This is a genomic window from Kitasatospora sp. NPDC005751 (assembly GCF_040630835.1).
In the GTDB taxonomy this organism is placed as follows: Bacteria; Actinomycetota; Actinomycetes; order Streptomycetales; family Streptomycetaceae; genus Kitasatospora.
Genome location: NZ_JBEXYC010000022.1, coordinates 57,462 through 112,413 on the forward strand (window position 1 = coordinate 57,462; position 54,952 = coordinate 112,413).

General features: G+C 73.6%; 48 protein-coding genes (1 of these 48 running past the window's edge). 34 read left to right on the plus strand and 14 right to left on the minus strand.

The window, feature by feature from the left end:
• From ABZ497_RS20810 to ABZ497_RS20820, 3 genes are all read right to left on the minus strand, one after another.
• Positions 1-1,026, minus strand: the start of a protein-coding gene (locus ABZ497_RS20810) for a prolyl oligopeptidase family serine peptidase (protein WP_359807256.1). Its footprint begins 1,041 nt before the window's first position; only the first 1,026 of its 2,067 coding nucleotides appear in the window; its start codon is at positions 1,024-1,026; its stop codon lies beyond the left edge, outside the window.
• A gap of 115 nt (positions 1,027-1,141) precedes the next feature.
• Positions 1,142-1,474, minus strand: a complete 333-nt coding sequence (locus ABZ497_RS20815) for a metalloregulator ArsR/SmtB family transcription factor (RefSeq protein ID WP_329486894.1) — start codon at positions 1,472-1,474, stop codon at positions 1,142-1,144.
• 28 nt (positions 1,475-1,502) lie between these two features.
• Positions 1,503-1,877 (minus strand): hypothetical protein, encoded by a 375-nt coding sequence (locus ABZ497_RS20820; RefSeq protein WP_329486893.1) that lies wholly within the window; start codon positions 1,875-1,877, stop codon positions 1,503-1,505.
• Positions 1,878-2,135: 258 nt separating this feature from the next.
• On the opposite strand from ABZ497_RS20820, the gene ABZ497_RS20825 reads away from it, so the two are divergent.
• On the plus strand, positions 2,136-4,991 hold the full coding sequence (locus ABZ497_RS20825; RefSeq protein ID WP_329486891.1) for a DEAD/DEAH box helicase: 2,856 nt from the start codon (positions 2,136-2,138) through the stop codon (positions 4,989-4,991).
• A gap of 67 nt (positions 4,992-5,058) precedes the next feature.
• Here ABZ497_RS20825 and ABZ497_RS20830 read toward each other — a convergent pair whose 3' ends face one another.
• The 3 genes from ABZ497_RS20830 to ABZ497_RS20840 all read right to left on the minus strand — a co-directional run bounded on the left by ABZ497_RS20830 (position 5,059) and on the right by ABZ497_RS20840 (position 8,157).
• Positions 5,059-5,961 carry a 5'-3' exonuclease gene (locus ABZ497_RS20830; RefSeq protein ID WP_359807311.1) on the minus strand — a complete coding sequence of 301 codons (903 nt, stop codon included), beginning with the start codon at positions 5,959-5,961 and terminating at the stop codon, positions 5,059-5,061.
• 102 nt (positions 5,962-6,063) lie between these two features.
• The gene (locus ABZ497_RS20835; protein ID WP_359807259.1) at positions 6,064-7,143 is read right to left on the minus strand and encodes a cation diffusion facilitator family transporter; all 1,080 of its coding nucleotides are present in this window, start codon (positions 7,141-7,143) and stop codon (positions 6,064-6,066) included.
• Between the two features lie 273 nt (positions 7,144-7,416).
• Positions 7,417-8,157, minus strand: a complete 741-nt coding sequence (locus ABZ497_RS20840; RefSeq protein ID WP_329486888.1) for a gamma-glutamyl-gamma-aminobutyrate hydrolase family protein — start codon at positions 8,155-8,157, stop codon at positions 7,417-7,419.
• 155 nt (positions 8,158-8,312) lie between these two features.
• On the opposite strand from ABZ497_RS20840, the gene ABZ497_RS20845 reads away from it, so the two are divergent.
• The 4 genes from ABZ497_RS20845 (at position 8,313) to ABZ497_RS20860 (ending at position 13,242) form a co-directional block, all read left to right on the plus strand.
• A complete protein-coding gene (locus ABZ497_RS20845) occupies positions 8,313-9,707 on the plus strand; it encodes a glutamine synthetase family protein (protein WP_329486887.1) in 1,395 nt (464 codons plus the stop codon).
• Positions 9,708-9,712: 5 nt separating this feature from the next.
• Positions 9,713-11,080: an aldehyde dehydrogenase family protein gene (locus tag ABZ497_RS20850; RefSeq protein ID WP_359807262.1), complete on the plus strand. Its 1,368-nt coding sequence runs from the start codon at positions 9,713-9,715 to the stop codon at positions 11,078-11,080.
• Positions 11,081-11,089: 9 nt separating this feature from the next.
• Positions 11,090-11,896 carry a 3-oxoacyl-ACP reductase gene (locus ABZ497_RS20855; protein WP_359807265.1) on the plus strand — a complete coding sequence of 269 codons (807 nt, stop codon included), beginning with the start codon at positions 11,090-11,092 and terminating at the stop codon, positions 11,894-11,896.
• A gap of 143 nt (positions 11,897-12,039) precedes the next feature.
• A complete protein-coding gene (locus ABZ497_RS20860) occupies positions 12,040-13,242 on the plus strand; it encodes a DUF2510 domain-containing protein (protein WP_359807268.1) in 1,203 nt (400 codons plus the stop codon).
• A 142-nt stretch (positions 13,243-13,384) separates the two neighbouring features.
• Here ABZ497_RS20860 and ABZ497_RS20865 read toward each other — a convergent pair whose 3' ends face one another.
• From ABZ497_RS20865 to ABZ497_RS20875, 3 genes are all read right to left on the minus strand, one after another.
• Positions 13,385-14,308, minus strand: a complete 924-nt coding sequence (locus ABZ497_RS20865; RefSeq protein WP_359807270.1) for a lytic polysaccharide monooxygenase — start codon at positions 14,306-14,308, stop codon at positions 13,385-13,387.
• 249 nt (positions 14,309-14,557) lie between these two features.
• On the minus strand, positions 14,558-15,016 hold the full coding sequence (locus ABZ497_RS20870; protein WP_359807272.1) for a hypothetical protein: 459 nt from the start codon (positions 15,014-15,016) through the stop codon (positions 14,558-14,560).
• Positions 15,017-15,113: 97 nt separating this feature from the next.
• Positions 15,114-16,346, minus strand: a complete 1,233-nt coding sequence (locus ABZ497_RS20875) for an amino acid deaminase/aldolase (protein WP_359807275.1) — start codon at positions 16,344-16,346, stop codon at positions 15,114-15,116.
• 117 nt (positions 16,347-16,463) lie between these two features.
• Here ABZ497_RS20875 and ABZ497_RS20880 point away from each other — a divergent pair, with 117 nt between their 5' ends.
• The gene (locus ABZ497_RS20880; RefSeq protein ID WP_329486879.1) at positions 16,464-17,207 is read left to right on the plus strand and encodes an SseB family protein; all 744 of its coding nucleotides are present in this window, start codon (positions 16,464-16,466) and stop codon (positions 17,205-17,207) included.
• 67 nt (positions 17,208-17,274) lie between these two features.
• Here the strand turns inward: ABZ497_RS20880 and ABZ497_RS20885 are convergent, their stop codons facing one another.
• Positions 17,275-17,652, minus strand: coding sequence for a DUF1844 domain-containing protein (locus tag ABZ497_RS20885; protein ID WP_329486878.1), 378 nt, complete (start codon positions 17,650-17,652; stop codon positions 17,275-17,277).
• Positions 17,653-18,135: 483 nt separating this feature from the next.
• Here ABZ497_RS20885 and infC point away from each other — a divergent pair, with 483 nt between their 5' ends.
• The 9 genes from infC to ABZ497_RS20930 all read left to right on the plus strand — a co-directional run bounded on the left by infC (position 18,136) and on the right by ABZ497_RS20930 (position 27,722).
• A complete protein-coding gene (gene infC / locus ABZ497_RS20890) occupies positions 18,136-18,858 on the plus strand; it encodes a translation initiation factor IF-3 (RefSeq protein WP_359807314.1) in 723 nt (240 codons plus the stop codon).
• Between the two features lie 139 nt (positions 18,859-18,997).
• Positions 18,998-19,192, plus strand: coding sequence for a 50S ribosomal protein L35 (gene rpmI / locus ABZ497_RS20895; protein WP_329486877.1), 195 nt, complete (start codon positions 18,998-19,000; stop codon positions 19,190-19,192).
• A gap of 109 nt (positions 19,193-19,301) precedes the next feature.
• Entirely contained in the window at positions 19,302-19,697 is a 396-nt protein-coding gene (gene rplT, locus ABZ497_RS20900; RefSeq protein ID WP_329486876.1) for a 50S ribosomal protein L20, read from the plus strand.
• Positions 19,698-19,836: 139 nt separating this feature from the next.
• The gene (locus ABZ497_RS20905; RefSeq protein ID WP_329486875.1) at positions 19,837-20,703 is read left to right on the plus strand and encodes an RNA methyltransferase; all 867 of its coding nucleotides are present in this window, start codon (positions 19,837-19,839) and stop codon (positions 20,701-20,703) included.
• Positions 20,704-20,828: 125 nt separating this feature from the next.
• Positions 20,829-21,932, plus strand: coding sequence for an ATP-binding protein (locus tag ABZ497_RS20910; RefSeq protein ID WP_329486874.1), 1,104 nt, complete (start codon positions 20,829-20,831; stop codon positions 21,930-21,932).
• A gap of 277 nt (positions 21,933-22,209) precedes the next feature.
• Entirely contained in the window at positions 22,210-23,331 is a 1,122-nt protein-coding gene (gene pheS / locus ABZ497_RS20915; RefSeq protein WP_329486873.1) for a phenylalanine--tRNA ligase subunit alpha, read from the plus strand.
• Positions 23,331-25,832: a phenylalanine--tRNA ligase subunit beta gene (gene pheT, locus ABZ497_RS20920; RefSeq protein WP_329486872.1), complete on the plus strand. Its 2,502-nt coding sequence runs from the start codon at positions 23,331-23,333 to the stop codon at positions 25,830-25,832. The genes pheS and pheT overlap by 1 nt, the downstream gene beginning before the upstream one ends.
• 276 nt (positions 25,833-26,108) lie before the next feature.
• Positions 26,109-26,897, plus strand: coding sequence for a chitosanase (locus ABZ497_RS20925; RefSeq protein ID WP_359807317.1), 789 nt, complete (start codon positions 26,109-26,111; stop codon positions 26,895-26,897).
• Between the two features lie 93 nt (positions 26,898-26,990).
• Positions 26,991-27,722, plus strand: coding sequence for a hypothetical protein (locus tag ABZ497_RS20930; RefSeq protein WP_329486871.1), 732 nt, complete (start codon positions 26,991-26,993; stop codon positions 27,720-27,722).
• Positions 27,723-28,126: 404 nt separating this feature from the next.
• Here ABZ497_RS20930 and ABZ497_RS20935 read toward each other — a convergent pair whose 3' ends face one another.
• Positions 28,127-28,996 (minus strand): 3-hydroxybutyryl-CoA dehydrogenase, encoded by an 870-nt coding sequence (locus ABZ497_RS20935; protein ID WP_329486870.1) that lies wholly within the window; start codon positions 28,994-28,996, stop codon positions 28,127-28,129.
• 246 nt (positions 28,997-29,242) lie between these two features.
• Entirely contained in the window at positions 29,243-30,181 is a 939-nt protein-coding gene (locus ABZ497_RS20940) for a polysaccharide deacetylase family protein (RefSeq protein WP_352290988.1), read from the minus strand.
• A 256-nt stretch (positions 30,182-30,437) separates the two neighbouring features.
• On the opposite strand from ABZ497_RS20940, the gene ABZ497_RS20945 reads away from it, so the two are divergent.
• Together ABZ497_RS20945 and ABZ497_RS20950 are read left to right on the plus strand one after the other, a co-directional pair.
• Positions 30,438-31,316, plus strand: a complete 879-nt coding sequence (locus tag ABZ497_RS20945; protein ID WP_329486868.1) for an SAM-dependent methyltransferase — start codon at positions 30,438-30,440, stop codon at positions 31,314-31,316.
• A 187-nt stretch (positions 31,317-31,503) separates the two neighbouring features.
• Positions 31,504-32,010 (plus strand): FBP domain-containing protein, encoded by a 507-nt coding sequence (locus ABZ497_RS20950; RefSeq protein WP_329486867.1) that lies wholly within the window; start codon positions 31,504-31,506, stop codon positions 32,008-32,010.
• 38 nt (positions 32,011-32,048) lie between these two features.
• Here the strand turns inward: ABZ497_RS20950 and ABZ497_RS20955 are convergent, their stop codons facing one another.
• Positions 32,049-32,423, minus strand: a complete 375-nt coding sequence (locus tag ABZ497_RS20955) for a S4 domain-containing protein (RefSeq protein WP_329486866.1) — start codon at positions 32,421-32,423, stop codon at positions 32,049-32,051.
• Positions 32,424-32,498: 75 nt separating this feature from the next.
• Positions 32,499-32,900 carry a VOC family protein gene (locus tag ABZ497_RS20960; protein WP_359807284.1) on the minus strand — a complete coding sequence of 134 codons (402 nt, stop codon included), beginning with the start codon at positions 32,898-32,900 and terminating at the stop codon, positions 32,499-32,501.
• Positions 32,901-32,998: 98 nt separating this feature from the next.
• Here ABZ497_RS20960 and ABZ497_RS20965 point away from each other — a divergent pair, with 98 nt between their 5' ends.
• From ABZ497_RS20965 to cobA, 17 genes are all read left to right on the plus strand, one after another.
• Positions 32,999-34,270 carry a methyltransferase gene (locus ABZ497_RS20965; RefSeq protein WP_359807287.1) on the plus strand — a complete coding sequence of 424 codons (1,272 nt, stop codon included), beginning with the start codon at positions 32,999-33,001 and terminating at the stop codon, positions 34,268-34,270.
• Between the two features lie 221 nt (positions 34,271-34,491).
• Entirely contained in the window at positions 34,492-35,520 is a 1,029-nt protein-coding gene (argC, locus tag ABZ497_RS20970) for an N-acetyl-gamma-glutamyl-phosphate reductase (protein ID WP_329486863.1), read from the plus strand.
• Positions 35,517-36,686 carry a bifunctional glutamate N-acetyltransferase/amino-acid acetyltransferase ArgJ gene (gene argJ / locus ABZ497_RS20975; RefSeq protein ID WP_329486862.1) on the plus strand — a complete coding sequence of 390 codons (1,170 nt, stop codon included), beginning with the start codon at positions 35,517-35,519 and terminating at the stop codon, positions 36,684-36,686. Before argC ends, argJ begins: the two co-directional genes overlap by 4 nt.
• Positions 36,687-36,798: 112 nt before the next feature.
• Entirely contained in the window at positions 36,799-37,674 is an 876-nt protein-coding gene (gene argB, locus ABZ497_RS20980) for an acetylglutamate kinase (RefSeq protein ID WP_329492049.1), read from the plus strand.
• Positions 37,671-38,915 carry an acetylornithine transaminase gene (locus tag ABZ497_RS20985; protein WP_352290992.1) on the plus strand — a complete coding sequence of 415 codons (1,245 nt, stop codon included), beginning with the start codon at positions 37,671-37,673 and terminating at the stop codon, positions 38,913-38,915. The genes argB and ABZ497_RS20985 overlap by 4 nt, the downstream gene beginning before the upstream one ends.
• A gap of 17 nt (positions 38,916-38,932) precedes the next feature.
• The gene (locus tag ABZ497_RS20990; RefSeq protein ID WP_329486860.1) at positions 38,933-39,481 is read left to right on the plus strand and encodes an arginine repressor; all 549 of its coding nucleotides are present in this window, start codon (positions 38,933-38,935) and stop codon (positions 39,479-39,481) included.
• Positions 39,482-39,652: 171 nt separating this feature from the next.
• Positions 39,653-40,846 carry an argininosuccinate synthase gene (locus ABZ497_RS20995; protein ID WP_359807291.1) on the plus strand — a complete coding sequence of 398 codons (1,194 nt, stop codon included), beginning with the start codon at positions 39,653-39,655 and terminating at the stop codon, positions 40,844-40,846.
• Positions 40,847-40,943: 97 nt separating this feature from the next.
• Positions 40,944-42,383 (plus strand): argininosuccinate lyase, encoded by a 1,440-nt coding sequence (gene argH, locus ABZ497_RS21000; RefSeq protein ID WP_329486858.1) that lies wholly within the window; start codon positions 40,944-40,946, stop codon positions 42,381-42,383.
• Between the two features lie 116 nt (positions 42,384-42,499).
• Complete coding sequence (locus tag ABZ497_RS21005; RefSeq protein WP_329486857.1) at positions 42,500-42,757, plus strand: hypothetical protein; 258 nt, start codon at positions 42,500-42,502, stop codon at positions 42,755-42,757.
• 310 nt (positions 42,758-43,067) lie between these two features.
• A complete protein-coding gene (locus ABZ497_RS21010; RefSeq protein ID WP_329486856.1) occupies positions 43,068-43,571 on the plus strand; it encodes a GNAT family N-acetyltransferase in 504 nt (167 codons plus the stop codon).
• Positions 43,572-44,129: 558 nt separating this feature from the next.
• Positions 44,130-45,170, plus strand: a complete 1,041-nt coding sequence (locus ABZ497_RS21015; protein ID WP_329486855.1) for an ATP-binding cassette domain-containing protein — start codon at positions 44,130-44,132, stop codon at positions 45,168-45,170.
• Positions 45,167-45,904, plus strand: a complete 738-nt coding sequence (locus tag ABZ497_RS21020) for a methionine ABC transporter permease (RefSeq protein WP_329486854.1) — start codon at positions 45,167-45,169, stop codon at positions 45,902-45,904. Before ABZ497_RS21015 ends, ABZ497_RS21020 begins: the two co-directional genes overlap by 4 nt.
• 58 nt (positions 45,905-45,962) lie before the next feature.
• Positions 45,963-46,790, plus strand: a complete 828-nt coding sequence (locus ABZ497_RS21025; RefSeq protein ID WP_329486853.1) for a MetQ/NlpA family ABC transporter substrate-binding protein — start codon at positions 45,963-45,965, stop codon at positions 46,788-46,790.
• A gap of 204 nt (positions 46,791-46,994) precedes the next feature.
• A complete protein-coding gene (locus ABZ497_RS21030; protein WP_359807297.1) occupies positions 46,995-47,678 on the plus strand; it encodes a GNAT family N-acetyltransferase in 684 nt (227 codons plus the stop codon).
• 217 nt (positions 47,679-47,895) lie between these two features.
• Positions 47,896-49,161, plus strand: coding sequence for a precorrin-6y C5,15-methyltransferase (decarboxylating) subunit CbiE (gene cbiE / locus ABZ497_RS21035; RefSeq protein WP_359807300.1), 1,266 nt, complete (start codon positions 47,896-47,898; stop codon positions 49,159-49,161).
• Positions 49,162-49,657: 496 nt separating this feature from the next.
• A complete protein-coding gene (gene cobT, locus ABZ497_RS21040; RefSeq protein WP_359807301.1) occupies positions 49,658-53,419 on the plus strand; it encodes a nicotinate-nucleotide--dimethylbenzimidazole phosphoribosyltransferase in 3,762 nt (1,253 codons plus the stop codon).
• A 107-nt stretch (positions 53,420-53,526) separates the two neighbouring features.
• Positions 53,527-54,804 carry a uroporphyrinogen-III C-methyltransferase gene (cobA, locus tag ABZ497_RS21045; RefSeq protein WP_359807303.1) on the plus strand — a complete coding sequence of 426 codons (1,278 nt, stop codon included), beginning with the start codon at positions 53,527-53,529 and terminating at the stop codon, positions 54,802-54,804.
• Positions 54,805-54,952 lie beyond the last annotated feature (148 nt).

Here is a 54,952-nt window from a genome sequence, read left to right on the forward strand (position 1 = left end):
CTCGCCGTCCACGGCCAGGCCGCGGGCGGCGGGGGTGTCGTGGGCGGTGAGCAGCCGGCCGCAGTCCAGCCGGGCGGGGGTGCCGGGCAGGTCGTCCACCCAGAACTCGTCGGTGGTGCGGGAGAGTTCACGGGTGGTGCCGGTGGCCGGGTCGGCGGTGAGCAGCAGTACGTTCTGCTGGAGGCGGTCGGCGACGGTGAGCAGGACCTCCCCGGTGCCGGCCCACTCGGCCGCGCAGAGGTAGGGGAACGCCCCGGCGTCCCAGCGCAGCCGGGTCCGGGCGCCGTCCAGGCCGAGGACCCAGAGCTGGACGTCCGCGTTGGGCCCGCCGGCCTGCGGGTAGGCGAAGTCCTCGGGCCGCTCGTCCGGGTGGGCCGGGTCGGCGAAGTAGCGCCGGGGCAGGGCGGCCTCGTCCACCCGGGTGGCCAGCAGCGCGCCGCCGTCCGGGCGCCACCAGTGGCCCCGGGCGCGGCCCAGCTCCTCGGCGGCGGCGAACTCGGCGACGCCCCAGCGGGCGCCGTCGGCGGGGCTCAGCGGCGCGGGCGCCGGGGTGACGTGGAGGGCGTCGTCGGCGACGTAGGCGACGCGGTGGCCGGCCGGGTCGGGGCGCGGGTCGAAGGCCGGTCCGGTCACCGGGAGTTCGGCGCAGGTGCCGGCGGTGGTGTCGGCGCGGAACAGCCGCCCGTCCAGGGTGAACACGGCGACCGCGAGGTCGGCGGTGGCGGCGAAGGTGCCGATGCCGGCGGCGGTCAGCCTGGTCCGTTCGCGCAGCCGCCGCTCGACGGCGGGCAGGTCGTCGCGGTCGCCGCCGCGGCCCGGGGCGAGCACGGCGGGGTCGGCGACCAGGCGTTCCTCGCCGGTGGCGAGGTCGAGGAGGTGGAGCCGGTCGACCCGGTCCTGCGGGCCGGCCGAGCGGAGCAGCAGCAGTCGGGTGCCGTCCTCGCTGAGGGTGATGGCGCGCGGGGCGCCGTGGCCGAAGCGGCCGGTGCGGGCGCTGAGGTCGAGGAAGGGATCGGTGAGGGTCACGGCCCGATGGTCGCCGGGAGGTACCTTCCCGGACCAGTAGGGCGTCATGTGAAATGTCACACATCACCCGCGGAATGTGAGGTGACGTGGCGTCCAGGGGCCGTCGGGCCGGGCGTCAGTCGGCGCCGGCGCGGAGTTCGGCGAGCAGGACGCTCTGCTCGGCGATCAGCCCGGTGAGGATCCGCCGGGCGGTGAGCAGCAGGTCGGCGACCTCGGTCCCGGACAGCGCGTACACCACCGTGCTGCCCTCCCGGGTGGCGGTGACGATGCCGGACCGGCGCAGCACGGCGAGTTGCTGGGAGAGGCTGGACGGTTCGATCGCCAGCTCGGCCAGCAGGTCGCGGACGGGCGTCGGTCCGGCCTGCAGTAACTCCAGCACCCGGATCCGGACGGGGTGGCCGAGCATCCGGAAGAACTCGGCCTTGGCCTGGTACAGCGCGACCGCCACAGCGCTCCTTTCCTGGTGCCCGGCCCGGTCAGATCTCCAGTCCGACCTCGATCCGCTTGAGGTGGTGGCGGGCCATCGCCAGGTTGGCGCGGCTGCGGTTGAGCGCCAGGAACAGGAAGAGCCCCCGGCCGTTCGGCATGGTGAGCGGCCGGAGCAGGTGGTACTGGCTGGTGAGGCTGACCAGGATGTCCTCGATCTCGTTGTCATGGAGGTTGAGCAGCTCCATGGCCCGCATCTTGGCCCGGACCACGTCGGTGTTGCCGGCGGCGGCGACGTTGAGGTCCAGCTCGCCGCCCTCGCCGAGGGTGCCGAGCGCCATGCCGCTGCCGTAGTCGACCAGGGCCACGCCGATCGCGCCCTCGATCGCCATGGCCTCCTTGAGCGAGGTCTCCAGGTTCGCCATCGTCTTCTCCTCCTGTGAGCGGGGGACTCCCCTGCGTGGTGGCTGTGGGACCGAATGTAGGGAGAGGGGACGGCGTGGCACCGGGAATGACCGGAGACGTTCGAAGATGGCCGCTTCGTCGCTGCTTGAAGACATTTGCAACTATGGATGTGAGAGAGAACCGATCCGGTAGCGCGAAAAATCGGTGCTATCGATGTCAGTCCTCCCGGGTAACCTCTCGCTGAGATGCGAGATCACACCAATCACACCCGGACGGCGATGAACACCCCTGAGCCCGAGCAGCCCGAAGACCGGGAGCTCAGCCCCGCCGAGGCGTACGCGGCCTTCCGCCGCCGGGCCAAGGAGCAGGCCAGCGCCCTGTACGGCTTCCAGCAGCTCTACGACTTCCCGCTGGACGACTTCCAGCTGGAGGCCTGCCGGGCGCTGGAGGGCGGCGACGGCGTCCTGGTCGCCGCGCCCACCGGCTCCGGCAAGACGATCGTCGGCGAGTTCGCCGTGCACCTCGCCCTCCAGTCCGGGCGCAAGTGCTTCTACACCACGCCCATCAAGGCGCTCTCGAACCAGAAGTACGGGGACCTGGTCAAGCGCTACGGCGCGGCCAAGGTCGGCCTGCTGACCGGTGACAACAGCGTCAACGGGGACGCCCCCGTGGTGGTCATGACCACCGAAGTGCTGCGCAACATGCTCTACGCCGGCTCCTCCTCGCTCAACGGCCTCGGCTACGTGGTGATGGACGAGGTGCACTACCTCGCCGACCGCTTCCGCGGCGCCGTCTGGGAGGAGGTCATCATCCACCTCCCCGAGTCGGTGGTGCTGGCCTCGCTCTCCGCGACCGTCTCCAACGCCGAGGAGTTCGGCGACTGGCTGGACACCGTGCGCGGCGGCACCAAGGTGATCGTCTCCGAACACCGCCCGGTACCGCTGTGGCAGCACGTCATGGCCGGCAACCGGATGTACGACCTGTTCGCCAACCCGGACCGCGACGGCCGCCCCAAGGACGCCCCGCGCAACCCGGCCAAGGCCGTCAACCCCGAGCTGGTCCGGCTCGCCCGCTCCGAGCTGGACCGCAACCCGCGCGACCGGTTCGGCCGCGGCCGGGGCCGCTCGATGCCCAACGGCCGCCCGGGCAAGGTCTGGACGCCCGGCCGGGTCGACGTCATCGACCGGCTCGACGCCGAGGGCCTGCTCCCCGCGATCACCTTCATCTTCAGCCGGGCCGGCTGCGAGGCCGCCGTCCAGCAGTGCCTCAGCTCCGGGCTGCGCCTCAACAAGGAGGAGGACCGGGGCCGGGTGCGGGCCATCGTCGAGGAGCGCTGCGCCGACATCCCCGACGAGGACCTGCACGTCCTCGGCTACTTCGAGTGGCTCGACGGGCTGGAGCGCGGCATCGCCGCCCACCACGCGGGGATGCTGCCGCGGTTCAAGGAGGTGGTCGAGGAGCTCTTCGTGAAGGGTCTGGTCAAGGCCGTCTTCGCGACCGAGACACTGGCCCTCGGCATCAACATGCCCGCCCGCTCGGTGGTCATGGAGAAGCTGGTCAAGTGGAACGGCGAGACGCACGCCGACATCACCCCCGGCGAGTACACCCAGCTCACCGGCCGGGCCGGCCGCCGCGGGATCGACATCGAGGGCCACGCCGTGGTGCTCTGGCAGCGCGGGCTCGACCCGGAGGCGCTGGCCGGCCTGGCCGGCACCCGCACCTACCCGCTGAAGTCGTCCTTCCGGCCCTCGTACAACATGGCCGTCAACCTGGTCTCGCAGTTCGGCCGGCACCGCTCCCGCGAGCTGCTGGAGACGTCCTTCGCGCAGTTCCAGGCGGACCGCTCGGTGGTCGGCATCGCCCGCCAGGTCCAGCGCAACGAGGAGGGCCTGGACGGCTACCGCGCGTCCATGACCTGCCACCTGGGCGACTTCGACGAGTACATGGGCCTGCGCCACCAGCTCAAGGACCGCGAGAACGAGCTGGCCCGCGAGGGCAGCAGCCAGCGCCGCGCGGCCGCCGTCGAGTCCATCGAGCAGCTCAAGCCGGGCGACGTCATCCACGTCCCCACCGGCAAGTTCGCCGGTCTCGCGCTCGTCCTCGACCCGGGCCTGCCGCCGGTCAGCCGCAACGGCCGGGTCGGCTCGCGCCACCCCGACTTCCAGGACGGCCCGCGCCCGGTGGTGCTCACCGCCGAGCGGCAGGTCAAGCGGCTCGCCATGATCGACTTCCCGCACCCGGTCGCCGCCCTGGAGCGGGTGCGCATCCCCAAGTCCTTCAACCCGCGCAGCCCGCAGTCCCGGCGCGACCTCGCCTCCGCGCTGCGCACCAAGGCCGGCCACCTGGAGCCCGAGCGGTTCCGCAAGGGCCGCGCGGCCGCCGCCGACGACGCGGAGATCAGCCGGCTGCGCGCCGCCCTGCGCCAGCACCCGTGCCACGGCTGCGACGAGCGCGAGGACCACGCGCGCTGGGCCGAGCGCTACCACCGGCTGCACCGCGACACCGAGCAGCTGGAGCGCCGGATGCGCTCCCGCACCCACACCATCGCCCGCACCTTCGACCGGGTCTGCGGCCTGCTCACCGACCTCGGCTACCTCCGGGGCGACACCGTCACCGACGACGGCAAGCGGCTCGGCCGGCTCTACGGCGAGCTGGACCTGCTCGCCTCCGAGTGCATCCGCGAGGGCGTCTGGAGCGGTCTGGCCGCCGCCGAGCTGGCGGCCTGCGCCTCGGCGCTGGTCTACGAGTCCCGGCAGTCCGACGACGCCGCCGCCCCCCGGGTGCCCGAGGGCGGCACCAAGGAGGCACTCGGCCAGATGATCCGGATCTGGGGCCACCTGGACGCCCTGGAGGAGCAGCACCGGATCAACACCGCCGAGGGCGTCGGGCAGCGCGAGCCGGACGTCGGCTTCGCCTGGGCCGCGTACCGCTGGGCCCTCGGCCACAACCTTGACTCGGTGCTGCGCGACGCCGACATGCCGGCCGGTGACTTCGTCCGCTGGACCAAGCAGCTGATCGACGTGCTCGGCCAGATCCAGGACGCCGCCGGCGAGGACGCCGAGCTCCGCCGGACGGCCCGCAAGGCCGTCGACGGCCTCCGCCGCGGCATCATCGCCTACTCCTCGGTGGGCTGACCGTCGCACGCCGAAGGGGGCCCGTGGTCATCGACGACGGGCCCCCTTCGTGCTGTGCTGCCGGGTGTCAGCGCGCCGCGAGGACGGCCAGGACGCGCTCCAGGGAGGTGCCGAGGCCCCAGCGGGCGGAGAGCTCCTCCAGGGTCATCGGGTCCAGCGGCTCGCGCGGGAGGGCCGGGTCGAAGGGCGGCAGCGGCGCGTCGGCGGCGACCCGGACCACGGTCGGGGCGACGTCCAGGTAGGCCGCGCCCTCGACGATGTTGCGCCGGCGGGCCGGGGTGAGCTTCGAGTGGATGTCGAGGGCGGCGGCCCGGATCGCCGGGAGGTCGCCGTACTCGTTGATCAGCTGGGCGGCCGTCTTCTCGCCGATCCCCTTGACGCCGGGCAGGCCGTCGCTGGGGTCGCCGCGCAGGGCGGCCATGTCGGCGTACCGGGCACCGCGCACGCCGTACTTCTCCAGCAGCAGCGCGTCGTCGGTGACCTGGAGGTTCCCCATCCCCTTGACCGGGTAGAGCACGGTGATCCCGCGGGCGTCGTCGACCAGCTGGAAGAGGTCGCGGTCCCCGGTGACGATCTGCACCGGGCCCTCGGCCCGGGCGGTGAGGGTGCCGATCACGTCGTCCGCCTCGTAGCCGGGGGAGCCGACCCGGGCGATGCCGAGCGCGTCCAGCACCTGCTCGATCACCGGTACCTGCGGGGCGAGGGTGTCCGGCACCTCCTCCTCGCCGTCCACGGCCGCCTCGGCGACCCGGTGCGTCTTGTAGGAGGGCACGAGGTCGACCCGCCACTGGGGGCGCCAGTCGGCGTCCATGCAGGCGACCAGCTGGTCGGGCCGGTGGTCCTGGACCAGTCGGGCGATGAAGTCCAGCAGGCCCCGGACGGCGTTGACCGGTTCGCCCTGCGGGGAGCGCAGGGAGTCCGGCACGCCGTAGTAGGCCCGGAAGTACAGGCTGGCGGAGTCGAGCAGCATCAGTCGCGGTGCGGTCACGTCTCAGATCATGCCGTACCCGGCCGACAGCCCGCCGGTTCCGGCGCTCCCGGGGGCCGCTGTCCCGGCTTCGGCGCCCCGGGCTCAGTGCTCGTGCGGTCCGGCGCGGTGCACCGGGCCGTGCGAGTCGGCGCAGTGCTCGGGGAGGTCGCCGGCGGGGGTGGTGATCTGCAGCAGCGCGCCCGCCTCGTCCTCGCCGACGTGGTCGACCTGGAGGGTGCTGTGGGTGATCCCGTACTCGCCCGCCAGCCGGCGCTGCAGCTCCCGGCGGACGGCGTGGCAGTCACCGCCCGGGGTGACCAGGATGTGCGCCGACAGGGCCGGCTGGCCGGAGGTGATCTCCCAGATGTGCAGGTCGTGGATCTCCTCCACCAGCGGCTGGGCGACCAGCCGGTCCGCCACCGCGTCCGGGTCGACGCCGGCCGGGGCGGCCTCCAGGAAGATCCGCCCGGAGGCGCGGACCAGGCCGATGCCGGCCTTCAGCATCAGCGCCACCACGATCAGCGAGGCGATCGCGTCCGCCCGGGCGAACCCGGTGGTCAGCATCACCGCGCCGGCCACGGCGGTGGCGATGAACGCGTAGAGGTCGGTGACCACGTGCTGGAAGGCACCCTCGACGTTGAGCGAGCTGCGGTTGGCCCTGGACATGCACCAGGCGGCGGCCAGGTTGACCACGATCCCGATCAGCGCGGTGACCAGCACCAGCGAGCCGGTCACGTCCGGCGGGTCGATCAGCCGGGTGACGGCCTCGTAGCCCAGCCAGGCCGAGAGGACCAGCAGGGTGACGCCGTTCGCCTGGGCGGAGAGGATCTCGGCGCGCTTGAGCCCGTAGGTGTAGCCGCCGCGGGCCGGGCGGGCGGACAGTCGCATCGCCACCAGGGCCAGCACGATCGAGGCGGCGTCGGTGAGCATGTGCGCCGCGTCGGAGATCAGCGCCAGCGACCCGGCGGCGAAGCCGACCACCACCTCGCCGGCCATGAACACCACGATCAGCGCGAGGGCGCTCACCAGCCAGCGGCGGTCGGCGTCGGCGGCCACGCCGTGCGAGTGCCCGCCGTGACCGTGCGCGCCGTGACCGTGCCCGCCGTGCCCGCTCCGCGCGGGCCCGTCGCCGTGCCGGTGGTCATGCGCATGATCATCGGGGGAGTGGTCGTGCCCGGCCATCGAAGTCCTCTCCTGGACGCGCGGGGGTGGAGGCAGGGAGGCGAACGCCCCGCAGTCGAAGTGAACCGCAGATCGAAGGAAGATCCAAAGACTGCACTGGAGACCGTTGTCATTGCCGCGGCGCGACCCCCGCCCGGTGCCGCCGCGCCACCGCTGAGCAGGGAAGACGGGAATCGGGCAGGTCGGACGGCTCGGCCCCACCGTGGCGGCCGACGCGGTGACCGCGGGGCCCGCCGGACCGGTGGCCGTGACCGCCCGTCGGGCCGGGTGGGTCTAACCGAGCGCGCCGACCGGCTCCAGCGGGACCGTCCGGGCCGCCGTCGCAGCCCGGACCAGGGCCTGCATCACCCGCAGGTCGTCCCCCTGCTCGGGGTGCCACTGCACCCCGAGGGTGAACCCCGGTCCCTCCACCGCCTCCACGGTGCCGTCCGGCGCGTGCGCGCTCACCCGCAGCCCCGCGCCGAGCCGGTCCACCGCCTGGTGGTGGAAGGTCGGCACGGTCAGTTCGCTCTCCGGCAGCAGTCCGCCGAGGAGCGTCCCGGGCACCGGCCGCACCGTGTGCTCCCCGTACGTGCCGGGCGTCCCGGCGTGCACGTCGGGGTGCACCACGTCCGGGAGGTGCTGGACGAGCGAGCCGCCGCAGACCACGTTCAGCACCTGCATGCCCCGGCAGATGCCCAGCAGCGGCATGCCCGCCGCCAGGGCCGCCCGCAGCAGCGCCGACTCCCACTGGTCCCGCTCCGGCGAGTCCGCCTCGGTCAGCGGGTGCGGCGGCTGCCCGTAGTACGCCGGGTCGATGTCCGGTCCGCCCGTGATGACCAGGGCGTCCAGCCGGGCGAGCACCTCCGGCGCGCGCTCCGGGGAGTCCGGCGGCAGCAGGAGCGCGATCCCGCCCGAATCCCGCACGTACGCGGTGTACCGCTCGGGCACCAGTGCCACCGGGCGGTTCCGCCAGTCGCTCCAACTCACGTCCACCTGGTAGGTGCTGACGCCGATGAAAGGCCTGCGATCCATGGCGCGCATTCTCCTCCAGCCCCGCCTGATACCCCGTCAACCACGCGTATCGGCGCGCCACACCCGTCCGCCCTCTTCCGCGCTGTCCGTGGCAGGCCGTACGGTTCGCTGTGACCGTGTGATCTCGCTGAGTGAGCGAAGGGGAGGGTCCCGTCATGCCCGACAACACCGCCGCGACCGCGCGGCCGCGCGCGCCGCTCACCCTCGGCGAGCTGCGCACGCTGGTCGACGCCGGCGAGATCCACACCGTCGCGCTCGCCTTCACCGACATGCAGGGCCGGCTTCAGGGCAAGCGCTTCGCCGCCCGGTTCTTCCTCGACGAGGTCGCCGAGCACGGCGCCGAGGCCTGCGACTACCTGCTCGCCGTCGACATCGACCTCAACACCGTCGACGGCTACGCCCAGTCCTCCTGGGAGACGGGCTACGGCGACTTCGCCATGCGCCCCGACCTCGGCACGCTCCGGCTCACCCCCTGGCAGCCCGGCACCGCCCAGGTCACCGCCGACCTCGCCCGGCACGGCGGCCACCCCGTCGACACCGCGCCCCGGCAGGTGCTGCGGCGTCAGATCGAGCGCCTCGCCGAGTACGGCCTGGCGGCCGACATCGGCACCGAGCTGGAGTTCCTGGTCTTCCGCGACACCTACGAACAGGCCTGGCTCGGCGGCTACCGCGGCCTCACCCCGGCCAACCAGTACAACGTCGACTACTCGCTGCTCGGCACCGCCCGGGTCGAGCCGCTGCTCGCCCGGATCCGCAACGAGATGGCCGGCGCCGGCCTCGTCGTCGAGTCGGCCAAGGGCGAGTGCAACCTCGGCCAGCACGAGATCGCCTTCCGCTACGCCGACGCCCTCACCACCTGCGACCAGCACAGCGTCTACAAGACCGGCGCCAAGGAGATCGCCGCCCAGCAGGGCTGCGCACTCACCTTCATGGCCAAGTACGACGAGCGCGAGGGCAACAGCTGCCACATCCACCTCTCGCTGCGGGACCTCCGCGTCCCGGGCGGCGCCCCGGCCTTCGCCGACCGCGACGGCCGGATGACCGACACCATGCGGCACTTCCTGGCCGGCCAGCTCGTCGCCCTGCGCGAGTTCAGCGTGCTCTACGCGCCCAATATCAACTCCTACAAGCGCTACCGGCCCGGCTCCTTCGCCCCGACCGCCGTCGCCTGGGGCCGCGACAACCGCACGTGCGCCTACCGGGTGGTCGGCCGCGGTCCGAGCCTGCGGATGGAGAACCGCGTCCCCGGAGGCGACGTCAACCCGTACCTCGCCGTGGCGGGCATGATCGCCGCCGGTCTGCACGGCCTCCAGCAGAAGCTCGAACTGCCCACGCCCTGCCTGGGCAACGCCTACGCCGCCGACGAGTACACCCGGGTGCCCGGCTCGCTGCGCGAGGCCGCCGACCGCTGGTCGCAGAGCGAGCTCGCCCGCGCCGCCTTCGGCAACGACGTCGTGGAGCACTACCTGCACATGGCCCGGGTCGAGCAGTCCGCGTACGACAGCGCCGTCACCGACTGGGAGCGCTACCGGTCCTTCGAGCGGATGTGAGCCGCGTGGGGAGTCCCGCCGTCAGCACCGTCCTCAACCCGGCCACCGGGGAGGTGCTCGGCACCGTCCCGGACACCACCCCGGCGCGGCTGGACGCCGCCGTCCAGCTCGCCCTCAAGGCCCAGCAGGGCTGGGCCGCGCTCGCCCCCGGCGAACGCGCCCGGCTGCTGCGCCGCTTCGCCGACCAGGTCGAGGTGCACATCCCCGAGCTGGCCGCCCTGGAGGTGAGCGAGGCCGGGCACACCGTGGGCAACGCCCGCTGGGAGGCCGGCAACGTCCGCGACCTGCTGGAGTACGCCGCCGGCGGGGTGGAGCGGCTGACCGGCCGCCAGATCCCGGTGGCCGGCGGCCTGGACGTCACCTTCCACGAGCCGATCGGCGTGGTCGGGGTGATCGCCCCGTGGAACTTCCCGATGCCGATCGCCGCCTGGGGCTTCGCCCCGGCCCTGGCCGCGGGCAACGCCGTCCTCCTCAAACCCGCCGAGGCCACCCCGCTCACCGCTCTGCGGCTGGCCGAACTCGCCCTCGCCGCCGGGCTCCCGGAGGGCCTGTTCCAGGTCGTCCCCGGGGCCGGCGCCACCACCGGCCGGGCACTGGTCGACCACCCTGCCGTCCGCAAGGTCGTCTTCACCGGCTCGACCCTGGTCGGCAAGGAGGTCGCCGCCCGGTGCGCCGCCCAGGCCAAGCGGGTCACCCTCGAACTCGGCGGCAAGAGCCCCAACATCGTCTTCGCGGACGCCGACCTCGCCCGCGCCGCCGACCCGATGTCCTTCCTCGACAACAGCGGCCAGGACTGCTGCGCGCGCAGCCGCATCCTGGTCCAGCGCGAGGCCCTCGACGACTTCCTCGCCCTGCTGCTGCCCGCCGTCGAGGCCGTCCGCACCGGGGACCCGGCCGACCCGGCCACCGAGCTCGGCCCGCTGATCTCCGCCGCCCAGGTCCGCCGGGTCGCCTCCTACGTCACCCCCGAGCTGCCGGTGCTGGCCCGCGGCGCGGTCCCCGACGGCCCCGGCTTCTGGTACCCGCCGACCGTGCTCGCGCCCACCGACCCGACCGTGCCCGCGGCGACGGAGGAGATCTTCGGCCCGGTCGCGGTGGTGCTCCCCTTCGACGGCGAGGCGGACGCCCTGCGGCTGGCCAACGGGACCCGCTACGGACTCTCCGGGTCCATCTGGACGCGGGACGTCGGTCGCGCGCTGCGCCTGGCCCGGGGCGTCGCGGCGGGCAGCCTCTCGGTCAACTCGCACTCCTCGGTGCGGTACTGGACGCCCTTCGGCGGGTTCGGCGAGTCCGGCGTCGGCCGGGAGCTCGGGCCGGACGCGCTGGTCCCCTTCACCGAGACCAAGAACGTGTTCATCCAGAGCGAGGAGTAGGAGCCAGTCATGAGCGAGAAGCCTGCCGCGGCCGGGAAGGACGGCCCGGTCTGCCGACGCCTGGTCGGCCGTACCGCCGTGATCACCGGCGCGGGCAGCGGCATCGGCCTGGCCGCCGCCCGCCGGCTCGCCTCCGAGGGGGCGAAGGTCGTGTGCGCCGATGTCGACGAGCCGACCGGCGAGGCGGCCGCCCAGGAGGTCGGCGGCCTCTTCGTGCACACCGACGTGACCGACCCGTACATGGTCGAGGCGCTCTTCGACCAGGCCTACGAGACGTACGGCAGCGTGGACGTCGCCTTCAACAACGCGGGCATCTCGCCGCCCGAGGACGGCTCCATCCTGACCACGGAGCCGGCCGCCTGGCGCAGGGTCCAGGAGGTCAACCTGACCTCGGTCTACCTCTGCTGCAAGGCGGCGCTGCCGTACATGCGGCGGCACGGGCGCGGTTCGATCATCAACACCGCCAGCTTCGTGGCCCGGATGGGCGCGGCCACCTCGCAGATCTCCTACACCGCCTCCAAGGGCGGGGTGCTGGCGATGTCCCGCGAGCTGGGCGTGCAGTTCGCCCGCGAGGGCATCCGGGTCAACGCGCTCTCGCCGGGGCCGGTGGACACCCCGCTGCTGCGCGAGCTGTTCGCCGCGGACCCGGAGCGGGCGGCCCGCCGGCTGGTGCACATTCCGCTCGGCCGCTTCGCCCGGCCCGAGGAGATCGCGGCCGCGGTCGCCTTCCTCGCCAGCGACGATTCGTCCTTCATCACGGCGAGCGAGTTCCTGGTCGACGGAGGCATCGCCGGTGCCTATGTGACCCCGGTCTAGAGTCGATCCGGGGCCGACCGGGGGCTGATCCGGGGCCGATCGGGGCCTTCGTTCGGCCTTCTCACCGTAATCTCATGGAGAATGCCGGAAATCGGCGGTCGCGCTGATATCGCGTTTATCCGGCTGCCTTTAGATTCTCTGACGTGAGCGAGCAGATTCCCGCCGGGTGGTACCCGGACCCGAAGGACACCACCAGCGATCCGCGACCGCAGCGCTGGTGGGACGGTAAGGGCTGGACGGCCGACACCCGGCCCGCACCCTCGGACGCCCCGCCGGAGCCGGTGGCTCCCGCGGCCCCGGGGCCGGACGAGACCGCCGAGACCCGGGTGCTGGAGGGGGAGGTGCTGGGGAGCGGGCCGACGGTCCGCTACCCGGAGCCGCCCCCCTTCGGCGCCGCCTACGGCGCCATCGCACCCCCGGCGCCCAAGACCAGGCGCAGGCCGTCCAAGCTGGTGATCGCGGCCACCGTCGCGGCCCTGCTGGGCCTCGGCGCCGGCTCCGGGATCACCTACCTGGCGATGGACGGCCACGGCGAGCCGCGTGCCACGCACCGCACCTCGCGGCAGGCCCCGCCGATCGGCGAGGAAGGCCCGTGGGGCGGTCTGCCCGACCTGGGCGGCCCCGGTAACGACGGTGGCCAGGGCGGCAACGGCGGAAGCGGTCAGGGCAACGGCAACGGCAACGGCAACGGCAACGGCGGCAAGGGCAACGGCCAGGGCCGGGGCAACGGCGGCAGCGGCCAGGGCAACGGTGGCCAGGGCAACGGCGGCCAGGGCAACGGCGGGAACGACGGCACCTCCCAGGGCAGTGACACCGCCGCCGACCTGGTGAACCGGATCACCCTGCCCGTCCCCTCCGGCTGGCAGGGCGGTACCACCCCGGACGGCTTCGCCGCGCTGAGTGTCGGCGCCTACACCTGTGACGGGGGCGGCAGCTGCTCGCTGGGCGGTGCCAACACGGGTGTGGTCGCCGGCGGCACCGACGTCCAGGCGGCGGCCAAGGCCGACATCGAGAAGGCCGCCAAGGACTCGTACAACGACCTCAACTCGCACCAGGAGCTGAAGTCCGAGGCGGTCAAGGTCGACGGCCGGGACGGCTACCTGGTCCGCTGGAAGGTCGACGCGGCGAAGGGCAACGACGGCTACGTGCAGACCGTCGTCTTCCCGTCCACCGACGGCAAGTCGCTGATCTCCGTTCACCTCGGCTTCGACATCGCCGACAAGGCGCCCGACGTCGCCGTGATGGACACCATCGTCAAGGGCATCGCCGCCTACACCGGCAAGCTGCCCGCCTTCCCGGGCGGCGGCGCCGGCCCCGGCGGGGGCACCGGTACCGCCACCACCTGATCGCACCGCTCCGCTCACGTACGGCGGCCCACCCGGACACGTCCTCCGGGTGGGCCGCCGCCGTGTTCACACGCCGAGCTGGGGATCGCCTGGGCCGGACCGCACGGGGGGCGGTGTGCGGTCCGGCCCAGGCCTCCGGCGGTCAGGAGTCGCGTCGAACAGCCTCGAAGCGACGGCGCCGGAGCACCATGCCGGCCCAGCCGACGCTGATCGCGGCGGCGCCGGCCAGCAGCAGCGGACCGGTGGGCGAGCCGCCGACGGCCGCGCTGGCGGTCGGCACCACCGCGCCCGCCGGCTCGTTCGCGTTGCCGCCGTGCCCGTGGTGGGAAACGGTGGACCGGGACTGGCCGGCGGCGATCTGCGCCTCGCTCGGCGCGGCCGGGGCCTGCGCGGCGAGCGCCGACACGGGCTGGTCCACGGCGGCCGCCGTCTTGCCGAAGTCGACGTCGGAGCAGCTGTAGAACGCCTCCGGGCTGTCGCTGCGCTGCCAGACCATGTACAGCAGCTGGCGGCCGGTGCGCTGCGGCAGCGTCCCCGTGTAGGTGTAGTAGCCGTCGGTGGCGGTACGGGTGACCTGCACCTGGGCGACCGGGGCCGACTCCAGGTCGGACCACTTCAGCGGCTTGGTCGGGTCGTAGCCGGCCTTGGTGATGTAGACGGTCTGGGTGCCGACGTGCGCCGCGGTGACGCGGAACTTGAAGGCGAACGAACCGGCGCTGACCGGGGTGGCCGGCCAGTCGGTGCGGGGCATGTCGAGCGCCTTGTACTTGTCGCGGTTGGCCGAGCAGAGCTTGCCGTCCGGGATCAGCGCCTGGTGGTTGCCGTTCGCGTTGGCGATGTTGACCTCGTTCCAGTCGTACAGCGGCTGGGTGCCGCTCATCGCCACGAGGTCCTTGCAGACCTGGGACTTGGGAGTCTCCGGCCCTTCGGCGTAGCAGGCCGCGATGCGGCTGACCGGGTTGGTCATGGCACCGTGGGCGCTGGCGGTGCCGGCGGCGGTCGTCGAAACGGCGAGGACCGCGGCGCCTATGACGCCGAGGGACAGAGCGCTTCTCTTGATGGACATGGGGTGGGGACTCCTTGACCGTGTTCCGGGCCGAGAGTGTGGGGGAGTGGGCACGTCTGCCCGGGGCCCGCCGGCCCGGCGCGCGGGGCCCGGGCTGAGCGTATGATTGGACTAGACCAACTGGCAATAGCCCGTTGTGGCGTACTTTTTGACGGACTGTAGCCGTACGCGCAGCACAGAGGCCCGGGGGGCGCCGGAGTTCGGGCGCCCCTCGGGCCTTCTTAAGGTGGGGGAAAGGCCGGGAAAAGGTCAGCGGCCGCCGGAAGGCCGGCCCGGGCCCTGCCCGTACTGGTGGAAGTGCGCGCCCCCGTGCACGTTCTTGGCCTGGATCACCATGCCGTGCATCGTTCCGCCGGTGATGGTGTTGTTCAGGGACTCGCCGCCCGGTGCGGGCAGCCGCGGCTCGAACTCCGCCAGGATGGCGCGGAGTTCGTCGGCCACCTCGGGGTTCTCCAGGAGTGCCTGGCGGAGCCGGCCGCGCCAGGTGCCGGTCAGGTCGTCGACGGCCCCGGTGTCACCGGTCTCCCGGGCGCGGGCGATGACCGTCCGCGAGCGCTCCAGGGCCGCGGCCTCCGCCTCGTCGGTCTCGCCCCGCCCGAACAGCGCCGCGAAGCGCGAACGCGCCTGGTTCCAGGCCTCGGTGGCCATCAGCCCGACCAGGGTGGTGGCACCCGAGGTCACCAGCCCCTGCACGATCTCGGCCTCCATGGCCCCCCCTGACGTCGCGTCCGGTCCTGTCGAGAACCACCGTAGGGCAACGAGGGCGCCGCGGCGGCCCGTTCGGCCGTGGTGGCGTACCCGGTGGTCAGAGGAAGGTCCGCTGCTCGCCCCGGTAGGTCGGGACGGTGCGCACCACCCGCTCGCCCTCGATCAGGTGCAGCTCGGCGAAGCGCTCGCACAGCTCGCCCGCCTTGGCGTGCCGGAACCAGACCCGGTCCCCGATCAGCAGGTCGTCGGCGGCCGCGCCGAGCAGCGGGGTCTGCACCTCGCCGGCCCCCTCCATCGGGTCGTAGCGCAGCCCGGGCGGCAGGTGGGGCACCGGCGAGCGGTCCGGCCCGGCCGCGCCGGAGGCCGGGTAGCCGCCGCCGAGCACCGTCACCACCCCGAAGCCGGGCCGGCGCACCACCGGCTGGCCGAACAGCGCGGCCGGCCGGCCCCGGAACGAGCGGTAGTTGTCGAACAGCCGCGGCAGGTACAGCCCCGAGCCCGCCGCCACCTCGGTGACCGCCCGCTCCGCCACGGTCGACTCGACGCTGCCGGTGCCGCCGCCGTTGACGAACTCCAGCTCGGTCACCCGGCGCAGCCGCCGGACCGTCGCCGCGCGCCGCTCGGCCAGCTCGGCCCGGGCCTTCGCCTGCATCAGCCGGATCATCCGGGAGCGCACCGGCCGCCCGGGCACGCTGTCGCCCACCCCGGCGATGTGTCCCTCGTAGGCCATCAGCCCGACCACCCGGAACCCGCGGCGGCGCTGCACCAGCTCGGCGAAGGCCCCGAGGTCCTCGGGCGTGCGCATCGGCGAGCGCCGGGCGCCGACCCGCACCCGCCCGCCGAACAGTTGCAGCGCGGTGTCCAGCTCCAGGCAGACCCGGACCTCGGCGGGGCCGGTCCGGGCCGCGTCGATCAGGTCGAGCTGGGCCGGGTCGTCGACCAGCACGGTGACGGCGGCGGCCAGCTCCGGATCGCCGGTCAGTTCGGCGAAGCCGGAGCGGTCCGTCGAGGGGTAGGCCAGCAGGACGTCGCGGACGCCCGTGCGGGCCAGCCAGAGCGACTCGCCGAGGGTGAAGCTCATCACCCCGGCGAAGCCGTCCATGGTCAGCACCCGCTCCAGCAGGGCGCGGCAGCGCACCGACTTGCTGGCCACCCGGACCGGCTTGCCGGCCGCCCGGTGGACCAGGTCGGCCGCGTTGGCGTCGAAGGCCGCGAGGTCGACGACGGCCACCGGGCCGTCGAGATGGGCGGTGGCCCGGTCGTACCGGGCTCGGTCGGCGGCCGGCGAGGGCACGGCGGCGGTACGGGCAGCAGCTTCGAGCGTGGCCATGGGCGCAGAGTGCCACACCCCGCTACCGGTGGGTAGGCCTGCGGCGGACGATCCACCCCGACGGCGCGGATCCGCCTCGCCCCGGCGGCGGGTGTGAGGTGGCATAGGGTCGGCCGGGTGGACCGCAAGAACATTCCGAACCCAGGATTCGCCGCCGACGACGGCACCGCCGACCCGGCACTCGCCGAGGCGCTCGCGCGCTGGTCGCAGGAGCCCGGGGCCGAGCCGGAGGTGCTCGCGGCGCTGACGCCGACCCGGCTGATGGTCCCGATCGTCGCCGTCCTCGGCGAGGTGGAGCTGGACGAGCACGGGCACAAGCACGAGAAGACCAGTGACATGGCCGTCCCGGTGATCGAGGCCGCGGACGGCCGGCGGGCGCTGCCGGCCTTCACCTCGATGGAGGCGCTGACCCGCTGGCGCGCCGACGCCCGCCCGGCACCGGTCGCCGCCCCGCAGGCCGCGATGGTCGCCTACTCCGAGCGCGCGGACACCCTGCTGATCGACCCGGCCGGCCCGGTGCCGTACCGGCTGTCCGGGGCCCGGCTGCGCGCGCTGGCGGAGAACCGGCCGTACCTGCCGCCGGTGCGCGACCCCGAGGTGCGCGAGGCCGTCCGGGCGCTGCTGGCGGCCGAGCCGCAGGTGGTGAGCGGTCTGCTGGCGCCCTACCAGGAGGGGGACGGCCTGCTCGCGGTGGTGCTGGACCGGGCGCTGGACCAGGAGGCCGTCCAGGCGGCCGCCCGGCGGATCGGGCAGGCGGTCGCGGCCGACCCGGTGCTGCGGGTCCGGCTCGACCGGGGCCTGAACCTGGCCGTGCTGCCGGCCGACTCCGCGTTGCCCGGCGAGCCGCTGTACCGCCGCTAGCGGTGCCCGGCCCACGCGCGGTGCCCCCTCGCCCGGTGCCCGGGCACCGCCGGTGTCCCGGTGGGGTTCAGGCGTAGACCGGCCCGGTGAACTTCTCGCCCGGCCCGGTGCCCGGCGCGTCCGGCACGATGGACGCCTCGCGGAAGGCCAGCTGGAGCGACTTCAGGCCGTCCCGCAGCGGGGCGGCGTGGAAGTTGCTGATCTCGGGGGCACCGGCGGTGACCAGCCCGGCCAGCGCGGTGATCAGCTTGCGCGCCTCGTCGAGGTCCTTGTCGGCCTCGCCGCCCTCGGCCAGGCCGCACTTCACGGCGGCGGCGCTCATCAGGTGCACCGCGACGGTCGTGATCACCTCGACGGCGGGGACTTCGGCGATGTCCCGGGTGAGGTCGTCGAAACCGATCGCCTCGTCGTCCGCGGCGGGGTTCTGGGTGGGCTCGCTGCTCAAGGGGGGCTCGTTCCGTCGTGCCGGTGTCCGTACCCGAGGAGCGTACAAGGGGGCCGGCCGGGGGCCGGGCCGTGGGGAGCGAGGGGCGGAATACCGGGCGCGGCCGAAACGCTGTATGCTTCGAGACTGACCGGCCAGGAGCTCCTGAGGAGCGCCCGGCCAGCAAGAGGAGGCTCCACCCAGGAGGCCCGAGAGGGCAACCGCGAAAGTCTCCCACCCGATCGGCCTCACGGTCGACGGGTCCCGGTCCGCGACGGGCGCCCAGGCGCCGAGTCGCCCGCCGCACCCCTCACCGGGTGCAGCCCCCGGTTGTGTGGAGCCCCGCTTGTACCGAGCGGGGCTTTTTTCGTGTCGCGGTGCATGCAGTGCCAATCAGCAAGGTAGGCAGCGCAGCACGAATGAAGCCCCGCCCAGTGGTCGAGTCCACTACGTGCGACCGCCGTCCGACGGCCGCATCGCAGAAGGTGCAACCTAGGAGGCCCCATCAGCACCGAGCCCCGCATCAACGACCGGATTCGCGTCCCCGAGGTGCGACTCGTCGGTCCCAGCGGCGAGCAGGTCGGCATCGTGCCGCTTGCCAAGGCGCTGGAGCTCGCGCAGGAGTACGACCTCGACCTCGTCGAGGTCGCGGCGACCGCCCGGCCGCCGGTGTGCAAGCTCATGGACTACGGCAAGTTCAAGTATGAGTCGGCCATGAAGGCCCGTGAGGCGCGCAAGAACCAGGCGCACACGGTCATCAAGGAGATGAAGCTCCGGCCGAAGATCGACCCGCACGACTATGACACCAAGAAGGGTCACGTCGTTCGGTTCCTCAAGCAGGGCGACAAGGTCAAGATCACGATCATGTTCCGCGGTCGCGAGCAGTCGCGCCCCGAGCTGGGCTTCCGACTGCTGCAGCGGCTGGCCAACGACGTCCAGGACCTGGGCTTCGTCGAGTCCTCGGCCAAGCAGGACGGCCGAAACATGATCATGGTTCTCGGCCCGCACAAGAAGAAGACCGAGGCGATGGCCGAGGCCCGCGCGATCGCGGACGCCCGCAAGGCCGAGCGTCAGGGCCGCACCCCCGGCTCCGACGCCGCCGAGGCCGACGAGGACGCAGCGCTTGAGGCCGAGAACGCCGCGGCCGAGGCGGAGGCCGACGAGGCCGACGCCGAGGACGACGCCGCCGAGGTCGAGCAGCCGGCCGAGGCCTCCCAGGACGCCTGAGCCTTCACCGGCCAGGGCGGTTCGGGAGACCGGCCACCAAGGTGAACGGGCGTCCGCCCGGTCATCGCAGATCCATCCTTCACGCCCGCGCGGCGCACACCGCGCGGGCGTGGACGGACCGACGAGGAGATACGGCGAAATGCCGAAGCAGAAGACGCACAGTGGCGCCAGCAAGCGCTTCAAGATCAGTGGCTCTGGCAAGGTGCTGCGCGAGCGCGCCGGCCGCCGCCACCTCCTGGAGCACAAGCCCTCCACGCTGACCCGCAAGCTGGCCGGCACCGTCGTGGTGGCCCCCGCCGACGCCAAGAAGATCAAGAAGCTTCTCGGCAAGTGATCGCCCTCCCGCCCGGCGCGAGCCGTGAGCGGGGCAGCTGATCCTTCCCGACCCATTCGAATGACGGACCGCGTGAAGTAGTCCGTGGTCCAACCCAAGGAGTAATCAAGTGGCACGCGTCAAGCGGGCAGTCAACGCCCACAAGAAGCGCCGGGTCATCCTGGAGCGCGCCAGCGGCTACCGGGGCCAGCGCTCGCGCCTGTACCGCAAGGCCAAGGAGCAGGTCACCCACTCGCTGGTCTACAACTTCAACGACCGCAAGAAGCGCAAGGGCGACTTCCGTCAGCTGTGGATCCAGCGCATCAACGCTGCGGCCCGTGCCAACGGCATCACCTACAACCGCTTCGTGCAGGGCCTGAAGGCCGCCAGCGTCGAGATCGACCGCAAGATGCTGGCCGACCTCGCGGTCAACGACCCGGGCGCGTTCGCCTCGCTCGTCGAGGTCGCGCAGAAGGCGCTGCCGGCCGACGTCAACGCCCCGAGGGCCGCCGCCGACGCCGCCTGATCCTCCTGGATCGGCCTGATCCCCCCGGGATCGGTTCGTCGCACCGACCGGACCCGCAGGCTCTCCCTGCGGGTCCGGTTTTGCGTTTCCCCGCCACAGTCCCTGCACGCCACCGGCGCCCCGCCTCAGAGACGAGACCATGTCGAGCACCGACACCCCCCTGCTGACCTCCCTGCGCTCGCCCCGCGTCGTCGCCGCCCGCCGGCTCGCCAAGCGGAACCAGCGCACCAAGGAGCGCCGCTTCCTCGTCGAGGGCCCGCAGGCCGTCCGGGAGGCCGTCGCGTTCGGGACGCTGCCGGGCACGGCCGACCACGCCGTGGTCGAGGTCTACACGACCCCCGAGGCCGCCGAGCGGCACGCCGGCATCGTCGCCGCCGCCCGCGCCGAGGGGCTGCCGGTGCTCACCGCCACGGACGAGGTCATCGCGGACATCTGCGACACCGTGACCCCGCAGGGCATCGTGGCGCTCTGCCGGTTCATCGACACCCCGTTCGCCGAGGTGCTGGCGGCCCGTCCCAAGCTGGTCGCGGTGCTCGCCCACGTGCGCGACCCCGGCAACGCCGGCACCGTGCTGCGGACCGCCGACGCGGCCGGCGCGGACGCGGTGGTGCTGACCGACGCCTCGGTGGACCTGTACAACCCGAAGGCCGTGCGCGCCTCCGTCGGCAGCCTGTTCCACCTGCCGGTCGCCGTCGGCGTGCCGGTGGAGGAGGCGGTCGGCCGGCTGCGCGAGGCCGGCGTGCGGGTGCTGGCCGCCGACGGCGCGGGGGAGCGCGACCTCGACCAGGAGCTGGACGAGGGCACGCTGGGCGCGCCCGGCGCATGGGTGTTCGGCAACGAGGCCTGGGGGCTCCCGGAGGAGACCCGCGCCCTCACCGACGAGGTGGTGCGCGTACCGATCCACGGACACGCCGAGAGCCTCAACCTCGCGACGGCCGCCGCCGTCTGCCTCTACGCCTCCGCCCGGGCGCAGCGCTCGCCCGGCGGCTGCCGGGCGCGGGCGTAGGCCGTACCCGGACGCTCCCGGAAGTCGTCATCGCGACGCCGCGGGCCCTACTGCGGGGGGCCGCGAGACGCTAGGGTCTGCCTCGGTGGGGGGAAAGACACGGTGGGTAATCGGGGAGGACACCCATGGTCGGCAGCGGGCCAGAGCTCGACCCGGACGACCTGCCGGACGGCCTGGTGGTCGCCGACGCCCTGGGCCGGGTGGTCTGCTTCAACCGCACCGCCGCCCGGCTGACCGGCATCCTCCAGGAGGCCGCGCTCGGCAGCCCGCTGGAGCACGCCCTCCCGCTGGAGGACCTGGACGGCCGCCGCTGGTGGCAGCTGACCGACCCGTACGGCGGCCTGGCGACCCGGACCAGCCAGCCCGAGCGCAATCTGCTGCTCCCCGGCGGCCGCGAGGTGCTGGTGTCCGCCCGCTACGTCCGGACGCGCCCCCAGGCGCCGCTGGAGCGGCTGGTGATCGCGCTGCGCGGCACCGAGGCCCGCCGGCGGACCGAGCGCAGTCACGCCGAGCTGATCGCCACCGTCGCGCACGAGCTGCGCTCGCCGCTCACCAGCGTCAAGGGCTTCACCGCGACCCTGCTGGCGAAGTGGGAGCGGTTCACCGACGGGCAGAAGCGGCTGATGCTGGAGACCGTCGACGCCGACGCCGACCGGGTCACCCGGCTGATCGCCGAGCTGCTGGACATCTCCCGGATCGACGCCGGGCGGCTGGAACTGCGCAAGCAGGTGGTCGACCTGGCCGCCTCGGTGCGCCGGCACGTGGACCGCAAGGTCGCCACCGGCATCCCCGAGGACCGCTTCGACATCCGGATCAGCGAGCCGCTCACCGTGCTCTGGGCCGACCCGGACAAGGTGGACCAGGTGCTGGCCAACCTGCTGGAAAACGCGGTGCGCCACGGTGAGGGAACTGTCACGATCGAGGTGGCACCGGCCAAGGAGGTCGTCGAGGCACCCGTCTGGGAGCGCTCCGGCACTCCGCCCCGAACTGTGGAAGGCACCGCGGTCACCGTGAGCGATGAAGGCACCGGCATCCCCGAGGACTCGATGCCGCGCGTGTTCACCCGCTTCTGGCGCGGTTCCAAGCGCGGCGGCACGGGCCTGGGCCTCTACATCGTCAAGGGCATCGTGGAGGCCCACGGCGGCTCGATCCGCGTCGACCGCGCGCCCGGCGGCGGCGCCCGGTTCCGATTTATCCTGCCCGCCGGCGTGCCCGACTTCATGCTCTGACGGAGCCTGGAGGCAGCCGCACCGGGCTCCGGGGCGGCGCCGCCGCCCCTGGAGCCCGGTGCGGATCGGGAGGCCGGACGGGCTTGACGGCAGCCGCACCATGCGCTGCGACTACACTCGACCTTTGGCGTTGTGGGACGCCCTGCGCGGCCGTGCCGCGGACACCCCTTCCGAGCACCTGCGGCGGGGGCTGCCCGTGCCCCGGCCACGCCGGGCGTCACGCGAAGGCACGAGCCCTTACCTGAGCACGGACGAGCAGGAGCACGGGAAGATAGAGATGTCGGCACCCAACAAGTCGTACGACCCGGTCGAGGTCGAGGCCCTCAAGCCCGAGGTGGTGGAGCAGGCGCGGGACGAGGCCGTCCGGGCCTTCGCCGCCGCCACCAGCCTCGACGAGCTGAAGCAGGCCAAGGTCGCCCACACCGGCGACCGCTCCGCGCTCTCCCTCGCCAACCGCGAGATCGGCGCTCTGCCCCCGCACGCCAAGGCCGCCGCCGGCAAGCTGATCGGCCAGGCCCGCGGCGCCGTCAACCAGGCCCTCGCCCGGCGCCAGGCCGAGCTGGAGGCGGAGCGCGACGCCCGCGTCCTGGTCGAGGAGGCGGTGGACGTCACGCTGCCCTACGACCGGACCCCGCGCGGCGCCCGCCACCCGCTGACCACGCTGGCCGAGCGCATCGAGGACACCTTCGTCGCGATGGGCTACCAGGTCGCCGAGGGCCCCGAGGTCGAGGCCGAGTGGCTGAACTTCGACGCCCTCAACCTGGGACCGGACCACCCGGCCCGCTCGATGCAGGACACCTTCTTCGTCCAGGCCCCGGACGGCTCCGCCGACTCCGGCGTGGTGCTGCGGACCCAGACCTCCCCGGTCCAGGCCCGCACCATGCTCGACCGCGAGCCCCCCATCTACGTGGTCTGCCCCGGCCGGGTCTACCGGACCGACGAGCTGGACGCCACCCACACCCCGGTCTTCCGCCAGGTCGAGGGTCTGGCCGTGGACGAGGGCATCACCTTCGCCGACCTCAAGGGCACCATCGAGCTGCTGGTGTCCAAGCTGATCGGGGACGGCCTGGAGCTGCGCTGGCGGCCCTCGTACTTCCCGTTCACCGAGCCGAGCGCCGAGATCGACCTGCAGTGCTTCGTCTGCCGCGGCGAGAGCGTCGGCAACCCGGACCGGCCCTGCCGCACCTGCTCCTCCGAGGGCTGGATCGAGCTCGGCGGCTGCGGCGTGGTCAACCCGCGGGTGCTGGTCGCCTGCGGCATCGACCCGAGCCGCTACAGCGGGTTCGCCTTCGGCCTGGGCCTGGAGCGGATCCTGATGAACCGTCACAACGTCGCCGACATGCGCGACATGGTCGAGGGTGACGTGCGCTTCACCCTCCCGTTCGGGATGGAGATCTGATGCGCGTCCCGCTTTCCTGGCTGCGCGAGTACGTCGACCTGCCGGCCGGCGAGACCGGCCGCGACGTGGCGGAGCGACTGGTCCGGGCCGGGCTGGAGGTCGAGACGGTCGAGCAGATCGGCGGCGACCTCAAGGGCCCGCTGGTGGTCGGCCAGGTCCTCTCCATCGAGGAGCTCTCCGGCTTCAAGAAGCCGATCCGGCACTGCTTCGTCAACGTCGGCGACGCCAACGGCACCGGCGAGCCGCAGGAGATCGTCTGCGGCGCGACCAACTTCGCCGTCGGCGACAAGGTCGTCGTCGTCCTGCCGGGCGCCGTGCTGCCCGGCCCGTTCCCGATCGCGGCCCGCCAGACCTACGGCCACACCTCGGCCGGCATGATCTGCTCGGCCCGCGAGCTGGGCATGGGCGACGACCACGACGGCATCATCGTCCTCCCGCCGGAGTACGAGCCCGGCACCGACGCCGTCGAGCTGCTCCAGCTCGTCGACGAGGTGCTGGACATCGCCGTCACCCCGGACCGCGGCTACTGCCTCTCGATGCGCGGGGTGGCCCGCGAGGCCGCCGCCGCGTACGGGCTGCCGCTGGCCGACCCGGCGCTGCTCGACGTGCCGCCGGCGAACTCTTACGGCTACCTGGTCAAGGTCGCCGACCCGGCCGGCTGCGACCGCTTCGTGGCCCGCACGGTGATCGGCCTCGACCCGACCGCCAAGTCGCCGATCTGGCTCCAGCGCCGCCTGCAGAAGGCCGGCATCCGGCCGATCTCGCTGGCCGTGGACATCACCAACTACGTGATGCTGGAGGTCGGCCAGCCGCTGCACGCCTACGACAAGCAGCGCGTGGACGGCCCCATCGTGGTCCGCCGGGCGGAGCAGGGCGAGACCCTGACCACCCTCGACGGCGTCGCGCGCAAGCTCTCCGCCGAGGACCTGCTGATCTGCGACAACAGCGGCCCGATCGGCCTGGCCGGTGTCATGGGCGGTGCCTCCACCGAGATCCTCGACCCGGCCGCCGGTCCGGGCACCACCGAGGTGATCATCGAGGCGGCGCACTTCGACCCGGTCGTGATCGCCCGCGGTGCCAAGCGGCACAAGCTGCCCTCCGAGGCGTCGAAGCGCTTCGAGCGCGGCGTCGACCCGGAGGCCGCCCGCGCCGCCGCGCAGCGCGCCGTCGACCTGCTGGTCCTGATCGCCGGCGGCACCGCCGAGGCCGGGGTCACCGACATCGCGGCCCCGCACCCGGTGCGCACCATCACCATCGCCGCGGACCTGCCCGACCGCGTCGCCGGCACCGCCTACGGCCGGGAGACCGTCACCCGGCGGCTGCAGGAGATCGGCTGCTCCGTCGCGGGCGCCGACGTCCTGGAGGTCACCCCGCCGACCTGGCGCCCCGACCTCACCGACCCGTACGACCTCGCGGAGGAGGTCATCCGCCTGGAGGGGTACGACAACGTCCCCGCCCGGATGCCCACCGTGCCGCCGGGCAAGGGCCTGACCGAGGCCCAGCGCACCCACCGCCGGGCTGGTGTCGCGCTGGCCGGCGCCGGCTACGTCGAGGTCAACAACTACCCGTTCGTCGGCGAGGCCGCCTTCGACGGGCTCGGCCTGGAGAAGGACGACCGGCGCCGCCGCACGGTGAAGCTGGTCAACCCGCTCAACGACGAGGAGCCGGCGCTGCGCACCACGCTGCTGCCGGGCCTGCTCGGGGCGCTGCGCCGCAACGTCGGCCGCGGCAACACCGATCTGGCGATCTTCGAGACGGGTACCGTCTTCCTGCCCAAGGACGAGCAGTCCGTCGCGCCGCGCCCGGCCGTCGACCGCCGTCCGAGCGACGAGGAGCTCGCCGCCCTCGACGCCGCCCTGCCGGACCAGCCGCGCCGGATCGCCGCCGCCCTCGCGGGCGAGCGGGTGCCGTCCGGCTGGTGGGGCAAGGGCGCCCCGGCCTCCTGGGCCGACGCGATCGAGGCCGCCCGTGCGGTGGCCCGTGCGGCCGGCGTCGAACTGGCCGTCCGCCAGGGCCGGCTGGCCCCGTGGCATCCGGGCCGCTGCGCCGAGCTGGTGGTCGCGGGGACCGACCGGGTGGTCGGTCACGCCGGTGAGCTGCACCCGCGCGTCGTCAAGGCGCTCGGTCTGCCCGAGCGCACCAGCGCGATGGAGGTCGACCTCGACCTGCTGACCGCCGATGGCGCCGTCCGGGTCTCCGGCCCGGCCGTCTCGGCGTTCCCGGTCGCGACCCAGGACGTGGCGCTGATCGTCGACGGCGCCGTCCCGGCCGCCGAGGTCGAGGCCGCGCTGCGGGCCGGCGCCGGCGAACTGCTGGAGGCCATCAGGCTGTTCGACGTCTTCACCGGCGAGCAGGTCGGCGAGGGCAAGAAGTCGCTGGCCTACGCGCTGCGCTTCCGCGCGGCCGACCGCACGCTGACCGCCGACGAGGCCAGCGCGGCCCGCGAGGCGGCCGTGGCCGAGGCCGTCGCCCGGACCGGCGCGGTGCTCCGCGGCGCCTGACGCGCATCCCGGGGGAGGGCCCCGTCGCCGGTTTCCGGCGGCGGGGCCCTTCGTCGTCCGGGCGGTGGCGGTCCGGCCGGTGCGGCTGACCTGGGTCTTTGAGGAGTTTCCGTCAAAACCCTTGCGGAGCGGGGATCGTGGGCGCTATTTCTTGGTTAGGAAAGTTTCCTAACTCCCGGTCGACGGCATCCCCCCGCCGTCCCCCCACGGAACACGGAGCGTCAGATGCACCGTCCCCAGCACCGCACCGTCCGGATAGCCCTCGCCGCCCTGCTGATGGCCGCGCCCGCCACGGTCGCGGCCGCCGGCGCAGCCCACGCGGCGCCGACCGCGGCCGTCGTCCAGGCCAAGGCCGCCGGCCTGGACGACCCGCACAAGAAGGACATCGCGATGCAGCTGGTGTCCAGCGCCGAGAACTCCTCGCTGGACTGGAAGTCGCAGTACAAGTACATCGAGGACATCGGTGACGGCCGCGGCTACACCGCCGGCATCATCGGCTTCTGCTCGGGCACCGGCGACATGCTCGACCTGGTCGAGCACTACACCGACCTCAAGCCGGGCAACGTCCTCGCCAAGTACCTGCCGGCGCTGCGCAAGGTGAACGGCACCGAGTCGCACGCGGGCCTGGGCAGCGCCTTCGAGAAGGACTGGGCCACCGCGGCCAAGGACGGCGTCTTCCAGCAGGCGCAGAACGACGAGCGCGACCGCGTCTACTTCAACCCCGCCGTCAGCCAGGCCAAGTCCGACGGCCTGCGCGCGCTCGGCCAGTTCGCCTACTACGACGCCATCGTCATGCACGGCCCGGGCACCAGCTCGACCAGCTTCGGCGGGATCCGCAAGACCGCCATGAAGAAGGCCAAGACCCCGGCCCAGGGCGGCGACGAGGCCACCTACCTCAAGGCTTTCCTGGACGCCCGCCGGGCCGCCATGAAGACCGAGGAGGCGCACTCCGACACCAGCCGCGTCGACACCGAGCAGCTGGTCTTCCTCAACGCCAAGAACTTCGACCTCAACCCCCCGCTCAAGTGGAAGGTCTACGGCGACAGCTACAGCATCAACAGCTGACCCGTGCCGACCGCGGAGGCCGTTCGCCCGGCCTCCGCGGTCGCCCCGTTTATCGGGTGACACCCCGCCACGATCGCTGATACGTTCGACGACGTGGCAAAGCTGAACCAGATCATCGCCGTCGAAAAGGGCGTCAAGTCCAAGTCCTTCCAGGAGCTGACGCAGTCCCACCAGGACTTGCAGAAGCCCGCGCTGCTGGCCGGCATCTCCCGGACGTACCAGCCCAAGGACGAGGAGGGCGAGCAGCTCCCCCCGGAGTCCACCCGCGTCCAGGTGAAGGCCGAGGACGTCCTGCGGACCACGTCCGCGACGCTGTCCCGGCTGTTCGACGTCACCGCGACGAAGGACTGGGCCAACACCGAGGCCCGCGCCGACGTCGTGGTCGACGGCCGGACGCTGGTGGCCCAGGTGCCGGTCACCTACCTGCTCTTCCTGGAGAAGCAGCTCACCGACCTGCGCACCTTCGTGCGGAAGCTGCCGGTGCTGGACGCCGCCGAGGCCTGGAACCACGACGCCTCGACGGACTCCTGGAAGACCGAGGCGGTGCGCACGATCCGCACCAAGAAGGTGCCGCGCAACCACGTGAAGGCCGAGGCCACGGAGAAGCACCCGGCGCAGGTCGAGGTGTACTACGAGGACATCGCGGTCGGCTACTGGACGACGGTCAAGTTCTCCGGGGCCCTTCCGGCCCGGCGGGTGAACGAGCTCCTGGAGCGGGTCGAGAAGCTCCAGCAGGCCGTCCAGTTCGCCCGCGAGGAGGCCAACGGCTCGGAGGTCACCGACCGCCGGGTCGGTGAGGCGGTGTTCGGCTACCTGTTCGGGTAGCCCCCAGATCGCCCCCGTATGAGAGCGGGGGTGACGCGAAGAGCGCAAGCTGATACTGAGGTTGAAGCTGATATCAGGGGAGAATGTGGAGGTTCGAGTCCTCCCTCCGGCATTTCGCGCCGGAGTGGCCCAACATGGCAGAGGCGCCCCTGTAAGACTCAGACTCTCGCTCCAGGCTCAGCATTCGCCGCCGAGCGCCGGATCGACCGGGTGTGTGCTGTAAGCGTCGGATGCGGGTTCGACTCCCGTCTGCGCCTCTATCGTGGCGCGGTAGCTTCAATGGCAAAGCGCGATGCTGTGAGAATGACCCACACCCTTAAACGTGCCGGTGCAAGCAATTGGGTGGCACCTCAGGGGCCCGGGTAGCTGGATACCGCTCCCGGGCCCCGTCACCGTTCCCGGGTTCAGACGCTCGCGGTGTAGTCGTAGAAACCGCGGCCGGACTTGCGGCCCAGCAGGCCCGCGTCGACCATCCGGGAGAGCAGCGGGGGAGCGGCGAACAGCGGCTCCTTGTACTCGTCGTACATCGACTCGGCGATCGACACGATGGTGTCCAGACCGATCAGGTCGCACAGCCGCAGCGGGCCCATCGGGTGGGCGCAGCCGGCCTCCATGCCCTTGTCGATGTCGGAGGCGGTCGCCACGCCCGACTCGAACATCCGCACCGCCGACAGCAGGTACGGCACCAGGAGCGCGTTCACCACGAAGCCGGCCCGGTCGCGGGCGCGGATCGGCTCCTTGCCCAGCACCTCGGAGGCGAAGGTCTCGACCCGCTCGGTGGTGGTCGCCGAGGTGGTCAGCGTCGGGATCACCTCGACCAGCTTCTGCACCGGCGCCGGGTTGAAGAAGTGCAGGCCGATCACCTGCTCCGGGCGCGAGGTCGCGGCGGCCAGCTTCACGATCGGGATCGACGAGGTGTTGGAGGCCAGGATGGCGTCCCGGCGCTCGACCACCTGGTCCAGCGTCTGGAAGATCTGGACCTTGATGTCCTCGCGCTCGGCGACCGCCTCGACCACCAGGTCGCGGTCGGCGAAGTCGGCCAGGTCGGTGGTGAAGGACAGCCGGGCCATCGCCCCGTCGCGGTCCTCGGGGCTCAGCTTGCCCCGCTTGACCGCCGTCTCCAGGGAGTTGGTCAGTCGGGTGCGACCGAACTCCAGGGCCTCCCCGCTCGCCTCCGACACCAGGACGTCCAGCCCCGCCCGGGCGAACACCTCCGCGATGCCCGACCCCATCAGACCGCAGCCGATCACTCCGACGCGCGCGATGTCACTCACTCAGTTGCCCTTCGGTGGTGCCGGGGGTCTCCCAGCGACAGGTGTCCCAGCAAGCTGCTGTTCAGCGGGCGGGCGCACCGATAGGTGTGCACCGGTGCACCGCCCCGACGACGTTACTACTCCGTACCCGTCGGTAGGTCATCCCCTCCCAGGCTGAACCGGGTCCGCGGGCGCTGCTCCGAAGGGGCGGGCCCGGGTCGCGGGACCCGTGCGTCCGGGTGCCGGCGCACCCGCCGCCCGCAGGGCTCAGGCGCAGAGCCGGCTGGCGGTGACCGGCGCGAGCCCCGCCCTGGTGAGTCCGTCCAGGATGCCCGGCAGCGCGTCCACCGTGCACTGGTGGCCCATGTGCAGGGCGACCACCGAGCCGCCCTTCACCGAGGCGAGCACCCGGCGCTGGAGTTCCGCGGCGCTCGGATCGCTGTAGTCGCGCGGGTCGACGTCGAAGGAGAGCACGTGCTCGTACCCGACCGCCCGGGCCTGCTCGCGCACCATCGGCGTGGCGTACTGGGCGGCGGAGGGCCGGAACCAGCGGCCGATCGAGCCGGTGAGCCGTTGCAGCCGCTCCGCGCACTGGGCGATCTCGGCGCGCGCCTGGTCGGGGCCCATCGCGGAGATGTTCTGGTGGTTCTGGGTGTGGTTGCCCAGCTCGTGGCCGCCGTCCAGGATCCGGCGGGCCATCTGCGGCTGCTGGTCCAGCCAGCTGCCGACGGCCATCACGGTGAGCGCGGCGCCGCGCTGTTCGGCGATCTCCAGCAGGGCGGTGGCGATCCTCGGGTCGCCGCTGCCGTGGAAGGTCAGGGCGACGTTGCGGCCGGTCCGCGGTCCGTACGCGACCTCGACGGGGGTGCCCGGGGCGAGCGGCGTGAGGGTGGGCGGGACCGGCGGCGCCACGGTGGTGGCGGCCGCAGTGGGGGAGGCCGCCCCCTGCGGTCCGGCCGGGGCGGTGGGGTCCGGGGCGGGGGAGGCGGCGCCCTCGCCGGCCGCCCAGGCCGGGTCGACCGCCGCCGGGTCGCCGCCGGCCGGGTCCACGGTGCCGGGGTGGACGGCGAGCGCCCCCGGGTCGGCCCGGCGGGGGGAGGTCCCGGCGCAGGCCGCGAGCAGGCCGCCGACGGCGGTCAGGGCGGCGAACCTGGCGGTGGCGCGCAGGACGGTGCGGCGGTCGGCGGTCATCCGGTCGGCAGTCATCGGCAGCCAGCATAGAGACGGTGAAACCCCGGGGCGATTCGAGCGCGCCGACCCGACCCGCCGGGAGGACGTGCCCGCACCACGGCCGGGGAGCTGCGGAATCCTGAACTCCCGCTGTCTCCACGGCGTGTCGTCGGATACGATCACCGCGCGCCGCGTGGTGGGCCCGGCAGGCCGGGCCGCCCGCGCAGCGCGGCGCTCCGGCGCCGTGACGGGCAGGCATTCCGGCAGTGGGCTTGAGGGGGCGGAAAGCAGGATGCACGAGGACACCGCGACGACCGACGTCGGTACGGACTGGGACTGGGTGAAGGCCGAGGACTGGCAGCCGCCGACCGAGCTGGACACCGGCGTTCCGCACACCGCCCGGATGTACGACTACTACCTCGGCGGCAAGGACAACTTCGAGGCGGACCGCAAGGCCGCCGAGGCCGCGATAGCGGCCTACCCCGCGCTGCCGCTGCTGGCCCGCACCAACCGCGAATTCCTCGGCCGCGCCGTCGAGTTCGTGGCCGGCCAGGGCATCCGCCAGTTCGTCGACATCGGTACCGGCATCCCCGCCGTCGGCTCCACCAGCGAGGTGGCCCGCCGGGCCGCCCCGGACGCCCGCGTGGTGTACGTCGACAACGACCCGATCGTGGCCACCCACGCCCGCGCCCTGCTGGCGAGCCACAAGGCCGGCCACACCTCCGTCATCGAGGCCGACCTCCGCGAGCCGGCGACCATCCTCGACCACCCCGGCCTGCGCGCCGCCGTCGACCTGGACCGGCCGGTGGCCCTGATGCTGGTCGCGGTGCTGCACTTCATCCGCGACGAGGACGGCGCCCAGGAGATCGTCCGCACCCTGCGCGACGCGCTCGCGCCCGGCAGCGCGCTGATCCTCTCGCACGGCAGCCCCGACTTCGCCTCCCGGGAGAGCGCGGCCGAGGGCACCCGGATCTACCGGAGCGCCAGCGCGCCGCTGGTGCTGCGTCCGCGCGCCGCCGTCGAGCCCTTCTTCGGCGACTTCGGGTTCGCCGGGCCCGGTCTGGTCCAGCTCCCGCTCTGGCGCGCCGGGGCCGGCCACGTCCCGACCGACGAGCTGCCCGCCGGCTGGCAGGACGTCTCCGCCTACGCGGGTGTCGCCTTCAAGGCCTGAACCACCCGTCGAGGCCCGCGCCGTGCGGCCCCGACCACCGTGCGGGCGGCCGGCCCGGGGGGCCCGTGCCGGGCGCCGGCCCCGACCCGTTCCGGGCCGTGGGCGGGCGCATCGGGTGGCGCACAGCGGGGCGCTTCGGTGGAAAATGCCGCGACCGCCCGGCGCGCTCGGTGTTACGTTGCGAATCATGAACCCCCTGAGCGAGAACGAGATCCGCGGCTCCTTCGTCAACTGTTCCAAGGGCGAGGCCCGTCGGCTCAACCTGCCCCGGGGTCTGGCCGAACTCCCGTGGGAGCACCTGGACTTCCTCGGCTGGCGGGATCAGGGCGCGCCCGACCGCGGCTACCTGGTCGCCGAGCACGGCGGCGAGCTGGTCGGCGTCACACTGCGGGTGCCGTCCGTGCGCCGCAGCCTGACCAAGACCAACGTCTGCTCGCTCTGCCTCTCCGCCCACGCGGGCTCGGGCGTGGCGCTGCTGGCCGCCCGCCGGGCCGGCGTCTCCGGCCGCGAGGGCAACACCGTCGGCACCTACATCTGCGCCGACCTGGCCTGTTCGCTCTACCTGCGCGGGCTGAAGAAGTCCGCCCTGGTCAGCCGACCCGAGGAGTCGCTGTCGCAGGAGGAGCTGGTGGCCCGCACGGTGGCGAACCTGGACGCCTTCCTGGCGAAGGTCCTCACCGACACCCCGGCCTGAGACCGCCGGGCCCGGGGCGGTCCGCCGGCCGTGCCGCGCTAGCCGTGCCGCAGCTGGTCGAGCTCGCGGCGGTCCCGCTTGGTGGGCCGGCCGGCGCCCCGGTCGCGCTCGCCGGCCGCCGCCAGCAGTTCGCGCGGCGGCCTCGGCGGGCTGTTGTCCACCAGGCACTCGGCCGCGACGACCGCCCCGACCCGCTTGCGGACCAGCCGCTTCACCACGACGATCCGCTCGAAGCCCTCCTGGCGCACGCGCACCTCGTCGCCGGCCTTCAGCGCCTGCGCGGGCTTGACCCGCTCGCCGTTCACCCGGACGTGTCCGGCCCGGCAGGCGGCCGCCGCCAGCGCGCGCGTCTTGGTGAGCCGCACCGACCAGATCCAGCTGTCCACCCGGACGCTTCCCTCGTCTTCGACCATCCTCCGAGCCTACCCACGGCGGCCCGGCGCCGCGCCGGGGTCTGTGCGGGCTCCGGGCCGGCGAGGGCGCCGGGGTCAGTCGGGCGGCGACTCCTGGACCGCCCAGCCGTTGCCGTCCGGGTCGTTGAAGAAGACGAACGAGTTCCACGCCCCGCCGCGGCCGTCCACCCGGGCGCCGTCCTCGAAGTGCTGGACCGGGCTCACCTCCACGCCCCGCGCCACCAGCTCGCCGTGCGCCTTGACGATGTCCGGCACCACCAGCTGCAGGCCCTTCACCGAGCCCGGCGGCGCGTCCGTGACCCCGGTGCCCACCACGATCGAACAGCCGGAGCCCGGCGGCGTCAGCTGCACCACCCGGACCCCGTCCCGGATCCGGGTGTCGTGGTCGACGGTGAAACCGGCCTGTTCCTCGTAGAAGATCTTGGCCCGGGCCACGTCCGACACCGGGACCACCACCACTTCGAGCTTCCAGTCCATGGCCCAATCCCCTTCCGGTCAGGACCTTCCGGTCGGGCTCCTCCAGTATCGGCCGACCGGACGGTCGGCGCCCGGTGGTCGGCTAGCCTGAGATCACGATGAACCGCCTCAGCACGCCCACCGCCGCGACCCCCTTCACCACCCCGTGGGGCACCTTCGACCTCACCCGCTTCCCGGAGGACCCGCGCGAGCGGCTGCGCGCCTGGGACGCCGCCGACGAGTACCTGCTGCGCCATCTCGCCGGGGAGGCGGACAGCGCCCAGGGCGCGGTCACCGAGCTCACCGGCCGCACCGTCGTCGTCCTCGGCGACCGCTGGGGCGCGCTGACCACGGCGCTGACCACCGCGCTGTCCTCGGCCCCGACCACCGGGACGGCCTCGGCGCCGGCCACCGTGCCGGCCCCCGCCCCGAGTACCGCGCCGGTCCAGATCAGCGACTCCCACCTCGGCCGGCAGGCCACCCTGGCCAACCTCGCCCGGGCCGGCGCCGCCCCCGACGCGGCCCGGCTGCTCACCACCCGCGACACCCCGCCCGGGCGGGTCGACGTCCTGCTGGTCCGCGTGCCCAAGAGCCTCGCGCTGCTGGAGGACCAGCTGCACCGCCTCGCGCCCGCCGTGCACCCCGGCACGGTGGTGATCGGCACCGGCATGGTCACCGAGATCCACACCTCCACCCTCCAGCTCTTCGAGCGGATCCTCGGCCCGACCCGCACCTCGCTCGCGGCCCGCAAGGCCCGGCTGATCTTCTGCACCCCCGACCCGGCGCTCGACCCCGGCCCCAACCCCTGGCCGCACCGCTACGCGCTGCCCGGCGACATCGGCCCGGCCTCCGGGCGCACGGTGGTCAACCACGCCGGTACCTTCTGCGCCGAGCGGCTCGACATCGGCACCCGCTTCCTGCTCGGTCACCTGCCGGTGGCGGCCCCCGGGGCCCGGGTCGTCGACCTCGGCTGCGGCAACGGCGTGGTCGGCACCGCGGCGGCGCTCGCCAGTCCCGGCGCCGAGCTGGTCTTCGTCGACGAGTCCCACCAGGCCGTCGCCTCGGCCGAGGCGACCTTCCGGGAGAACCTCGGCCCGCGGGCGCCCGCCGAGTTCCTCACCGCCGACGCCCTCGGCACGGACGCCGTCCCGGCCGGCTCGGTCGACCTGGTGCTGAACAACCCGCCGTTCCACTCCCACCAGGCCACCACCGACGCCACCGCCTGGCGGATGTTCACCGGTGCCCGCCGGGCGCTGCGCCCGGGTGGCGAACTCTGGGTGGTCGGCAACCGTCATCTCGGCTACCACGTCAAGCTGCGCCGCCTCTTCGGGAACTGCGAAGTCGTCGCGGGCAACCCGAAGTTCGTGGTGCTGCGGGCCGTCCGCCGGTGACCCGGCCGGGGGCCGGGCCGACGGCGCCGGGGGCGCGCCGCCCGACGATCAACTAAGGGTAACCTAAGCTCATGGCGCCGACGGGTGGCGAGCCGTCCGCGGTGGACGGCGCACCCCGCCGCCCGGGTGTGGAGCGGTCCGCCTGCCGGTCCGCCGCGCACTCCCTTGCATGAATGTTCCGTGATGCGTATATTCATGCTCCGACCAAGGAGGGAACTGCCATGGCATTGCGAGTCGCCGTCGCCGGTGCGAGCGGATACGCGGGCGGTGAGGTGCTGCGCCTGCTGCTCGGCCACCCCGAGGTGGAGATCGGGGCGCTGACCGGCGGCTCGAACGCGGGTACCAGGCTCGGCACGCTGCAGCCGCACCTGATCCCGCTCGCCGACCGGATCCTGGAGCCCACCACCCCGGAGGTGCTGGCCGACCACGACGTGGTGTTCCTGGCACTGCCGCACGGCCAGTCCGCCGCCGTCGCCGAGGCCCTCGGCCAGAACGTCCTGGTCGTCGACTGCGGCGCCGACTTCCGGCTGAAGGCCGCCGCCGACTGGGAGCAGTTCTACGGCTCCGCGCACGCCGGCACCTGGCCCTACGGCCTCCCCGAGCTGCCCGGCCACCGCGCCGCGCTCAAGGGCGGCAACCGCATCGCCGTCCCCGGCTGCTACCCGACCGCCGTCTCGCTGGCGCTCTTCCCGGCGTACGCGGCCGGGCTCGCCGAGCCCGAGGCCGTGATCGTCGCCGCCTCCGGCACCTCGGGCGCCGGCAAGGCCGCCAAGACCCACCTGCTCGGCAGCGAGGTGATGGGCAACGTCAGCGCCTACGGCGTCGGCGGGCAGCACCGGCACACCCCGGAGATGTCGCAGAACCTCACCCCGGTCGCGGGCGAGCCGGTCACCGTCTCCTTCACGCCCACCCTGGTGCCGATGCCGCGCGGCATCCTCGCCACCTGCTCCGCCAAGGCGAAGCCCGGGGTGACCGGCGAGGCCCTGCGCGCCGCCTACACCGAGGCGTTCGCCGACGAGCCCTTCGTCCACCTGCTGGCCGAGGGCCAGTGGCCGCAGACCAGCAGCGTCTACGGCTCCAACGCCGCCCTGGTCCAGGTCGCCCTGGACGAGAGCGCCGGGCGGATCATCGCGATCAGCGCGATCGACAACCTGGTCAAGGGCACCGCCGGCGGCGCGGTGCAGAGCATGAACATCGCCCTCGGCCTGCCCGAGGAGCTCGGCCTTCCCCTGATCGGAGTCGCACCGTGACCAAGAACGTCAACGTCGGCGTGACCGCCGCCAAGGGCTTCCGGGCCGCCGGCGTCACCGCCGGGATCAAGGACTCCGGCACCCCCGACCTCGCCCTCGTCGTCAACGACGGCCCGTCGCTGGCCGCCGCCGGAGTGTTCACCAGCAACCGGGTCAAGGCCGCGCCCGTGCTCTGGTCGGAGCAGGTCCTCAAGGGCGGTCAGGTCTCCGCCGTCGTCCTCAACTCCGGTGGCGCCAACGCCTGCACCGGCCCGCTCGGCTTCCAGGACACCCACGCCACCGCCGAGAGGGCCGCCGAGGAGCTGGGGCTCAACGCCGGCGAGATCGCCGTCGCCTCCACCGGCCTGATCGGCCTGCGCCTGCCGATGGACATCCTGCTGCCCGGTGTCGCCCTCGCCGCCGGGCAGCTCGACGCCGCCGGTGGCGAGGCCGCCGCGATCGCCATCAAGACGACCGACACCGTCCACAAGACCGCCCAGGTGACGAAGGACGGCTGGACGGTCGGCGGCATGGCCAAGGGCGCCGGCATGCTCGCCCCCGGCCTCGCCACCATGCTGGTCGTCCTGACCACCGACGCCGCGCTCGACGCCGCCGCCCTGGACGTCTCGCTGCGCGCCGCCACCCGCACCACCTTCGACCGGATCGACTCCGACGGCTGCATGTCGACCAACGACACGGTGCTGCTGCTCGCCTCCGGTGCCTCCGGCATCACCCCGGAGCAGGCCGGGTTCGACGAGGCCGTCCGCACCGTCTGCGCCGACCTCGCGCGGCAGCTGATCGGTGACGCCGAGGGCGCGAGCAAGGACATCCGGATCGACGTCACCGACGCCGCCACCGAGGCGGAGGCCGTCGGCGTCGCCCGGGTCATCAGCCGCAACAACCTGCTCAAGTGCGCCCTCCACGGCGAGGACCCGAACTGGGGCCGGGTGCTGGCCGCGATCGGCACCACCGACGCCGCCTTCGACCCGGACCGCCTCGACGTCGCCATCAACGGCGTCTGGGTCTGCCGGGACGGCAGCGTCGGGGAGGACCGCGACCTCGTCGACATGACCGGCCGGGAGATCGTCATCACCGCCCGCCTGAACGCCGGCGAGGCCGCCGCGACGGTGTGGACCAACGACCTCACCGCCGACTACGTGCACGAGAACAGCGCCTACTCCACCTGACAGCCGCTGACAGCCGCCACAGCCGCACCTGCCGACCGAGCCGGGGACCACACACGTGCAGATCGCACCCAAGGGCGAACAGGCCCGCAACAACACCGCGTTGCCCAAGGCCATGACGCTGATCGAGGCGCTGCCCTGGCTGGAGCGCTTCCACGGCAAGACCGTCGTCGTGAAGTTCGGCGGCAACGCCATGGTGGACGAGAGCCTCAAGGCGGCGTTCGCCCAGGACGTCGTCTTCCTGCGCTACGCCGGTCTGCACCCCGTCGTGGTCCACGGCGGCGGCCCGCAGATCAGCGCCCAGCTCGACAAGCTCGGCCTGGAGTCCTCGTTCACCAACGGCCTGCGGGTCACCACCCCCGAGACCATGGACGTGGTCCGGATGGTGCTGGCCGGCCAGGTCCAGCGCGAACTGGTCGGGCTGCTCAACGGCCACGGCCCGTTCGCGGTCGGCATGACCGGCGAGGACGCCCACACCATGACCGCCGTCAAGCGGTACGCGGTGGTCGACGGCGAGCAGGTCGACATCGGCCTGGTCGGCGACATCGTCAACATCGAGGCCGGCGCGGTGAAGGCGCTGATCGCCGACGGCCGGATCCCGGTGATCTCCTCGATCGCCCGGGGCACCGACGGGCACGTCTACAACATCAACGCCGACACCGCCGCCTCCGCCCTCGCGGTGGCGCTCGGCGCCGAGATGCTCGTCGTCCTCACCGACGTCGAGGGCCTGTACGCCGACTGGCCGCACTCCGACGACGTGATCAGCCAGCTCAGCGCGACCGAGCTGGAGGAGCTGCTGCCCGAGCTGGCCAGCGGCATGCTCCCCAAGATGGAGGGCTGCCTGCGGGCCGTCCGCTCCGGCGTGGGCACCGCCCGCGTCCTGGACGGCCGGGTGCAGCACAGCCTGTTGCTGGAGATCTTCACCGACGAGGGCATCGGCACGATGGTCGTGCCGGACGACGAAGCGACCGTGACCGGGGGACTGGCATGACGACCGACGCACAGCACAGCGGCAGCGCGCAGCCGACCGGCAACGAGCGGCTCACCGACCGCTGGCAGCACGCCTTCACCGACAACTACGGCACCCCGCGGATCCCGCTGGTCCGCGGCGAGGGCGCCAAGCTGTGGGACGCCGACGGCAAGGAGTACACCGACCTGCTCGGCGGCATCGCCGTCAACGCCCTCGGCACCGGCCACCCGGCGGTCGTCGAGGCCGTCACCCGGCAGATCTCGACCCTCGGCCACGTCTCCAACCTCTTCATGGCCGAGCCGACCATCGCGCTGGCCGAGCGGCTGCTGACGCTCTCGGGCCGGGACGGCCGGGTGTTCTTCTGCAACTCCGGCGCCGAGGCCAACGAGGCCGCGTTCAAGATCAGCCGGCGGACCGGCCGCACCCATGTGGTCGCCCTCCAGGGCGGCTTCCACGGCCGGACCATGGGCGCCCTCGCGCTCACCGGCCAGCCCGCCAAGCAGGAGCCGTTCCTGCCGCTGCCCGGCGAGGTCACCCACGTCCCCTTCGGCGACGTCGAGGCGCTGCGCGCGGCCGTGACCGCGGAGACCGCGGCCGTCTTCCTGGAGCCGATCCAGGGCGAGAACGGCGCGATCCCGCTGCCCGACGGCTACCTGCGGGCCGCCCGCGAGATCACCCGGGCCACCGGCACCCTGCTCGTCCTGGACGAGATCCAGACCGGCATCGGCCGCACCGGGTACTGGTTCGCCCACCAGGCCGTCGAGGGCGTCGAGCCGGACGTGGTCACCCTCGCCAAGGCACTCGGCGGCGGGCTGCCGATCGGCGCCGTGCTCGCGTTCGGGGAGGCCGCCGAGCTGCTCACCCCGGGCCAGCACGGCACCACCTTCGGCGGCAATCCGGTGGTCGCGGCGGCGGCTCTCGCGGTGCTCGACACCATCGAGTCCGAGGGCCTGCTGGAGCACGTCCGCAAGATCGGCGAGCGGCTGCGGCACGGGGTCGAGGCGATCGGCGACCCGCTGGTCTCGCACGTGCGCGGGGCCGGCCTGCTGCTCGGCATCGTGCTGACCGCGCCGGTGGCCGCGAAGGTCCAGGCCGCCGCCCAGGAGGCCGGCTTCCTGGTCAACGCCGCCGTCCCGGACGCCGTCCGGCTCGCGCCGCCGCTGGTGCTCACCGAGCAGGACGCGGACGCCTTCCTGGCCGCGCTGCCGGAGATCCTCCGGACGGTGCGGGAGAACGCCCCGGCCGATGCGAGCCGAGCGTAGTCCGGGAGAATAATCACATGACCGTTCCCCACGCCGACCAGCCCGCCGCCGGTCCGACGCCGCAGGTCCCGCAGACCCGCACCGCGCGCCACCGGCGAATCGTGGACCTGCTCACCCGCCAGCCCGTGCGCTCGCAGAGCCAGCTCGCCAAGCTGCTCGCCGACGACGGACTGGTGGTCACCCAGGCCACCCTCTCCCGGGACCTGGACGAGCTGGGAGCGGTGAAGATCCGCAACCGGGACGGCGCGCTCATCTACGCCGTCCCGGCCGAGGGCGGCGACCGCACGCCGCGCGCACCGATGGGGGAGTCGGCCAGCGAGGGCCGGATGGCCCGGCTGGCCGGCGAGCTCATGGTCTCCGCCACCGCCTCCGGCAACCTCGTCGTCCTGCGGACCCCGCCGGGCGCGGCCCAGTTCCTGGCCTCCTCGATCGACCAGGCCGAGGTCTTCGAGATCATCGGCACCATCGCCGGGGACGACACCGTCCTGCTGATCAGCCGCGATCCCTCCGGGGGCCAGGCCCTCGCCGACCACCTGATGCAGCTCGCCCAGGCCAAGGCCCAGTAGCCCCCGGCCGGGCCCGGCCGACCCGGGCCCGCCCCGTTCCGCCCACCCGACGCACCGCCCCGTGACCCCGGTTCGCCCGTTCCTCGGCAGGGGTTTTGAAATCCATACGGTGTAGTGCATACTTATGCCTATCGCCGTAAGCCTGTTCGCACTGTTGTGAAGGAGAAAGCCGTGACCGAGCGCGTCGTACTCGCCTACTCGGGCGGTCTGGACACGTCCGTCTGCATCGGCTGGATCGCCGAGGAGACGGGCGCCGAGGTCATCGCCGTCGCCGTCGACGTCGGCCAGGGCGGCGAGGACCTGGAGGTCATCCGCCAGCGGGCGCTGGACTGCGGCGCCGTCGAGGCCGAGGTCGCGGACGCCCGCGACGAGTTCGCCGACGAGTACTGCCTCCCGGCCATCAAGGCCAACGCCCTGTACCAGGGCCAGTACCCGCTGGTGTCGGCCCTCTCCCGGCCGGCCATCGTCAAGCACCTGGTCGCCGCCGCGCAGAAGCACGGCGCCACCACCGTCGCCCACGGCTGCACCGGCAAGGGCAACGACCAGGTCCGCTTCGAGGTCGGCATCCAGTCGCTGGCCCCCCAGCTGAAGTGCATCGCCCCGGTCCGCGACTACGCGATGACCCGGGACAAGGCGATCGCCTTCGCGGAGGCCAAGGGCCTGCCGATCGCCACCACCAAGAAGTCCCCGTACTCGATCGACCAGAACGTCTTCGGTCGCGCCGTCGAGACCGGCTTCCTGGAGGACATCTGGAACGCCCCGATCGAGGACGTCTACGAGTACACCCAGAACCCGGCCACCCCGCGCGAGGCCGACCAGGTGGTCATCACCTTCGACGCCGGCGTCCCGGTCGCCATCGACGGCCGCAAGGTGACCGTCCTGCAGGCCATCGAGGAGCTCAACAAGCGGGCCGGCGCCCAGGGCATCGGCCGGCTCGACATGGTCGAGGACCGGCTCGTCGGCATCAAGTCCCGGGAGATCTACGAGGCCCCCGGCGCGATCGCCCTGATCACCGCCCACCAGGCCCTGGAGAACGTCACCGTCGAGCGCGAACTCGCCCGCTACAAGCGGCAGGTGGAGCAGCGCTGGGCCGAGCTGGTCTACGACGGCCTCTGGTTCTCCCCGCTGAAGCGGGCGCTGGACGGCTTCGTCAGCGAGGCCAACCAGCACGTCACCGGCGAGATCCGGATGGTGCTGCACGCCGGCCGGGCCGTCGTCGACGGCCGCAAGTCCGACCAGTCGCTGTACGACTTCAACCTCGCCACCTACGACACCGGCGACACCTTCGACCAGTCGATGTCCAAGGGCTTCATCGAGATCTTCGGGATGTCCTCGAAGATCGCCGCCCGCCGCGACCTCGGCTGAGCCGACCGCCCGGTCGTCCGACCACCTGCCGGGCCCCGGCCGCGCCCCCTCGCGGCCGGGGCCGCCCCCGACCCGCCACCTTGTAAGGAGCCCAGCGATGCCTGCCGACCAGACCGCCGCCAGTAACTCTCCTGAGCTGCGCCTCTGGGGCGCGCGCTTCGCCGACGGCCCGTCCGAGGCGCTCGCCAGGCTCTCCGCCTCGGTGCACTTCGACTGGCGCCTCGCGCCGTACGACATCGCCGGCTCGAAGGCCCACGCCCGCGTCCTGCACAAGGCCGGGCTGCTCAGCGCCGAGGAACTCGACGGCATGCTCGCCGGGCTGGACCAGCTGCTCGCCGACGTCGAGGCCGGCACCTTCACCGGCACCGTCGCCGACGAGGACGTCCACACCGCGCTGGAGCGCGGCCTGCTGGAGCGGCTCGGCGCCGACCTGGGCGGCAAGCTGCGGGCCGGCCGCTCGCGCAACGACCAGATCGCCACGCTGTTCCGGATGTACCTGCGCGACCACGCCCGGATCATCGGCGGGCTGATCCTGGACCTCCAGCACGCCCTGGTCGGCCTGGCCGAGGAGCACCCGCACACCGCCATGCCGGGGCGCACCCACCTCCAGCACGCGCAGCCGGTGCTCTTCGCCCACCACGTCCTCGCGCACGTGCACGCCCTCGGCCGGGACGCCGAGCGGCTGCGCCAGTGGGACGTGCGCACCGCCGTCTCCCCGTACGGCTCCGGTGCGCTGGCCGGTTCCTCGCTCGGCCTCGACCCGCAGGCGGTCGCCGCCGACCTCGGCTTCGAGCGGGGCTCGGTCGGCAACTCCATCGACGGGACGGCCTCGCGCGACTTCGTCGCCGAGTTCGCCTTCGTCACCGCGATGATCGGGATCAACCTCTCCCGGATCGCGGAGGAGGTGATCATCTGGAACACCAAGGAGTTCGGCTTCATCACCCTGCACGACGCCTTCTCCACCGGCTCCTCGATCATGCCGCAGAAGAAGAACCCGGACATCGCCGAGCTGGCCCGCGGCAAGTCCGGCCGGCTGATCGGCAACCTGACCGGCCTGCTGGCGACGCTGAAGGCGCTGCCGCTCGCCTACAACCGGGACCTCCAGGAGGACAAGGAGCCGGTCTTCGACTCCTGCGACACGCTGGAGGTGCTGCTGCCGGCCTTCACCGGCATGATGGCCACCCTCACCGTGCACCGGGACCGGCTGGAGGAGCTCGCCCCGGCGGGCTTCTCGCTCGCCACCGACATCGCCGAGTGGCTGGTCAAGCAGGGCGTGCCGTTCCGGGTCGCGCACGAGGTCGCCGGTGCCTGCGTCAAGGTCTGCGAGCAGCAGGGCATCGAGCTCTCCGACCTGACGGACGAGCAGTTCGCGCGGATCTCCGAGCACCTGACGCCCGACGTCCGCTCGGTGCTCAGCGTCCACGGCGCGATCGCCTCGCGCAACGGCCGCGGCGGCACGGCCCCCTCGGCGGTGGCCGTCCAGCTCGCCGAGGTGAAGGACGACCTGGCGCTCCAGGAGGAGTGGGTCCAGGGCTGACACCCCCGAAGCGGTACCCCTCGAAGGGGGCGTGGCGGATCGAGCGCCGCGCCCCCTTCGGGTGCTCACGCCCGGTCGGCCGTAACCGGCCCGGCCCGGAGCAGGTCATGCACGGTATGTGCACCATCCTTCCCGTCGTCCCGTCCGCCGAGGACGAGGTCCTCGCCGCGCTGCGGCGCCGCGCCGTCCGGGCGGCGGTGGCCGCCCTGCCGGGCCGCTGCCCGCAGCTCGTCGCCGCCCTCGCCGAGGACCCGCCGCCGACCTACCGCGAGCTCTCCGCGCGGCTCGGCATGCCGCGCGGCTCGATCGGCCCCACCCGGTCCCGCTGCCTCGCCTGCCTGCGGGCCGTTCTGCACGCCGAGCGCTATCCGTAGCCGGCCCGGGCCCGCGGCCGTCGCCCCGGCGGTGCGACGTGACCCTCGCCACGTCGTACGGCCGGAAGGTTGAGAGCAGCTGACGCGCGGGTAGAGCGCTGGCGAACGCGGCTCTTGACGGCGGCGCGATCACTCGGATACTGAGCGTGAGCGCGTCGCCGTCGCCGTGGCCCCACCGGGCCGCCCGACGGGCGCGTTCGTGCGCCACCCCCGGCCAGGACCGATCCCCGGCCGGGACATCTCCGGCAGGGCATCCGGTGCGACACCCTCACTCTGCGCGCCGGGCACGACGATGGGGAGGCCCCAGCACATGGGCATGAGCGTGATCATCTCGGTGGCGGACACCGAGGACGCGGAGCAGATCCTCAAGCTGCAGTACCTCGGCTACCAGAGCGAGGCCGAGCTGTACGGCGACTGGAGCCTGGAGCCGCTGACGCAGACCCTGGAGAGCCTGCGCGAGGAGCTCACCGAGCAGTACGTCCTGGTCGCCCGGCTCGGTGACGAGGTGGTCGGCACCGTCCGCGGCCGGATCGGCCCCGACGGCATCGGCCGGATAGGGCGTCTGGTCGTCCACCCCCGGATGCAGCGCCACGGCCTCGGCGGCCGCCTGCTGGAGGCCCTGGAGCGCCGCCTCGCCGCCGACGGCCGCCCGGTGACGGCGTACCGCCTGTTCACCGGCCACCGCAGCCTGGGCAACCTGCGCCTCTACACCCGTCAGGGCTACCGCCAGACCGCCGTCGAGCAGGTCGACGGCGGGCCGGGCCTGGTCCACCTGGAGAAGCCCGCGGTGGCGCCGCTCGCCGCGACCGCCTGAGCCCCGCGCCGTCGCCGTTGCCCGGCGCCGCCATCATCCGGACGATCCGGGGGCGGCGCCGAGGTGAATCGCAGCAGCTCACAGGGGTTGCTGTCCGCATTGCGGACAGCGAATCCGAATAGTTGGGACGAAGTCGAACCTTCTGATTTACTGGCTCACATGACTGCGACGACGAAATGGACCCCCACCGGCACCCTGCCGGCAGGTGAGCGCGCCATGTGTCGTCGAATGTGTCACCGCTGAGGGCCACCGTCCCCTCCCCGGCCGTCGGCCGGGGCCCTCCCCCTCGCGCCCCGAAGCGAGACCCGGCCTGCTCCCGTCAGTGCGAGCGCGCCCCAGCCTGTGGAGCACCACCCGCTCCGTCCGCCTGCCCGGCCACGGGCCGGCGGTCGTCCCTGATGACTCGTTAGGGCCACGCCGTCGCGCGGCCCGGCCGCCCAGCGGCGACGATCAAGGGGTGGCAGGTCCGGATCCCCCCGGTGCGACGCCGTCCGTCCCGCCGACCGCAACCCGGTCCGGCGGCTCCACGCCGTCCGCCCCCGACCCACGGAAGCAGCTGTGATCACCACCACGGACCTCACCAAGGTCTACCGCTCCCGCGGCCGCGAGGTGACCGCCCTCGCCGGCGTCGACCTGCACGTGCGCCCCGGCGAGGTCTACGGAGTCGTCGGCACCAGCGGCGCCGGCAAGTCCACCCTCATCCGCTGCGTCAACATGCTGGAGCGCCCCAGCTCCGGCACCGTCACCGTGGACGGCGTCGAGCTCACCGCGCTCGCCGGCGGTGAGAACCGGGCCGGCAAGGAGCTGCGCGAGGCACGCCGCCGGATCGGCATGGTCTTCCAGCACTTCAACCTGCTCGCCTCCCGCACCGTGCAGCAGAACGTCGAACTCCCGCTGGAGATCGTCGGCCTGGACCGCACCGAGCGCCGCCGCAAGGCCGCCGAACTGCTCGACCTGGTCGGCCTCGGCGACAAGGCCCGCAGCTACCCCGGCCAGCTCTCCGGCGGCCAGAAGCAGCGCGTCGGCATCGCCCGCGCCCTCGCCGGCGACCCCAAGGTGCTGCTCTCCGACGAGGCCACCTCGGCCCTCGACCCGGAGACCACCCGCTCGATCCTCAAGCTGCTGCGCGACCTCAACCAGCAGCTCGGCCTGACCGTCCTGCTGATCACCCACGAGATGGACGTCATCAAGTCCGTCTGCGACTCCGCCGCCCTGATGCGCGGCGGCCGGGTGGTCGAGTCCGGCGAGCTCACCGACCTGCTGGCCAAGCCCGGCTCGGAACTCGCCCGCGAGCTCTTCCCGCTCAGCGAGTTCGGCACCGGCCACCCCGGCCGCACCGTGCTGGAGATCACCTTCCAGGGCGACAGCTCCGCCCAGCCCTTCGTCTCCCAGCTCGCCCGCACCTACCAGATCGACATCAACATCCTCGGCGCCGCCGTCGAGACCATCGCCGGCCGCATGGTCGGCCGGATGCGGGTCGAACTCCCCGGCGGCCACCAGGACAACGTGGTGCCGATCGGGTTCCTGCGCGAGCAGGGCCTGCAGGTGGACGTGCTCGACACGACCGGCATCGACAAGGCGAGCGGAGCGGTGGCATGACCTGGGACCAGATGCAGGAACTGATGTGGCCCGCCACCTGGGAGACCCTCCAGATGGTCGGCGTCGCCACTGCCGGCACCGTCCTGCTCGGCCTGCCGCTCGGCGTCCTGCTGGTGCTCACCGACAAGGGCGGGCTGCTGCAGAACCGGCCGGTCAACAAGGTGCTCGGCGCGATCGTGAACATCGTCCGCTCGGTGCCGTTCATCATCCTGATGATCGCCCTGATCTCCTTCACCCGCTGGCTGGTCGGCACCTCCATCGGCTGGGAGGCCGCGACCGTGCCGCTCACCATCGGCGCGATCCCCTTCTTCGCCCGGCTGGTCGAGACCTCCCTGCGCGAGGTCGACCGCGGCCTGGTCGAGGCCTTGCAGGCCATGGGCGCCTCCACCTGGACCATCGTCCGCAAGGCGCTGCTCCCGGAGTCGCTGCCCGGCCTGACCGCCTCCGTCACCACCACGGTCATCACGCTGATCAGCTACTCCGCGATGGCCGGCGTGGTCGGCGGCGGGGGCCTCGGCACCCTCGCCATCAACTACGGCTACTTCCGCTTCGAGACCGCCTTCATGTGGATCATCGTCGCGGAGCTGGTGATCATCGTGACCCTGGTGCAGCTGCTCGGCGACTGGGCCGTGGGCCGGCTCGCCAACCGCGGGCGCACCGGCGGCCGGACCCGCCTGCTCCGCCCGCGCGGCACGACCCCGGCCGCCCCCGACGAGGACCTCGTCGCCCTCTAGACCTCCCGGTGTCCGATTCCGGACCCGGCTCCCCGTATCACGCAGAAAGGCACTTTTCGTGCGCAACGCCCTGAAGTTCACCAGCGTCCTCGCCACGGCCGGCATCGCCCTCTCGCTGGCCGCCTGCGGAAGCTCCGGCTCGTCCGGCTCCTCCGACCCGAACGCCCCGCTCACCGTGGTCGCCAGCCCCACCCCGCACGGGCAGATCCTGAAGTTCGTCAAGGACAACCTCGCGGACAAGGCCGGCCTCAAGCTCACCATCAAGGAGGTCACCGACTACGTGACCCCCAACACCGCGGTGCAGGACGGCTCGGCCGACGCGAACTACTTCCAGCACGTGCCGTACCTGGAGGACTTCAACAAGAAGCACGGCACCCAGATCGTCTCCGTCGAGCCGGTCCACCTGGAGCCGCTGGGCGTGTACTCGAAGAAGGTCAAGGCCATCGGCGACCTCAAGGACGGCGCCACCGTCGGCCTGCCCAACGACGCCACCAACGAGGGCCGCGCGCTCAAGCTGCTCGCCGACAACAACGTGATCACCCTCAAGGCCGGCGTCGGCACCGCCGCGACCCCGCAGGACATCACCGGCAACCCGAAGAACCTCAAGTGGAAGGAGCTGGAGGCCGCCCAGCTGCCCCGCTCCATCGACGACCTCGACGCCGCCGTGATCAACGGCAACTACGCCCTCGACGCCGGCCTCAAGCCCGCCGGCGACTCGCTGCTGCTGGAGAAGGCCGAGGGCAACCCCTACGCCAACATCCTCGCGGTCAAGCAGGGCAAGGAGAACGACCCCCGGGTCAAGAAGCTCGCCGAGCTGCTCCACTCCGCCGAGGTCAAGAAGTACATCGACGACACCTTCAAGGGTTCCGTCATCCCGGCGTTCTGACCGGCGGCCCCACCGGCACCGCCGAACCGCACGTCCACGACCGGGCCCCCGCCGCACCTCGGCGGGGGCCCGGTCGGGCAGTATGCACCAGTGACGCCCTGACAGACCGCGTTCTGACGTACCGTCGTGCGGTCCGCGCACCGCGCGACATCCGGGGTACCGGTGAGGCGTACGGTGTGTCCACGACCGGCGAGGAGAGACGGCATGGCAGCGAGCTTCCCCGAGACCGCCATCAGCACCGAGCGGCTGCTGCTGCGCCCCCTTGCGGAGAACGACGCCCCCGGCCTCGCCGCGATGACGGCCGACGAACTCGTCCTCGCCTGGACCGACCTCCCGTACCCCTTCACCGAGGCCTACGCCGCCGAACTCGCCCGCACCCTCGCCCCCGCCCACCGGGCGGCCGGCCGCGGCATCGTCTTCGCCGTCACCGAACACCTCACCCAGCGCCTGGTCGGCCTGGTCGAGCTGCGCAACACCGACTGGCGGCTGCGCTCCACCGAGATCGCCTACGTCACCGCCCCCTGGGCGCGCGGCGAGGGCTACGCGCCCGAGGCCGTCCTCGGCACCGCCCAGTGGCTCTTCGAGGACCGCGGTTTCCTGCGCCTGGAGATGCGCACCGCCGCCGGCAACACCGCCGCCCAGCAGGTCGCCCAGAAGGTCGGCGCCATCAGCGAGGGCGTGCTGCGCAGCGCCTGGATAGTGCGCGGCGAACCGGCCGAGTCCGTCGGAGCCGGTACGCACACCGCGGAGGTGCCGTCCGGCCACCGGAGCGCGGCCGAGAGCCGCAGCGACGTCATCCTGTGGAGCCTGCTCCCCGAGGACATGGAGAACCCGGCGGAGCCGGAGAGCGCCTGGCACGACGACCACCGCTACGTCCTGCGCGACTGACCCGCCGCCGTCCGGGGCCGGGCGGGCCGCACGGTGACCAGCCGGCGCACGGGGACCGGTGGGCCGCACGGTGACCGGCGGGGGAGCGGCGGCCGACGAACGGCGGACATGTGTGCGAGAAGTCGGCGCCGAGGGGAACGCACCCGGTAGCCTCTCCCACGGCGCCGTAAGCGGGCGCGGCATGTCGGCGCACCGAGGCGAGGGAGAACGGCCGCAGATGGCTGACCGGATCACGGTCATCGGGTGGGACGGCACCCCGCTGACCGAGGCCGCCGGCGCGGCACTCGCCGCGGCCACCCTGGTGGCCGGCGCCCCCTACCAGCTCAACGCCCTCCCGGTGCCCCCGAGCGCGGAGCGGCTCGTGCTCGGCAACGTCGGGCTCGCGGCCCGCCGGATCGCCGAACACCGCGGCGCCGCCGTGGTGGTGGCCGAGGGCGACCCGGGCTTCTTCGGCGTCGTGCGCACCCTGCGCCGCCCCGAGTACGGCCTCGAACTCGAAGTCCTGCCCGCCGTCTCCTCGGTCGCCGTCGCCTTCGCCCGGGCCGGCATGCCCTGGGAGGACGCCCAGGTGGTCAGCGCCCACGGCGGACGGCTGCGCCGGGCCGCCAACATCTGCCGGGCCAACGCCAAGGTCGCCGTGCTCACCGCACCCGGCGCCGGACCGAGCGAACTCGCCCTGATGCTGCGCGGGGTGCACCGCACCTTCGTGGTCTGCGAGGCCCTCGGCACCCCCGAGGAGGACGTCACCGTCCTCACCTCCGACCGGGTCGCCGACCACATCTGGCGCGACCCCAACGTGGTGCTGGTCATCGGCGGCAACGGCGGCGGTCCGCAGGCGGGCGCGGTGGGCGAGGCGGCCGGCTGGCTGGCCGGCCGCCCGGTCGGCTACCCCGGCCCGGACCGCGGCTGGGCGCTCCCCGGCGACGCCTACACGGGCGCCGGGCGCGCGGAGGACGCGCCCGGCGCGCCGGAGGCGCTGCCAGCGCACGCGCGCGCCCTCGTACTGGCCCGTCTGGGTGTCCGTCCGGGGGACTTGGTCTGGTCGGTCGGCGCGGGCAGCGGCGCCCTCGCCGTGGAGGCCGCCCGGTTCGGCGCGGCCGTCGTCGCGGTCGAGGCCTCCCGCTCCGCCTGCGCCCGGCTGACGGTCAACGCCCGCCGCTTCGGCGTCGAGGTGGAGACCGTCCACGGCTCCGGCCCGGAGGTGCTCGGCGGCCTGCCGGAGCCCGACGCGGCCGTCGTCGAGGCCGGCGGCATCGCCGTGGTCCGCGCCGTCCTGGCCCGCCGGCCCGAGCGCTTCGCGGCGGTGGCCCGCACTCTCGCCGAGGCCGAGGAGATCCGCCGCGCCGTCACCGGGGCCGGCTACCGCGCCGACGGCGCGTTGCTCCAGTCCGCGCCGCTGCGCCCGGTCGGGACGGACGGCGGCCTGGGGCTCGCGGCGGGCGAGCCCGGCGTGCTCCTGCTCTGGGGTGAGCAGATCGTGTGAAGACCGGGTGCCGTCGCCCGGCCGCCCCGGTGGCGATTCCGAGGTCCGGCGGTGATCCAGGTCGCATCCGGACACCGATTCGAGAGGTGACGGCACCGGGCCGGTAGTGTGGCGTCCGGGACGGCTGCGGCGTCCGGGGGCCCGCCCGATCCGGTCGGTTTGTCGCCTTTTTGACGCGGTGCAACCCGGAACGGCTCGGAGTGTGGGCAATTCGACGGGCCGCGTGCCGGACCTGGAGAATGCCGTAGGGTCCGGTGCGGTCGTTGCCGGTTGCCCCGCCTTGTCGTTGTCTCAGATGGCGCGCCTCCCCACCCGGGTGGTGCGCGGGCCGGGGTGCCGCAGCGCGCCGGAAGGAATTCGGCCGCAGCGCCTCGGCGCGGCGGCCGCATGTGGTTGAGGGGCGGGTCCGGTTCCAGGGCCCGGCCCGTGCGGATGGGCGCTGCGGTCGGTGATCGCGTCGCCAAGGGCGCGGCAGCGGCCTGGAAGGAGCTTTGACATGACCGATGGCGGCCACGTTCCGAACGAGGGACTGCCGGAGCACCTGCTCGCCGGGCCCGACCCTCTCGGCGGCCCGGAGGGCGTCTCCACCGTCGCGCCGGGGCAGGGCGTCGCACCGGACGGCGGCCTGATCCCGAACCCGGCGGCGCCGGGGAACGGCCTGCCCGGAGCGGTGGGCCAGGGCATCGGCATGTTTCCCGCGCAGGGCCCCGGCGGTCAGCCGCAGCCGCTCGGCGTGCCCGGCTACGGCGTCCAGGCGCCCGGCGAGGGCTGGGGGGTCGACCAGGGCGCCCCGCGCCCCGCGTTCCACTTCCTGGACCAGCCGGACCAGCCGGACCCCCTCGACGACGAGGACGACGTCCTGCTGATGCCCGGTCCGCAGGGTTCCTGGGGCGAGCCGTTGGCGGCCGGTCCCGGTGAGCAGAGCGCCGAGCAGCAGGCCGCTCCCGGTACGCCGGTCGAGCCGTCCTGGCCGCCGCTGGAGCCGCCGGTCCTCGGCGCGGCCGACCCGGCCGCCCAGCAGGTTCAGCCGGTGCCGCTCCAGGCCGCGGTGCCGCAGCAGGTCCAGCCGCCGCTCCAGGCGCAGGGCCAGGACCAGCTGACGGCGGCTCAGCAGCCCCGCCGCCCGCTGCACGCCGGGCCCCCGATCCCGGACCCCTCGCTGATGACCGGCCAGGTCCCGGTGCGCTCGCTCGCCGACCGCGGCCCGTCGCAGGGCGGCACGCCCGCGCACGGCATCCCGGTCTTCGCCGGGCAGCCGGAGCCGCAGGCCACCGCGCCCGTGCACGCCCAGCCGGCGCAGCAGCCGGTGGCGCCGGTCCAGCCGCCGCAGGCCGTGCCGCCGGTCCAGGAGGCCCCGCAGGCCCCGCAGTACGCCGAACCGGCCGCGCAGCCGGTGGGCGCGGTGGAGGTGGCCGCTCCGGTCGCCGACGCCGGGCTGATCGCGGAGGCGCCCGTCGCGGCGCCGGCCGCCGACGCCGTCGTGGAGCCCGCGGCCGTCGTGGAGCAGGTGCCGGTGCCGGTCGCCGAGCAGACCGAAGCCCTGCCCGCCGAGGCCGTCGCCGCCGAGCCGGTCGCCGTCGAGCCCGCTGTCGCCGAGCCCGCTGCCGCCGAGCCCGCTGTCGCCGAGCCCGTGGCCGCCGAGCCCCTGGCCGTCGAGGCGCAGGCGGCCGCCGCCGCCCAGGCCGCGCCGCAGCAGCCGGCCGCCCAGGCCGGTCAGCCCCGCCGGATCTCCGCCTTCCTCGCCGCACCGACCCCGCACGGCCTCCCGCAGGTCGAGGGCACCGAGCCGGTCCAGGCCGTCGCGGAGGGCGAGGGCCGGCACGCCGTCCCCATAGCGGTCGCCGAGCAGGCCCAGGCGCCCGCCGCCGAGCCGGTGCCGGACACCGCCCCGGAGCAGCCCGTCGCCGAGCCGGTCGCCGTTGAGCAGCCCGCTGTCGAGCAGCCCGCAGCCGAGCCGGTGCCGGCCGCCCAGGAGCCGGACGCCGTCGAGCAGGCGCCGGTCGTCACCGACGGCCGGGCCCCCGCCGAGGGCGGGAGCCCGGCCGAGGCCGCCGCCGGGACGGGCGTCGAGGCCGCCGCCGAGACCGCCGTCGGCACCGGAGAGATGCCGTCCGGCCAGGCCGTCGCCGTCGCCGTCGCGGAGCCCGAGCAGCCGCAGGAGGCCCCGGCGGAGGCCGAGGCCGCCGCCCCGGCTCCGGGCCCGGAGGAGGTTGTCGCCGAGCCCACCGCCGTGGTGGAGCCGGTGGAGCCCGAAGCGGCTCCCGAGGCCGCGGCGGTCCCTGAGGCCCCAGAGGCCCCCGACGCCCCTGCGGAGCAGCCGGCCGCCGAGCCCGAGGCCGCCGGGGCCGACGCCGCCGCCCCCGACGCGGAGGCCGGAAGCGCCGAGGCCGCGGAGCCCGCCGAGGCGGCCGACCCCGCCGAAGCCGCCGACCCCGTCACCGCCGACCTCGTCACCGAGGAGCCCGTCGCCGAGGAGCCCGTGGAGGAGCCCGCCGAGCCGCGTGGCCCGGCCGCCCCCGGCTACGACGACGCTGGCCGCGAGGCCGTCCACCAGGTGATCCGCGAGCGCCGCGACATCCGCAACGGCTTCCGCCCGGACCAGATTCCGCACGAGGTGCTGATCCGCGTCCTGGAGGCCGCCCACACCGCGCCCAGCGTCGGCTACTCCCAGCCCTGGGACTTCGTCGTGATCCGCTCGGCCAAGACCCGTCGCAAGATGCACGAACTGGCCGAGCGCCAGCGCGAGGCCTACGCCGACTCGCTCCCCAAGGGCCGGGCCAAGCAGTTCAAGGAAATCAAGATCGAGGCGATCCTCGAAACGCCCGTCAACATCGTGGTCACCGCCGACCGCACCCGCGGCGGCCGCCACACCCTCGGCCGGCACACCCAGCCCCAGATGGCCCCCTACTCGGCCGCCCTGGCCGTGGAGAACCTCTGGCTGGCCGCCCGCGCCGAAGGCCTCGGCGTCGGCTGGGTGAGCTTCTTCGACGAGGAGGAGATGGTCCGCGAGCTCGGCCTGCCGGAGCACCTGGAGGTCGTCGCCTACCTCTGCGTCGGCTACGTCGACGCCTTCCCGGACGAGCCGGAGCTCCAGCAGCAGGGCTGGGCCAAGAAGCGCCCGCTCTCCTGGGTCGTCCACGAGGAGCAGTACGGCAACCGCGCGCTGCCCGGCGAGGAGCCGCACAGCCTGCTCTCCGAGACCCTGCGCGGCATCCGCCCGCTCGACGCCAAGGCCCTCGGCGAGGCCTGGGACCGCCAGAAGCGGATGACCAAGCCGGCCGGCTCGCTCGGCATGCTGGAGATCATCTCCGCGCAGCTGTCCGGGCTGTCCCGCAAGTGCCCGCCGCCGATCCCGGAGCCCGCCTGCGTGGCGATCTTCGCGGGCGACCACGGTGTCCACGCCCAGGGCGTCAGCCCCTGGCCGCAGGAGGTCACCGCCCAGATGGTCGGCAACTTCCTGGCCGGCGGCGCGGTGATCAACGCCTTCGCCAAGCAGATCGGCACCGAGGTCTGCGTGGTCGACGTCGGCGTCGCCGCCGAGCTCCCCGACGCCATCCAGCAGGGCCGGACCACCGGCCTGCTGCCGCGCAAGGTCAGGCCCGGCACCGGGGACATGACCCAGGGCCCGGCGATGACCCGGGACGAGGCCCTCAAGGCCGTCGAGATCGGCATCGAGACCGCCCGCGACCTCGTCGCCGCCGGCAACAAGGCCCTGGTCACCGGTGACATGGGCATCGCCAACACCACCGCCTCCGCCGCCCTGATCTCGGTCTTCACCGGGCTGGACCCGGCCGAGGTCACCGGCCGCGGCACCGGCATCGACGACGCGACGCACGCCCGCAAGGTCGAGGTCGTCCGCGCCGCGCTCGCCCTGCACCAGCCGGACCCGGCCGACCCGATCGGCGTCCTCGCCGCCGTCGGCGGTCTGGAGCACGCGGCCATCGCCGGCTTCCTGCTCGGCGCCGCCTCGCTGCGCACCCCGGTCATCCTGGACGGCGTCATCGCCGGCTCGGCCGCACTGGCCGCCAAGGCGATCGCGCCCGAGGTGCTCGCCGCCTGCATCGCCGGTCACCGCTCGGCGGAGCCCGGCCACCAGGCCGCGCTGGCCAAGCTCGGCCTGCGTCCGCTGATCGACCTCGACCTGCGGCTCGGCGAGGGCACCGGCGCCCTGCTGGCCCTGCCGCTGGTGCAGAGTGCGGCCCGGGCGATGCACGATGTAGCCACGTTCGACTCCGCCGGGGTCACCGAGAAGGCCTGACGACCGTCCGCACCGCTCCGTGAACCGGCCCGAGGGCGCGCCGGCGCGCGGAGCGGTGCCGCGCCGTACCCCCACCGCACCCTCACGTTGATTCAGGAGCCCTGCCCATGACCGCGCCCAACCCGCACCCCGGCACCGAGGGCCGGACCCCGTACCCGGTGGGCCTGCTGCTCGCCGGCCGCCGCGTCGTCGTGGTCGGCGGCGGCCACGTGGCCCAGCGCCGGCTCCCCGCGCTGATCGCCACCGGCGCGGACCTGCACCTGATATCGCCGACCACCACGCCCGCCGTCCAGGCGATGGCCGACGCCGGCGAGTTCACCTGGCACGAGCGCCGCTACCGGGACGGCGACCTGGCCGACAGCTGGTACGCGCTGGTCGCCACCGACGACGCGGCGGTCAACGCCGCGGTCAGCGCCGAGGCGGAGCGCGAGCGGGTGTTCTGCGCCCGCAGCGACGACGCGGCCGCCGCCACTGCCTGGACCCCGGCCAGCGGCCGCGACGCGGGTGCCACCGTCGCCGTCCTCACCGGCGACCCGAGGCACTCCGCCGCCCTGCGCGACGCCATCGTGGACGGCCTGCGGGACGGCTCGCTGGCCGCCCGCCAGTACCGCTCGCACGGGGTCGGGGGCGCCGCCGGGCGGCCGGGCACGGGGAGCGTCGCCCTGGTCGGCGGCGGTCCTGGTGACCCGGACCTGATCACCGTGCGCGGGCGCCGGCTGCTCGCCGACGCCGACGTGGTGGTCGCGGACCGGCTCGCCCCGCGCGAGCTGCTCGCCGAGCTGCCCGAGCACGTCGAGGTGATCGACGCGTCCAAGATCCCGTACGGCCGGTTCATGGCCCAGGAGGCGATCAACCGGACGCTCATCGAGCACGCCAAGGCCGGCAAGTTCGTCGTCCGGCTCAAGGGCGGCGACCCGTACGTGTTCGGGCGCGGCGGCGAGGAGCTGCTGGCCTGCGCGGAGGCCGGGCTGCCGGTCACCGTGGTGCCGGGCATCTCCAGCTCGATCAGCGTGCCGGCCTCGGCCGGCGTGCCGGTGACCCACCGCGGGATGACGCACGAGTTCACCGTGATCTCGGGGCACGTCGGCCCGGCCGACGAGCGCTCGCTGACCAACTGGGAGGCCGTCGCGCGGATGACCGGCACCCTGGTGCTGCTGATGGCCGTCGACAAGATCGGCGCGATCGCCGACAAGCTGATCGAGTGCGGCCGCCCGGCCGACACCCCGGTGGCGGTCGTCCAGGAGGGCACCACCTCGGCCCAGCGCCGGGTCGACGCCACCCTCGCCACGGTCGCGGCCACCGTCGAGGCGGAGCGGATCAAGCCCCCCGCCGTGATCGTCATCGGTGACGTGGTCAACGTCCTGGCCCCCGCCGTGCACGCCTGACCAACCCCGCACGCCTGACCAACCCGTGCGCGTCTGATCAACCCTGCGCGCTTGATCGACCGAGGAGTGGGAAGTCGGCCCGGCCGACTTCCCACTCCCCCCCCCCCCCCCCGCCCCCCCCCGGAAGCGCAGGGGCGGGGGGAGCCCG

Coding starts and splice junctions, on each gene's coding strand:
- cobA (WP_359807303.1), top strand. CDS start 53,527: ATGACCGCGCCCAACCCGCACCCCGGCACCGAGGGCCGGACCCCGTAC.
- ABZ497_RS20940 (WP_352290988.1), bottom strand. CDS start 30,181: ATGACTGCCGACCGGATGACCGCCGACCGCCGCACCGTCCTGCGCGCC.
- ABZ497_RS20985 (WP_352290992.1), top strand. CDS start 37,671: ATGACGACCGACGCACAGCACAGCGGCAGCGCGCAGCCGACCGGCAAC.
- ABZ497_RS21030 (WP_359807297.1), top strand. CDS start 46,995: ATGGCAGCGAGCTTCCCCGAGACCGCCATCAGCACCGAGCGGCTGCTG.
- ABZ497_RS20905 (WP_329486875.1), top strand. CDS start 19,837: ATGTCGAGCACCGACACCCCCCTGCTGACCTCCCTGCGCTCGCCCCGC.
- ABZ497_RS20830 (WP_359807311.1), bottom strand. CDS start 5,961: ATGCTGCTCGACTCCGCCAGCCTGTACTTCCGGGCCTACTACGGCGTG.
- ABZ497_RS20910 (WP_329486874.1), top strand. CDS start 20,829: ATGGTCGGCAGCGGGCCAGAGCTCGACCCGGACGACCTGCCGGACGGC.
- ABZ497_RS20925 (WP_359807317.1), top strand. CDS start 26,109: ATGGCCGCGCCCGCCACGGTCGCGGCCGCCGGCGCAGCCCACGCGGCG.
- argB (WP_329492049.1), top strand. CDS start 36,799: ATGACGCTGATCGAGGCGCTGCCCTGGCTGGAGCGCTTCCACGGCAAG.
- ABZ497_RS20955 (WP_329486866.1), bottom strand. CDS start 32,423: ATGGTCGAAGACGAGGGAAGCGTCCGGGTGGACAGCTGGATCTGGTCG.
- ABZ497_RS21010 (WP_329486856.1), top strand. CDS start 43,068: ATGGGCATGAGCGTGATCATCTCGGTGGCGGACACCGAGGACGCGGAG.
- ABZ497_RS20950 (WP_329486867.1), top strand. CDS start 31,504: ATGAACCCCCTGAGCGAGAACGAGATCCGCGGCTCCTTCGTCAACTGT.
- ABZ497_RS20945 (WP_329486868.1), top strand. CDS start 30,438: ATGCACGAGGACACCGCGACGACCGACGTCGGTACGGACTGGGACTGG.
- ABZ497_RS21005 (WP_329486857.1), top strand. CDS start 42,500: ATGTGCACCATCCTTCCCGTCGTCCCGTCCGCCGAGGACGAGGTCCTC.
- ABZ497_RS20865 (WP_359807270.1), bottom strand. CDS start 14,308: ATGTCCATCAAGAGAAGCGCTCTGTCCCTCGGCGTCATAGGCGCCGCG.
- cbiE (WP_359807300.1), top strand. CDS start 47,896: ATGGCTGACCGGATCACGGTCATCGGGTGGGACGGCACCCCGCTGACC.
- argH (WP_329486858.1), top strand. CDS start 40,944: ATGCCTGCCGACCAGACCGCCGCCAGTAACTCTCCTGAGCTGCGCCTC.
- ABZ497_RS21020 (WP_329486854.1), top strand. CDS start 45,167: ATGACCTGGGACCAGATGCAGGAACTGATGTGGCCCGCCACCTGGGAG.
- cobT (WP_359807301.1), top strand. CDS start 49,658: ATGACCGATGGCGGCCACGTTCCGAACGAGGGACTGCCGGAGCACCTG.
- pheT (WP_329486872.1), top strand. CDS start 23,331: ATGCGCGTCCCGCTTTCCTGGCTGCGCGAGTACGTCGACCTGCCGGCC.
- ABZ497_RS20960 (WP_359807284.1), bottom strand. CDS start 32,900: ATGGACTGGAAGCTCGAAGTGGTGGTGGTCCCGGTGTCGGACGTGGCC.
- ABZ497_RS20825 (WP_329486891.1), top strand. CDS start 2,136: ATGAACACCCCTGAGCCCGAGCAGCCCGAAGACCGGGAGCTCAGCCCC.
- ABZ497_RS20870 (WP_359807272.1), bottom strand. CDS start 15,016: ATGGAGGCCGAGATCGTGCAGGGGCTGGTGACCTCGGGTGCCACCACC.
- ABZ497_RS20990 (WP_329486860.1), top strand. CDS start 38,933: ATGACCGTTCCCCACGCCGACCAGCCCGCCGCCGGTCCGACGCCGCAG.
- ABZ497_RS20845 (WP_329486887.1), top strand. CDS start 8,313: ATGCCCGACAACACCGCCGCGACCGCGCGGCCGCGCGCGCCGCTCACC.
- ABZ497_RS20855 (WP_359807265.1), top strand. CDS start 11,090: ATGAGCGAGAAGCCTGCCGCGGCCGGGAAGGACGGCCCGGTCTGCCGA.
- ABZ497_RS20875 (WP_359807275.1), bottom strand. CDS start 16,346: ATGGCCACGCTCGAAGCTGCTGCCCGTACCGCCGCCGTGCCCTCGCCG.
- rpmI (WP_329486877.1), top strand. CDS start 18,998: ATGCCGAAGCAGAAGACGCACAGTGGCGCCAGCAAGCGCTTCAAGATC.
- ABZ497_RS20840 (WP_329486888.1), bottom strand. CDS start 8,157: ATGGATCGCAGGCCTTTCATCGGCGTCAGCACCTACCAGGTGGACGTG.
- ABZ497_RS20820 (WP_329486893.1), bottom strand. CDS start 1,877: ATGGCGAACCTGGAGACCTCGCTCAAGGAGGCCATGGCGATCGAGGGC.
- pheS (WP_329486873.1), top strand. CDS start 22,210: ATGTCGGCACCCAACAAGTCGTACGACCCGGTCGAGGTCGAGGCCCTC.
- ABZ497_RS20965 (WP_359807287.1), top strand. CDS start 32,999: ATGAACCGCCTCAGCACGCCCACCGCCGCGACCCCCTTCACCACCCCG.
- argC (WP_329486863.1), top strand. CDS start 34,492: ATGGCATTGCGAGTCGCCGTCGCCGGTGCGAGCGGATACGCGGGCGGT.
- ABZ497_RS20835 (WP_359807259.1), bottom strand. CDS start 7,143: ATGGCCGGGCACGACCACTCCCCCGATGATCATGCGCATGACCACCGG.